The organism is Nonomuraea sp. NPDC049646, from assembly GCF_044465525.1.
Lineage (GTDB): Bacteria > Actinomycetota > Actinomycetes > Streptosporangiales > Streptosporangiaceae > Nonomuraea.
The window spans coordinates 1-55,800 of sequence record NZ_JBITLU010000013.1 but is presented as its reverse complement, the minus strand read 5'-3'; the positions used below and the strand labels follow the sequence as shown (position 1 = coordinate 55,800).

51 protein-coding genes (1 of these 51 only partly in view) are annotated in these 55,800 nt (G+C 73.4%); 31 read left to right on the top strand and 20 right to left on the bottom strand.

Going from position 1 to position 55,800, the window contains the following annotated elements; translation table 11 throughout:
• The 4 genes in view from ACIBQ8_RS33940 to ACIBQ8_RS33925 are tightly spaced (at most 21 nt apart) and all read left to right on the top strand, a layout consistent with a single transcriptional unit that may run on beyond the window.
• Positions 1 to 1,423, top strand: partial view of a type I polyketide synthase gene (locus tag ACIBQ8_RS33940; protein ID WP_397193981.1) — the 3' portion only. The gene continues 4,292 nt to the left of window position 1, outside the view; only the last 1,423 of its 5,715 coding nucleotides appear in the window; its start codon lies off the left edge, out of view; the stop codon is at positions 1,421 to 1,423.
• Between the two features lie 3 nt (positions 1,424 to 1,426).
• Positions 1,427 to 1,855: an acyl-CoA thioesterase gene (locus ACIBQ8_RS33935; protein ID WP_352329445.1), complete on the top strand. Its 429-nt coding sequence runs from the start codon at positions 1,427 to 1,429 to the stop codon at positions 1,853 to 1,855.
• A gap of 21 nt (positions 1,856 to 1,876) precedes the next feature.
• Complete coding sequence (locus ACIBQ8_RS33930; protein WP_397174620.1) at positions 1,877 to 2,416, top strand: flavin reductase family protein; 540 nt, start codon at positions 1,877 to 1,879, stop codon at positions 2,414 to 2,416.
• Positions 2,413 to 3,783: a cytochrome P450 gene (locus ACIBQ8_RS33925; protein ID WP_397174618.1), complete on the top strand. Its 1,371-nt coding sequence runs from the start codon at positions 2,413 to 2,415 to the stop codon at positions 3,781 to 3,783. The genes ACIBQ8_RS33930 and ACIBQ8_RS33925 overlap by 4 nt, the downstream gene beginning before the upstream one ends.
• Positions 3,784 to 3,856: 73 nt before the next feature.
• On the opposite strand, the gene ACIBQ8_RS33920 is transcribed toward ACIBQ8_RS33925, so the two are convergent.
• Both ACIBQ8_RS33920 and ACIBQ8_RS33915 read right to left on the bottom strand, forming a co-directional pair.
• Positions 3,857 to 4,612, bottom strand: coding sequence for a helix-turn-helix domain-containing protein (locus ACIBQ8_RS33920; protein WP_397174616.1), 756 nt, complete (start codon positions 4,610 to 4,612; stop codon positions 3,857 to 3,859).
• Positions 4,613 to 4,829: 217 nt separating this feature from the next.
• Positions 4,830 to 5,681, bottom strand: coding sequence for a metallophosphoesterase family protein (locus ACIBQ8_RS33915; RefSeq protein WP_397174614.1), 852 nt, complete (start codon positions 5,679 to 5,681; stop codon positions 4,830 to 4,832).
• A gap of 209 nt (positions 5,682 to 5,890) precedes the next feature.
• Between ACIBQ8_RS33915 and ACIBQ8_RS33910 the strand changes: the two genes are divergently transcribed.
• Genes ACIBQ8_RS33910 through ACIBQ8_RS33890 form a run of 5 tightly spaced genes read left to right on the top strand, consistent with a single transcriptional unit; the run spans position 5,891 to position 10,579 of the window.
• The gene (locus ACIBQ8_RS33910) at positions 5,891 to 6,427 is read left to right on the top strand and encodes a sigma-70 family RNA polymerase sigma factor (protein ID WP_397174612.1); all 537 of its coding nucleotides are present in this window, start codon (positions 5,891 to 5,893) and stop codon (positions 6,425 to 6,427) included.
• 14 nt (positions 6,428 to 6,441) lie between these two features.
• Complete coding sequence (locus ACIBQ8_RS33905; protein WP_397174610.1) at positions 6,442 to 7,002, top strand: DUF5987 family protein; 561 nt, start codon at positions 6,442 to 6,444, stop codon at positions 7,000 to 7,002.
• Positions 6,999 to 8,651, top strand: a complete 1,653-nt coding sequence (locus ACIBQ8_RS33900) for a GMC family oxidoreductase N-terminal domain-containing protein (RefSeq protein WP_397174608.1) — start codon at positions 6,999 to 7,001, stop codon at positions 8,649 to 8,651. Before ACIBQ8_RS33905 ends, ACIBQ8_RS33900 begins: the two co-directional genes overlap by 4 nt.
• A gap of 10 nt (positions 8,652 to 8,661) precedes the next feature.
• Complete coding sequence (locus tag ACIBQ8_RS33895; protein WP_397193980.1) at positions 8,662 to 9,762, top strand: carboxymuconolactone decarboxylase family protein; 1,101 nt, start codon at positions 8,662 to 8,664, stop codon at positions 9,760 to 9,762.
• 13 nt (positions 9,763 to 9,775) lie between these two features.
• A complete protein-coding gene (locus ACIBQ8_RS33890) occupies positions 9,776 to 10,579 on the top strand; it encodes a TIGR03084 family metal-binding protein (RefSeq protein ID WP_397193979.1) in 804 nt (267 codons plus the stop codon).
• A 136-nt stretch (positions 10,580 to 10,715) separates the two neighbouring features.
• Here ACIBQ8_RS33890 and ACIBQ8_RS33885 read toward each other — a convergent pair whose 3' ends face one another.
• Positions 10,716 to 12,218 carry a benzoate-CoA ligase family protein gene (locus ACIBQ8_RS33885; RefSeq protein ID WP_397174604.1) on the bottom strand — a complete coding sequence of 501 codons (1,503 nt, stop codon included), beginning with the start codon at positions 12,216 to 12,218 and terminating at the stop codon, positions 10,716 to 10,718.
• 231 nt (positions 12,219 to 12,449) lie between these two features.
• Between ACIBQ8_RS33885 and ACIBQ8_RS33880 the strand changes: the two genes are divergently transcribed.
• A complete protein-coding gene (locus tag ACIBQ8_RS33880) occupies positions 12,450 to 13,550 on the top strand; it encodes a hypothetical protein (RefSeq protein ID WP_397174603.1) in 1,101 nt (366 codons plus the stop codon).
• A gap of 96 nt (positions 13,551 to 13,646) precedes the next feature.
• A complete protein-coding gene (locus tag ACIBQ8_RS33875) occupies positions 13,647 to 14,633 on the top strand; it encodes a helix-turn-helix transcriptional regulator (RefSeq protein ID WP_357709415.1) in 987 nt (328 codons plus the stop codon).
• Between the two features lie 145 nt (positions 14,634 to 14,778).
• On the opposite strand, the gene ACIBQ8_RS33870 is transcribed toward ACIBQ8_RS33875, so the two are convergent.
• Positions 14,779 to 14,946: a hypothetical protein gene (locus ACIBQ8_RS33870; protein WP_397174602.1), complete on the bottom strand. Its 168-nt coding sequence runs from the start codon at positions 14,944 to 14,946 to the stop codon at positions 14,779 to 14,781.
• Positions 14,947 to 15,221: 275 nt separating this feature from the next.
• Between ACIBQ8_RS33870 and ACIBQ8_RS33865 the strand changes: the two genes are divergently transcribed.
• Positions 15,222 to 16,808, top strand: coding sequence for an acyl-CoA carboxylase subunit beta (locus ACIBQ8_RS33865; RefSeq protein WP_397174601.1), 1,587 nt, complete (start codon positions 15,222 to 15,224; stop codon positions 16,806 to 16,808).
• A 73-nt stretch (positions 16,809 to 16,881) separates the two neighbouring features.
• Here ACIBQ8_RS33865 and ACIBQ8_RS33860 read toward each other — a convergent pair whose 3' ends face one another.
• Positions 16,882 to 18,333, bottom strand: a complete 1,452-nt coding sequence (locus ACIBQ8_RS33860; protein ID WP_397193978.1) for an MFS transporter — start codon at positions 18,331 to 18,333, stop codon at positions 16,882 to 16,884.
• A 371-nt stretch (positions 18,334 to 18,704) separates the two neighbouring features.
• Here ACIBQ8_RS33860 and ACIBQ8_RS33855 point away from each other — a divergent pair, with 371 nt between their 5' ends.
• Genes ACIBQ8_RS33855 through ACIBQ8_RS33845 form a run of 3 tightly spaced genes read left to right on the top strand, consistent with a single transcriptional unit; the run spans position 18,705 to position 20,550 of the window.
• The gene (locus ACIBQ8_RS33855) at positions 18,705 to 19,040 is read left to right on the top strand and encodes a hypothetical protein (protein WP_352329776.1); all 336 of its coding nucleotides are present in this window, start codon (positions 18,705 to 18,707) and stop codon (positions 19,038 to 19,040) included.
• Positions 19,037 to 19,807 carry a 4'-phosphopantetheinyl transferase superfamily protein gene (locus ACIBQ8_RS33850; protein WP_364338558.1) on the top strand — a complete coding sequence of 257 codons (771 nt, stop codon included), beginning with the start codon at positions 19,037 to 19,039 and terminating at the stop codon, positions 19,805 to 19,807. Before ACIBQ8_RS33855 ends, ACIBQ8_RS33850 begins: the two co-directional genes overlap by 4 nt.
• 17 nt (positions 19,808 to 19,824) lie before the next feature.
• A complete protein-coding gene (locus ACIBQ8_RS33845) occupies positions 19,825 to 20,550 on the top strand; it encodes an alpha/beta fold hydrolase (protein ID WP_397174597.1) in 726 nt (241 codons plus the stop codon).
• Here ACIBQ8_RS33845 and ACIBQ8_RS33840 read toward each other — a convergent pair.
• The 4 genes from ACIBQ8_RS33840 to metK form a co-directional block, all read right to left on the bottom strand.
• Complete coding sequence (locus ACIBQ8_RS33840; RefSeq protein WP_397174595.1) at positions 20,494 to 21,048, bottom strand: hypothetical protein; 555 nt, start codon at positions 21,046 to 21,048, stop codon at positions 20,494 to 20,496. The genes ACIBQ8_RS33845 and ACIBQ8_RS33840 overlap by 57 nt on opposite strands.
• Entirely contained in the window at positions 21,045 to 21,602 is a 558-nt protein-coding gene (locus ACIBQ8_RS33835) for a hypothetical protein (RefSeq protein ID WP_397174593.1), read from the bottom strand. Before ACIBQ8_RS33835 ends, ACIBQ8_RS33840 begins: the two co-directional genes overlap by 4 nt.
• 145 nt (positions 21,603 to 21,747) lie before the next feature.
• On the bottom strand, positions 21,748 to 22,395 hold the full coding sequence (locus tag ACIBQ8_RS33830) for an isochorismatase family protein (RefSeq protein WP_397174592.1): 648 nt from the start codon (positions 22,393 to 22,395) through the stop codon (positions 21,748 to 21,750).
• A gap of 152 nt (positions 22,396 to 22,547) precedes the next feature.
• Positions 22,548 to 23,735, bottom strand: a complete 1,188-nt coding sequence (gene metK, locus ACIBQ8_RS33825; protein ID WP_397174590.1) for a methionine adenosyltransferase — start codon at positions 23,733 to 23,735, stop codon at positions 22,548 to 22,550.
• 333 nt (positions 23,736 to 24,068) lie between these two features.
• Between metK and ACIBQ8_RS33820 the strand changes: the two genes are divergently transcribed.
• Positions 24,069 to 24,971, top strand: coding sequence for an S-methyl-5'-thioadenosine phosphorylase (locus tag ACIBQ8_RS33820; RefSeq protein ID WP_397193977.1), 903 nt, complete (start codon positions 24,069 to 24,071; stop codon positions 24,969 to 24,971).
• 146 nt (positions 24,972 to 25,117) lie between these two features.
• Here ACIBQ8_RS33820 and ACIBQ8_RS33815 read toward each other — a convergent pair whose 3' ends face one another.
• The 3 genes from ACIBQ8_RS33815 to ACIBQ8_RS33805 all read right to left on the bottom strand — a co-directional run bounded on the left by ACIBQ8_RS33815 (position 25,118) and on the right by ACIBQ8_RS33805 (position 26,740).
• On the bottom strand, positions 25,118 to 25,381 hold the full coding sequence (locus ACIBQ8_RS33815; RefSeq protein WP_364338564.1) for a phosphopantetheine-binding protein: 264 nt from the start codon (positions 25,379 to 25,381) through the stop codon (positions 25,118 to 25,120).
• A gap of 53 nt (positions 25,382 to 25,434) precedes the next feature.
• Complete coding sequence (locus ACIBQ8_RS33810; protein WP_397193976.1) at positions 25,435 to 25,677, bottom strand: phosphopantetheine-binding protein; 243 nt, start codon at positions 25,675 to 25,677, stop codon at positions 25,435 to 25,437.
• Positions 25,678 to 25,801: 124 nt separating this feature from the next.
• Positions 25,802 to 26,740: a prephenate dehydrogenase/arogenate dehydrogenase family protein gene (locus ACIBQ8_RS33805; protein WP_397193975.1), complete on the bottom strand. Its 939-nt coding sequence runs from the start codon at positions 26,738 to 26,740 to the stop codon at positions 25,802 to 25,804.
• A gap of 157 nt (positions 26,741 to 26,897) precedes the next feature.
• Between ACIBQ8_RS33805 and ACIBQ8_RS33800 the strand changes: the two genes are divergently transcribed.
• Positions 26,898 to 27,683 (top strand): alpha/beta hydrolase family protein, encoded by a 786-nt coding sequence (locus tag ACIBQ8_RS33800; RefSeq protein WP_397193974.1) that lies wholly within the window; start codon positions 26,898 to 26,900, stop codon positions 27,681 to 27,683.
• Here ACIBQ8_RS33800 and ACIBQ8_RS33795 read toward each other — a convergent pair.
• Both ACIBQ8_RS33795 and ACIBQ8_RS33790 read right to left on the bottom strand, forming a co-directional pair.
• Positions 27,664 to 28,362, bottom strand: coding sequence for a TetR/AcrR family transcriptional regulator (locus ACIBQ8_RS33795; RefSeq protein WP_397193973.1), 699 nt, complete (start codon positions 28,360 to 28,362; stop codon positions 27,664 to 27,666). The genes ACIBQ8_RS33800 and ACIBQ8_RS33795 overlap by 20 nt on opposite strands.
• A gap of 64 nt (positions 28,363 to 28,426) precedes the next feature.
• Positions 28,427 to 29,659, bottom strand: coding sequence for a serine hydrolase domain-containing protein (locus ACIBQ8_RS33790; RefSeq protein ID WP_397193972.1), 1,233 nt, complete (start codon positions 29,657 to 29,659; stop codon positions 28,427 to 28,429).
• Between the two features lie 269 nt (positions 29,660 to 29,928).
• Between ACIBQ8_RS33790 and ACIBQ8_RS33785 the strand changes: the two genes are divergently transcribed.
• On the top strand, positions 29,929 to 30,705 hold the full coding sequence (locus tag ACIBQ8_RS33785) for a MerR family transcriptional regulator (protein ID WP_397193971.1): 777 nt from the start codon (positions 29,929 to 29,931) through the stop codon (positions 30,703 to 30,705).
• Positions 30,706 to 30,724: 19 nt separating this feature from the next.
• Here ACIBQ8_RS33785 and ACIBQ8_RS33780 read toward each other — a convergent pair whose 3' ends face one another.
• The gene (locus ACIBQ8_RS33780; protein WP_397193970.1) at positions 30,725 to 32,002 is read right to left on the bottom strand and encodes a cytochrome P450; all 1,278 of its coding nucleotides are present in this window, start codon (positions 32,000 to 32,002) and stop codon (positions 30,725 to 30,727) included.
• Between the two features lie 332 nt (positions 32,003 to 32,334).
• Here ACIBQ8_RS33780 and ACIBQ8_RS33775 point away from each other — a divergent pair, with 332 nt between their 5' ends.
• From ACIBQ8_RS33775 to ACIBQ8_RS33760, 4 genes are all read left to right on the top strand, one after another.
• Complete coding sequence (locus ACIBQ8_RS33775) at positions 32,335 to 32,847, top strand: hypothetical protein (protein ID WP_397193969.1); 513 nt, start codon at positions 32,335 to 32,337, stop codon at positions 32,845 to 32,847.
• Positions 32,829 to 33,101: a DUF6461 domain-containing protein gene (locus tag ACIBQ8_RS33770; RefSeq protein ID WP_397174865.1), complete on the top strand. Its 273-nt coding sequence runs from the start codon at positions 32,829 to 32,831 to the stop codon at positions 33,099 to 33,101. The genes ACIBQ8_RS33775 and ACIBQ8_RS33770 overlap by 19 nt, the downstream gene beginning before the upstream one ends.
• Before the next feature lie 40 nt (positions 33,102 to 33,141).
• Positions 33,142 to 33,561 (top strand): hypothetical protein, encoded by a 420-nt coding sequence (locus tag ACIBQ8_RS33765; protein ID WP_397193968.1) that lies wholly within the window; start codon positions 33,142 to 33,144, stop codon positions 33,559 to 33,561.
• A 585-nt stretch (positions 33,562 to 34,146) separates the two neighbouring features.
• Positions 34,147 to 34,437, top strand: coding sequence for a hypothetical protein (locus tag ACIBQ8_RS33760; protein WP_397193967.1), 291 nt, complete (start codon positions 34,147 to 34,149; stop codon positions 34,435 to 34,437).
• A 15-nt stretch (positions 34,438 to 34,452) separates the two neighbouring features.
• Here the strand turns inward: ACIBQ8_RS33760 and ACIBQ8_RS33755 are convergent, their stop codons facing one another.
• Positions 34,453 to 34,635, bottom strand: a complete 183-nt coding sequence (locus ACIBQ8_RS33755) for a transposase (RefSeq protein ID WP_397193966.1) — start codon at positions 34,633 to 34,635, stop codon at positions 34,453 to 34,455.
• Positions 34,636 to 35,193: 558 nt separating this feature from the next.
• Here ACIBQ8_RS33755 and ACIBQ8_RS33750 point away from each other — a divergent pair.
• From ACIBQ8_RS33750 to ACIBQ8_RS33740, 3 genes are all read left to right on the top strand, one after another.
• Positions 35,194 to 35,763: an ArsR/SmtB family transcription factor gene (locus ACIBQ8_RS33750; protein WP_397193965.1), complete on the top strand. Its 570-nt coding sequence runs from the start codon at positions 35,194 to 35,196 to the stop codon at positions 35,761 to 35,763.
• 343 nt (positions 35,764 to 36,106) lie between these two features.
• Complete coding sequence (locus tag ACIBQ8_RS33745; protein WP_397174864.1) at positions 36,107 to 36,877, top strand: class I SAM-dependent methyltransferase; 771 nt, start codon at positions 36,107 to 36,109, stop codon at positions 36,875 to 36,877.
• Positions 36,878 to 36,990: 113 nt separating this feature from the next.
• Entirely contained in the window at positions 36,991 to 37,389 is a 399-nt protein-coding gene (locus tag ACIBQ8_RS33740) for a hypothetical protein (RefSeq protein ID WP_397193964.1), read from the top strand.
• Between the two features lie 54 nt (positions 37,390 to 37,443).
• On the opposite strand, the gene ACIBQ8_RS33735 is transcribed toward ACIBQ8_RS33740, so the two are convergent.
• Complete coding sequence (locus tag ACIBQ8_RS33735) at positions 37,444 to 40,413, bottom strand: AfsR/SARP family transcriptional regulator (protein ID WP_397193963.1); 2,970 nt, start codon at positions 40,411 to 40,413, stop codon at positions 37,444 to 37,446.
• A gap of 280 nt (positions 40,414 to 40,693) precedes the next feature.
• Here ACIBQ8_RS33735 and ACIBQ8_RS33730 point away from each other — a divergent pair, with 280 nt between their 5' ends.
• The 5 genes from ACIBQ8_RS33730 (at position 40,694) to ACIBQ8_RS33710 (ending at position 52,175) form a co-directional block, all read left to right on the top strand.
• Positions 40,694 to 43,879 carry a DNRLRE domain-containing protein gene (locus tag ACIBQ8_RS33730; protein WP_397193962.1) on the top strand — a complete coding sequence of 1,062 codons (3,186 nt, stop codon included), beginning with the start codon at positions 40,694 to 40,696 and terminating at the stop codon, positions 43,877 to 43,879.
• Positions 43,880 to 43,893: 14 nt separating this feature from the next.
• Positions 43,894 to 49,974 carry an RHS repeat-associated core domain-containing protein gene (locus ACIBQ8_RS33725; protein WP_397193961.1) on the top strand — a complete coding sequence of 2,027 codons (6,081 nt, stop codon included), beginning with the start codon at positions 43,894 to 43,896 and terminating at the stop codon, positions 49,972 to 49,974.
• Positions 49,971 to 50,129 (top strand): hypothetical protein, encoded by a 159-nt coding sequence (locus tag ACIBQ8_RS33720; RefSeq protein ID WP_352354877.1) that lies wholly within the window; start codon positions 49,971 to 49,973, stop codon positions 50,127 to 50,129. Before ACIBQ8_RS33725 ends, ACIBQ8_RS33720 begins: the two co-directional genes overlap by 4 nt.
• Positions 50,130 to 50,229: 100 nt before the next feature.
• Positions 50,230 to 51,705, top strand: a complete 1,476-nt coding sequence (locus ACIBQ8_RS33715; protein ID WP_397193960.1) for an MFS transporter — start codon at positions 50,230 to 50,232, stop codon at positions 51,703 to 51,705.
• A complete protein-coding gene (locus tag ACIBQ8_RS33710) occupies positions 51,702 to 52,175 on the top strand; it encodes a MarR family winged helix-turn-helix transcriptional regulator (protein WP_397174557.1) in 474 nt (157 codons plus the stop codon). Before ACIBQ8_RS33715 ends, ACIBQ8_RS33710 begins: the two co-directional genes overlap by 4 nt.
• 2 nt (positions 52,176 to 52,177) lie before the next feature.
• Here ACIBQ8_RS33710 and ACIBQ8_RS33705 read toward each other — a convergent pair whose 3' ends face one another.
• Positions 52,178 to 52,738 (bottom strand): GNAT family N-acetyltransferase, encoded by a 561-nt coding sequence (locus ACIBQ8_RS33705; protein ID WP_397193959.1) that lies wholly within the window; start codon positions 52,736 to 52,738, stop codon positions 52,178 to 52,180.
• Positions 52,739 to 52,769: 31 nt separating this feature from the next.
• Complete coding sequence (locus tag ACIBQ8_RS33700) at positions 52,770 to 53,195, bottom strand: MerR family transcriptional regulator (protein WP_397193958.1); 426 nt, start codon at positions 53,193 to 53,195, stop codon at positions 52,770 to 52,772.
• Positions 53,196 to 53,249: 54 nt separating this feature from the next.
• Here ACIBQ8_RS33700 and ACIBQ8_RS33695 point away from each other — a divergent pair, with 54 nt between their 5' ends.
• The gene (locus ACIBQ8_RS33695; protein WP_397193957.1) at positions 53,250 to 54,200 is read left to right on the top strand and encodes an SDR family NAD(P)-dependent oxidoreductase; all 951 of its coding nucleotides are present in this window, start codon (positions 53,250 to 53,252) and stop codon (positions 54,198 to 54,200) included.
• A 9-nt stretch (positions 54,201 to 54,209) separates the two neighbouring features.
• On the opposite strand, the gene ACIBQ8_RS33690 is transcribed toward ACIBQ8_RS33695, so the two are convergent.
• On the bottom strand, positions 54,210 to 55,622 hold the full coding sequence (locus tag ACIBQ8_RS33690) for a hypothetical protein (protein WP_397193956.1): 1,413 nt from the start codon (positions 55,620 to 55,622) through the stop codon (positions 54,210 to 54,212).
• Positions 55,623 to 55,800 lie beyond the last annotated feature (178 nt).

Here is a 55,800-nt window from a genome sequence, read left to right as displayed (position 1 = left end):
CACCGTGCGCCGGGAGGAGCCGGAGCTGCCGCTGCTCCGCTTCGTCGGCGCGCCGCTGGTCCGCTACCACGGCGTGGAGCTGGTCAGCGAGGTCGAGGTGAACGCCGGGACCGACCTGTACCTGGCCGATCACCTGCTGGACGGCAACCTGCTGTTCCCGGCGGTGTTCGGGCTGGAGGCCATGGCCCAGGTGGCGTACGCGGCCACCGGCCGTCCCGGCGCGCCCGTCGTGGAGCAGGCGGAGTTCGTCCGGCCGATCATCGTGCCGCCCGACGGGAGCACCACGCTCCGGGTGGCGGCGACGGTCACCGGGCACGACACGGTCGCGGTCGCCATCCGCAGCCAGGAGACCGGCTTCGACGTCGACCACTTCACGGCCGTGCTGCGCCTGGACGCCGGCGCCCCGCCCGCCGGACCGCCCGAGCAGTCCGGCGACGAGCTGCCGCCGGTCGCGCTGGACCCCGACACCCAGCTCTACGGCGAGGTGCTCTTCCAGGGCAGGCGCTTCCAGCGGCTGCGCCGCTACCACCGGGCCGCGGCCCGCGCGGTGGACGCCGACCTTCAGGTGGCGCAGGAGTGCGACTGGTTCGCCGGGTTCCTCCCGCCGGACCTGCTCCTGGGCGACCCCGGCATGCGGGACGCGCTGATGCACGGCAACCAGGTGTGCGTGCCCGACGCCACCCTGCTGCCGACCGGCATCGAACGCGTCCACCCGGCCGGGGCCGCGCTGTCCGGCGCGGACGAGGTGCGCTACTGCGCCTCCGAGCGGTCCAGGGACGGCGACGCCTACGTCTACGACGTCGCGGTCCGGACGAAGGACGGCGAGGTCGTCGAACGCTGGGAGGGGCTGCGGTTGCAGGCCGTGCGCAAGAAGGGCGGGGCCGGTCCGTGGGCGGCGCCGCTGCTCGGCCCGTACCTGGAGCGCACGCTGGAGGACCTGACGGGCGCGCGGGTCGCGGTCGTCGTGGAGCCGGGCGAGGGCACCGGCGACCTGGCCGTGGCCCGGCTGGGCGCCGCGGAGGGCGTGCGGACGGCGTCGGCGCACGTGCCGGGACTGACGGTGTGCGTGGCCGCCCCAGGGCCGCTGTCCTGCGCCGTCGAGCCCGTCACCCCCGGCGGCCCTGCCGACCCCGCCGACCCTGCCGACCGGGACGCGCTCGCCGGCGAGATCGCCGCGGCCTGCGGGGAGGACGCGGACACCGCCCGCGCCCGCACCCGCGCCGCGCTCGCCTGCCTGCGCGACGCCGGAACGGGTGCGGCGACGGCAGCGGGGCCCGACGTGCCGCTCGCGGTCACCCGGGCCGCGGCCGACGGATGGGCGGTCCTGACCGGCGGCGGCGCGGCCGTGGCCACGCTCGCCACCCGGGTGAACGGCCTGGCCGGCCCCGTCGTCGTCGCGATCCTCACCGAAGGACGGTCCTAGCCCATGGGCACCTACTACGAGTACCTGCACACGGTCGGCTTCGAGGAGACCAACCTCGTCGGCAACGTCTACTACGTCAACTACCTGCGCTGGCAGGGACGCTGCCGGGAGATGTTCCTCATGGAACGGGCCCGGGACGTCCTCGCCGACCTGCAGGACGACCTCAAGCTGTTCACCCTCAAGGTCGACTGCGAGTTCTTCGCGGAGATCACGGCCTTCGACCAGCTGTCCATCCGGATGCGCCTGATCGAGCTGGCGCAGACGCAGATCGAGTTCGGCTTCGACTACGTCCGGGTCACCCCGGGCGCGCCCGAGGTCCTCGTCGCCCGCGGCAGGCAGCGGGTGGCCTGCATGCGGGGGCCGAACACCAAGACCGCGCCGGCGAGGGTCCCCGAGCCCCTGGTCAGGGCGCTCGAACCGTACCTGGCCTAGAACCGGACCCAGGAGGTCACCGTGCAACTCCACTCATCGGCCCCGGCGCCGCAGGTCGCGGACGCCAAGGCGCTGCGCGAGGCGTTCGGGGCGTTCGCCACCGGCGTCACCGTGATCACCACGGGCGGCGAGGTCCCGCACGCCATGACGGCCAACTCCTTCACCTCGGTCTCGCTCGACCCGCCGCTGCTGCTGGTGTGCGTCGGCAAGGGCGCCGTGATGCACCAGTGCATCACGGCGGCCACGTCGTTCGGGGTGTCGGTGCTGGCCGGGCACCAGGAGGCCGAGGCGCGGCACTTCGCCGACCGCTACCGGCCGCTCGGCCTGGCCCAGTTCGCCGACGTCGAGGTGACGCCGGGCGAGGTCACCGGGGTGCCGCTCATCGCGGGCGCGGCGGCCCGCTTCGAGTGCCGGGTCTGGCGCGCCTACGACGGCGGCGATCACACGATCTTCGTCGGCGAGGTGCTGTCCCTGAGCCGACGGGACGACTGCGACGGCCTGCTGGTCTACCGGGGCCGCTTCGGGGAGACCTCCCCCGCCCTTCAGGGGGTGTCGGCGTGACCACGCTGGGCACCCGCCCGGTGGCGCTGGGCGGCCGCGTGCCGCCCGGCCCGCCGCCCTGGGCGGCGCCCGTCCTGTACCGGCGGCTGGTCGGCGACCGGCTCGCGCTGCTGTCGAAGGCGACCGCCCGGTACGGCGACGCGGTGCGCATGACGATCGGCCCGAAGAGCATCTACCTGTTCAACCATCCCGACCACGCCAAGCACGTCCTGGCCGACAACAGCGGCAACTACCGCAAGGGCATCGGCCTGGCCGAGGCCCGGCGGGTGATCGGCGACGGGCTGCTGACCAGCGACGGCGAGCGGTGGCGGCAGCAGCGCAGGACCATCCAGCCGCTGTTCCAGAACAAGCGGCTGGCCCAGCAGGACACCGTGCTGGCCGAGGAGGCCGGCCGCCTGGTCGAGCGGCTGCGGGCCCGGGTGGGCGGCGGGCCCGTGGACGTGGCCGGGGAGATGACCGGCCTGGCGCTCGGGGTGCTCGGCCGCACCCTGCTGGCGGCCGACCTCGGCGCGCACGGCTCGATCGGGCACGCCTTCGAGGGCGTCCAGGACCAGGCCATGTTCGAGATGGTCACGCTGGCCATGGTGCCGTTGTGGCTGCCGCTGCCGCTGCACCTGCGCTTCCGCCGGTCCCGGCGGGAGCTGTACCGGGTCGTGGACCTGCTGGTGGACGAGCGGCTGGCCGACCCGACCGACGGCGGCGACCTGCTGTCCCTGCTGATCGAGTCCACCGGGCTGCGGAAGGACCCGCGGGCCGCCCGGCAGCGCCTGCGCGAGGAGCTGGTCACGGTGCTGCTGGCCGGGCACGAGACCACCGCCAGCACCCTGTCGTGGGCCTTCCACCTGCTGGACCGGCATCCGGAGGTGCGCGAGCGGGTGCGGGCGGAGGCCGTCTCGGTGCTGGGCGACCGGCCGCCGGTGTACGAGGACCTGCGCAGGCTCACCTACACGGCGGCGGTGCTGGAGGAGGTCATGCGGCTGTACCCGCCGGTGTGGGCGCTGACCCGGGTGGCGCGGGAGGACGACGAGGTGGGCGGGTACCGGGTCCCGGCGGGGGCGGACGTGCTCATCAGCCCGTACACGCTGCACCGGCATCCGGCGTACTGGCGGGAGCCGGACGCGTTCCGTCCCGAGCGGTTCGAGCCGGGCGCGCCCGCCGACCGGCCGCGGTACGCCTACATCCCCTTCGGCGCGGGCCCGCGCTTCTGCGTGGGCAACCACCTGGGGATGATGGAGGCCACGTTCGTGCTGGCGATGGTCACCCGGGAGCTGCGGCTGACCGGGCTGCCCGGCCGGCGGGCGGTCCCGGAGGCCATGCTGTCGCTGCGGGTGCGCGGCGGGCTGCCGATGACGGTGAGCCCGGCCTAGAGATCGGCCGGAAGGCACGCAAGGGCCCGCGGACGTCGTCCGCGGGCCCTTGCGCAGGCGCCGCCCCTTCCTGTCAGGTGTGGGTGTCGGTCCAGGCCAGCAGGTCGCGCAGGGCGAGCAGGACGGGCGGGTCGAGCGCGTTCATGGGACGCAGCCGCAGGTCGGCGCGCTCGCTGCCGCCGCCGCCCACCTCGATCGGCCCGATCCGCGCGATGCACGTCGCGGCGTCACCCTGGGGCGGGTGGTGCACGGCGTCCTCGCGGGACTCGGCCACGGACTGCGCGATCAGGTACCAGGTGCCCTTGGGCACGTTCTCCAGCACGTACGGGCCGGGCCGGCCGATCAGGGTGAAGCTCGCCGGTCTGCCCTCCAGGATCTGGCCGGGGAAGACGCCGGCGAACACCGGCCGGTCGGCCAGCGGCGAGGTCACGACGCCGTGCAGGGTCGCCGCCGGGCCGCCGAACGCGCGGTCGCCGCCGGCCAGGTCCGCCGCCGTGACGCTCAGGAACTGCCGGTACCTGCTCGGCGACAGGCCCACGCTGTGGGTGAAGCGCGAGCTGAAGGTGCCGACGCTGGAGTAGCCGACCTGGTGGCTGATGTGCGTGATGCTGAGCGAGGTGGACACGAGCAGGCGCTTGGCCTCGCGCAGCCGCACCGCGGACAGGAACCGTCCAGGGGACAGCCCGGTCACGCGCTGGAAGACGCGCGAGAAGTGGAACTTGCTGAACATCGCGGTCCGCGCCATGTCGTCAATGGTGAGCTGCTCGCCATGGTTGTCCTGCATGCTCTCGATGACCCGCAGGACCGCTCGTTCGATGACGTCGTCCATATGGTCTCCCGGAACCCGGAAGCCCTCGGGCGCGCGTCCCCCGTCGATTCTCCGGCCGGAGAATTCCCGGGAGGCGCGACGATTCCTCGGCGCTCCGGATGCATTGCCTTTCGGTTGCCACCCGGTACACGCTCTCGGGCGCGCAGTACGCTGCATGACAAATCGCCCTTTTTTGGGAAATCTTCGGAAATCTCGGCAATTTATCTGAGAATGCGATTTATAGGGCCCATTCGCGGCGGGGGGCCGGCAGGAGTTGCCTGAGCGCCCGGCCGTCGCGGTGGTGCGGCCGCCGCTCGTGCGGGTAGCCGAGCGAGACCTCCTCGAAGCGCACCCCGTCGTGCCAGCTCGTGCCCGGGATGTGCAGGTGGCCGTAGACGACCGCGGCGGCGCGGAAGCGCAGGTGCCAGTCGGCCGTCTGCTCGGTGCCGCACCACTGCGCCAGCGCCTGGTGCCGCAGCACCCGGGTGGGGGCGCGCAGCAGCGGGAAGTGGTTGACCAGGACCGTGGGCAGGGCCGGGTCGAGCGCGTCCAGGCGCGACTCGCTCTCGCGCACCCGGGCCCGGCACCACGCCTGCCTGCTGGGATAGGGCTCGGGATGCAGCAGGAACTCGTCCCTGCACACCACCCCCTGTTCGCGGGCCAGGCCGAGCGCCTGCTCCCGGGTGGTGCCGGGCGGGCGGAAGCTGTAGTCGTACAGCAGGAACAGCGGGACGACGGCCACCGGGCCGCCCGCCCCCGTCCAGACCGCGTACGGGTCCTCGGGCGTGAGCACGCCGAGCCGCCGGCAGATCTGCACCAGGCGCCGGTAGCGCTCCTCGCCGCGCAGGCCGGGGTCGCCGGGCGTGGTCCACAGCTCGTGGTTGCCCGGCGCCCACACCACCTTGGCGAAACGCTCGCCGAGCAGGCCGAGCGTGCGCTCGAAGGCGTCCAGCCGCTCGGCGACGTCCCCCGCCACCAGCAGCCAGTCGTCCGCGGTGCGCGGGCGCAGCTCCTCGACGGCCGCCCAGTTCTCGGGAAATCCGACGTGGAGGTCGCTGATCGCCAGTAATGCCGCACCGGAGGCGCTCACGCCGCGAGCGTATGCGCGCGGGAACGGCCGGGAGGCGCGCGGAAAGAAGAACAGGGGTCGCCGGAGGGCGAATAGGGGGTGGCGGCGGCGCCTTTGTGGATAAGGGCGCGGGGGCGTCCCTTAGGGGTTGTTGCGGCGCACCGCGCATTCAATTCTGAGCATGCCGAAGAAAGCGGAAATGGCACGGCCGTGTTCCGGGGGTGAGGGTGATGGCCGAGGTACGGGGGCAGGAATTCGCTGATTTCGCGCGGGAGGCCAGGCCCATGCTGCGCCGGGTGGCCTTCCGGCTCTCCGACGACTGGCACGAGGCCGACGACCTCGTCCAGCGCACCCTGCTGGCGCTGCACCGGCACTGGGACGGCCTCGACCGGCGCGACCGCGCCGAGGCGTACGCGCGGCAGATCATGCGGCGGCTGATCATCAGCGACCGCAGGTCGCTGCGCTGGTCGCGGGAGGTGCTCAGCGGCGCGCCGCCCGACGCGGCCGCGGCGCTGGACCCCTACGACCTGGTGGGCGAGCGCATCGTGCTGATGGGCGCGCTGGCCAGGCTCGGGCCGCGGCAGCGGGCGACGATCTTCTTCCGGTTCTGGGAGGGGCGCAGCGCCGAGGACACGGCCCGGGTCATGGGCAACGAGTCCTCCACGGTGCGCAGCCAGACCGTCAGGGCGCTGAGCACCCTGCGGGCCGCGCTGGCGCGCACCGACCCCGCCGACCCCGCCGACCGTACCGACCGAAAGCCGACCTGAACGAGGGAGTACCCATGGGTCCACTGCTCTACGAGACGAGGGTGGAGACGCTGGAGGCGCTCGCGGACACCATCGTGCCCGGCCCCAAGCGCGGTCCGGACGACCGGGCGGTGGCCGGCATGAGCCAGACGGGCGGCGCGGTCGCGGCCGGCGCCGTCGAGCTGCTGGAATGGGACGCCACCGGCGTCACCGAGGGCCTGGACGACTACGCCCGCTCGCTGAACGAGCACGCCCGCGCCCACGCCGACCAGCACGGCATCGTGCTGGCGGAGGGCGTGCCGGCGTTCGTGGCCCTGCCGTTCGAGGAGCGCGGCGCGCTGGTGCGCACGCTGACCGCGCCCGGCCACCCGGAGAAGGCGCTGTGGGTGCTGCTGGTGCTGTTCTGCTACATGGCCTACGACTCCGCCGCCCACCTGCACACCGCCGACGCCATCAGGGCCGGGCACCCCGGCCTGACCGCCATGGGCATCGCCCCGCCGGACGCGGACGGGCTGTGGCGCTTCCCCGCCTACTCCTACGGCCGTCCCCTCGCCGACCTCCACCCGGACACGACAGCTTCAGGGAGCCCCGCATGAACGGCGTCGAACGCACCGACGTGCTGGTGATCGGCAGCGGCTTCGGCGGCGCGATCCCCGCCTACCACCTGGCCGCCGGCGGCGCCGACGTGGTGATGCTGGAGCGCGGCCCGTGGCTGGAGTCGGCCGACTACGAGCACGACTTCAAGCTGGGCTCGTCCTACACCCGCATCTTCGACTTCACCGTCGGCGACGGCATGAGCGTGCTGGGCGGCAACTGCGTGGGCGGCGGCAGCGTGGTCTACTTCGCGGCCATGCCGCGCGCGCCGCGCTTCGTCTTCGAGCGCCGCGGCAGCATCAACCGGCGCATGTGGCCGGCCGCGATCAGCCGCGACACCCTCGACCCCTGGTACGACCGGGTCGCCGAGTCGATCTCCATCACCCAGCAGGGCTGGGAGGACGTCTCCTACTCCGGCGGCCTGTGGGCGGCGGCCTGCCGGCACGCGGGCCGCACCGCCAACCCCGTCCCCGCGGCCGTGGACACCGGGGCCTGCGTCAACTGCAACTGGATGATGGCCGGCTGCCGGTTCGACGCCAAGCAGTCGCTGCTGGTCAACTACCTGCCGGCGGCGCTCGCCCACGGCGCCAGGATCAGGCCGCTGCACGAGGTGCAGAGCATCGAGCGCACGCCCGACGGCTCCTACCGGGTGCACTACAAGATCGTCCACGGCGAGGACTACCGCCTGACCGAGGGCGAGGGCACGATCGAGGCCAAGGTGGTGGTCCTGGCCGCCGGCGCCGCCGCCACGCCGGTCATCCTGCAGCGCAGCGAGGCCGCGCTCGGCGCGATGCCGCACGCCGTGGGCCGCTACTTCTCCGGCAACGGCGAGCGGCTCAACACCGCCGTGCTGAACGAGGAGCGCGTGCGCGAGGTGCTGGGCCTGGAGCGCGGCGACGGCCTGGCGTACGCGGCCAACCAGATCGGCAAGGGCCCGACGGTGGCCAACTGGGACCGGCTGGACGGCTCGCTGCCCGAGTACACCCGCTACTCGCTGGAGCAGCTCTACTTCCCGCCCGGCCTCGGCACCATCCTCGCGCTGGCCGGCGGCCCCGACCCGGCGTGGTTCGGGCTGCGCAAGAAGGAGATGCTGGAACGCTGGCGGTCCTGGCTGATCATCTTCCAGATGATCGAGGACGACAACGAGGGCGTCTTCGGGCCGCCGCCCGTGCGGGGCAACGCCGACCGGGTGTCCCAGCAGATGCTGGGTGTCGGCCGGCTGTCGTACAAGCCGACCGCGAACACCTCGGCCGCCTGGGCGATGGCCGACGCCGAGTGCAAGGAGATCCTGGAGCGCGACGGGCTGGCCACGGTGACGCCGTGGACGAACGACCTGGTCGGGGCGTACACCGTGCATCCGCTGGCCTCGTGCCGGATCGGCGACGACCCGTACACCTCGGCGCTGGACGACGGGCACGAGCTGCGCGGGCATCCGGGGATCTTCGTCACGGACGGCTCGGCCGTGCCGGGCGCGCTGACCGTCAACCCGGCGATGACCATCTCCGCGCTGGCCGAGCGGGCCGTGCCGGGGATCGTCAGGGCCGCGCGGGAGCGGGGCGTGGAGGTCTCCTACGGCGCGCCCGCCCCGGACGGCTCCACCGCCGGCCGCCGGGCCACCGCGTCGCTGGCCGCCGCCGCGCTGCGCGGTTAGGGCGCCGGCGATGGGACGGCTGCTCAGCCGGATGACGGCGCCCGGCGCGCTCGCCCAGGTGCGGCACGTCCGCCCGGTGCGGCCGGGCGCCGCCCGCGGCCTGGTGGCCCGGGTGTACGAGCAGGTCGAGCGGGACTTCGGCATGCTGGCGCCGCCGGTGGCCCTGCACTCCCCCGCGCCGCGCGCCCTGGCCGCGTGCTGGCTGGTCCTGCGCGAGTCGCTGCTGGCCGACGGGGCAGCCGGACGGGTGGCCGGGGAGCTGGTGGCCAGGGAGGTCTCGGCCGGCAACGCCTGCCCGTACTGCGTGGACGTGCACGGCGCGACCCTGCGCGCGCTGACCCCCGCCGATCCCGCGCTGCGGCCGCTGGCCGCCTGGGCCAGGGCGAGCGCCGCACCCGGGGCCGGCCCCCCGCCGGTGACGGGGGCGGCGGCCGTGGAGCTCGTGGCGGTCGCGGTGACCTTCCAGTACCTCAACCGCATGGTCAACGTGTTCCTCGGCGACTCGCCGCTGCCGCCGGAGCTGCCGGGCGCGGCGCGCGGGCCCGCGCTGCGCGTGTTCGGCGCGCTCATGCGGCCCGCCGCGCGGCGGCCCGCGGCCCCCGGCGGCTCGCTCGGCCTGCTGCCCGGCGCGCCGCTGCCGGACGACCTGGCCTGGGCGGGCGGCGTCCCGCGGCTCGGCGCGGCGTTCGCCAGGGCCGCGGCGGCGATCGAGGAGGGCGGCGCGCGGCGGCTGCCCGTCCAGGTCCGCGAGCTGGTCGCCGAGCGGGTGTCCGGCTGGGACGGCGTCCCGCCGGGTCCCGGCGGCGGCTGGGCGGTGCAGGCCGCCGCCGCGCTGCCGCCCGCGCAGCGTCCGGCCGCCCGGCTGGCGCTGCTGACCGCGCTGGCCTCCCACCAGGTGGACGCGCGGACGGTCGGCGAGTTCCGGGCCGCGACGCCGGGCTCGGCCGCGCTCGCCGACGCCGCGCTCACCGACGCCGCGCTCACGGACGCCGCGCTCGTCGAGGCGGCCGCCTGGGCGGCCATGACCGCCGCCCGCCGGACCGGCGCCTGGTGCCTGCCACCCGCCGCGCCGCCCGCCACCCCGCTTCCGACCGCATCGACAGCCGACTGAAAGGAACGAGGACGTGACCGAGCTAGAGGTAGTGCTCGACGACCTGGCGGCCGACGGCGACCAGCTCGACGCGCTGGTGTCGGGCCTGGACGCCCAGCAGTGGAAGCTGCCCACCCCCGCGCCGGGCTGGACGATCGCCGACCAGATCGCCCACCTGGCCTTCATCTTCCGCCTGGCCACCGCCGCGGCCACCGACGCGAAGGCGTTCGCGGCCATGACGGCCGGCGCCGAGAAGAACTTCGACGGCGCGGTGAACGCCGCGCTCAAGGCGTTCGAGAACGACTCGCCGGACACGCTGCTGGCCAAGTGGCGGGCCGGACGGTCGGAGGTGCACGCCGGTCTGGCCGCCGTGCCCGCGGGCGAGGTCGTGCCGTGGCTGGTCAACCCGCTGCCGCCGATCGTGCTGGCGTGCGCGGGCATCATGGAGACCTTCGCCCACGGGCAGGACGTCGCCGACGCCCTCGGCGTGCGGCTGGAGCGCACCGACCGGCTGCGGCACCTGGTCGTCTTCGCGGTGCTCACCCGGGACTTCGGCTACCTGTCGCGCGGGCTGACCCCGCCGGCCGAGGAGTTCCGCTTCGAGATCACCGGCCCCTCCGGGGAGGTGTGGGCCTACGGCCCCGAGGACGCCGCCCAGCGGGTCAGCGGCCCGGCCGAGGACTTCTGCCTGCTGGTGACCAGGCGCCGGCACCGCGCCGACGTGGCGGTCACGGCGACCGGCGCCGAGGCCGACCGCTGGCTGGACATCGCGCAGGCCTACCGCGGGCCGGCGGGCGCCGGCCGTCGTCCCGGCCAGTTCGCCCGCGCCGGCGTCTAGAGAAGCGGCCTCTGAGAAGCGGCCTCTCAGAAGGGGCTTCTGAGAAGCGGCGTCTGAAAGGCGGCGTCCTGAGAAGCCCTCCCGAACCGCGGGCGCGCCCGTCCGGAACTCCCCCAGTCCCGGGCGCGCCCGCTTCTCACACCCCGGCCTCCAGCGCGCGGCGGTCCACCTTGCCCGAGGCCGTCTGCGGCAGGCGCTCGACGAACGTGATCCGCCGGGGGAACTTCTGGGCCGCCAGCCGGGCCCGGACGAACGCCTTCAGCTCGGCCGCCTCGACCGCCGCCGAGGCCACCACGTACGCGTGCGGCCGGGTCAGCCCGCGCAGCCGGTACCCGACCACCGCGCACTCGACGACGGCCGGATGCTCGCGCAGGCAGTTCTCGATCTCGGCCGGGGCCACCCAGGACCCGCCCACCTTCAGCAGGTCGTCGGCCCGTCCCCGGTAGCGGAAGTAGCCGTCGGCGTCCCTGGTCACCAGGTCGCCCGAGCGCACGGTCCGCCCGCCCACGAACGTGCTCGCGGTCCGCTCCGGATCCTGCCAGTACTCCAGCGCGACGGCGTCGCCGGTGACCTCCAGCCGTCCGGTCTCGCCGTCGGGGACCTCCCGCCCCTCGGGGTCCACGACGCGGGCGCGGTAGCCGGGGACGACCTGGCCGAGCGTGCCGGGCCGGACCCGTCCCGGGCGGTTGGACAGGAAGATGTGGTACGCCTCGGAGGAGCCGAGCCCGTCCACCACCTCCACGCCGAAGGTGTCGCTCCAGCGGCGGTGCAGCTCGGGCGGCAGCGCCTCGCCCGCCGACGTGCACAGCCGCAGGCAGCTCAGGTCCTGCCGGCCGGCGTCGGGGTGGGCGAGCATGGCGCTCATCATCGTGGGCACGTTCACCAGGACCGTGGGCCGGTGCTCGGCGATCAGCTCGAAGATCGTCTCGACCCGGCTGCGCTCGGGGAAGATCACGCCGGCCGCGCCGACGCCGAAGGGGAACAGGGCGGTCAGGTCGCGGGCGTAGCCGAAGAACAGTTTGGGCACGGGCAGCACCACGTCGTCCGGGCGCAGGTCCAGCACGCCGCGGGCGTAGGAGTCGAAGCTGACGTGCGGGCTCCTGGCGGGCAGCACGCAGGCGCGCGGCGCGCCGGTGCTGCCGGTGGTGAACTTCCACAGCGCCACGTCCCCCGCGGCGACCGGCACCGGGTCCAGCCGCGCCTCCTGCGCGGCGACCAGGGTGTCGAAGTGGTGCTCGCCGGGGCGCAACTGATGGCGCGGCACGCCGGTGACGAGCAGGCCGGTCAGCCCCGCCGCGCGCAGGCTCTCCAGAGCCGACGGCCCCGCCACCACCAGGCGCGGACGGGCGTAGCCGGCGAAGTAGCGGTAGTCCTTGGGCCGCAGGAACGTGTAGACCTCGGCGGTGACCGCGCCGATCTTCTGGGCGCCGTACCAGGTGGCGACCGACTCCACGCTGTCGTCGGCGGCGATGAGCACCCGGTCGCCGCGGCGTACGCCGAGCTCGCGCAGCGCGTTGCCGGCGCGGTCGGCCAGGGCGCGCAGCGTCGCGTAGTCGACGCGGCCCTGGCGGGTGACGAGCGCGGTCCTGGCGCCGTCGGGGCGGTCGAGGAATCGTGCGGCGATGTTGAAAGAGTCCATGACATGCCTTCTCGCTGCTCTGCTCGCGGGATGGTTCCGCCTTCCACGGTGCCGGGGGCGGGCCGTCCGCAGGGGGTTCTGAGGCGTCAGCAAGCTGGCGGTCGTGGCAGCTTGCTGACGGGTTTCTCCCGGATTGCGGGATGGCCGCCGCAGCGTTGACGGGCCCGTCGGGCCGCGCGTGTACTGGGGTTGCGGCGGCCGCGACGGCCGTCGCGCTGCGGAGGAGAAGCGATGGCATCCACGCCCGCGGGCTCGTGGCCGGTGACGGAGACGACCGGTGAGGCGCCCGGTGACATCACCCGTGACATGACCGGTGACATGACCCGTGACATGACCGGTGACATGACCGGTGAGACGGCGACCGAGACGGCCGCGCCGACGGCCGACTGCCTCGGCGGCGCCGTCCATCTGGCCTGCGCCGAATCCCCGCAGGACGAGCTCGCCGTCATCGTCGCCGGGTTCGCCGGCTACGAGGCCCAGAGCCGGGCGCGGGCCCTGGCCCGGCTCGCCGCCCTGCGCCGCCTGCGCCGCCTGCCCGGCGACGGCCCCCAGGCCGCGTGGACGGGGACGGAGCTGCGCCTGTCGGACTTCGTCGCCGACCCGCCCGCGAGCCTGCGGCGGCACGTGCCCGGCACCGGCCTGCTCAGCGGGCGGCGCTACCGGCTGCCCGTCGAGGTGGTGTGGACGGGCGGGCACGAATGCCTGGTCGAGCCGGCCACGAGCGGCGTGGTGGACAGCGGCGTGCCGGAGGCGATCGCCGAGGTGGTCGCCCACGACGTGGTGGCGCGCTGGTGGGCCGAGCCGCGCGAGCCGCTGCTGCGGGTCTCCGGCTCGCTGGACCGCCTGCTGCCGCCCGGCGTGACGGCCGCGGCCTCGGGGCTGGGGCTGCGGATGTCGGCGTTCGTGTTGTCGGTGCCCGATCTCCGGGTCGCCCTGGTGACCGTCGGCGGCGAGGGCGCGACGCTGGCCGCGGCGGCCGGCCGTACCGTGAAGTCGGCGGTGTGCGAGGCGTTCCTGCGCGCGATGGCGGCCAGGGCGCAGCCGTGGAGCACGCTGGAGCTGCCCGACTGCCTGCGCCGGTTCGCCGTGTGGCAGCGGGAGGGCGACTACGCCGCCCATCTGGAGCGCCTGGCCGTCGACGCCGATCCGCGGCTGGTGGACGAGGTGAGCGGGCTGCGTCCGTCCGGCTGGCCGGAGATCGCGGCGCGCCGGTTCGGGCACGAGCCGGTCGCCGTGCGGGCCGGCGGCGAGGTCGTCAAGGTGTTGTGCCCGGGGGCCGCGTGCTACCGGGCCGCGCCCGGGGCCACCGTGCTGCCCTGTCCCGTGCCCTGACCTCTGCGGACACCGCAACCTGCGAGGAGCGCCGGCCGTCCGGATTCCGATAATGGAAGTGCAAGCTCCGGCCGCCGAACCCCCGGGAGGTGGGGCGTGGATCTGTCCGTCATTGGAGTCACCCCCGAAGCGGAGGCGGTCTACCGCTATTTCCTGCGCCATCGGGGCGAGAGCGTCGGCTCGGTGCCCGAGGCCCTGGACCTCGATCCCGAGACGGTGGAGTCGGCGGTGGAGACGCTCGACCGGCTCGCCATGCTCGACCTGAACGACCGCCACCGGGTCACCGCGACCGAGCCGAGGGTCGCCATCGAGCGCCTGGTCGAGCAGCGTCTGGAGGAGCTGAACGCGGAGATCCGCCGGGTGTTCGGCGCCCGCGACGCCATCTCCAGCTTCCTGGAGGACAAGCGGGAGGGCGACCGCTCCAACGCGGTGCTGGACATCGAGCGGGTGGAGAGCGGCGCGCGGGTCCGCCAGCGCCTGGACGACCTGGCCTTCTTCTCCTACAAGGAGACGCTCTGCCTGCACCCTGGCGGGCCGTTCAACGAGGTGATGATCGAGTCGGCGCTGCCGCTCGACACGCGCTCGCTGCGGCGCGGCCTGGCGTTGCGCGAGATCTTCCACCCCAAGGCGCTGGAGGACCAGCGCATGGTGTCGTACCTGCGCGAGCTGGCGCATCTGGGCGCCGAGATCCGCGTCACCGACCAGCCGATGGACCGCATGCTCATGTACGACCGCAGCGTGGCCGTCGTCCCGATCGACCCCAAGGCGCACTCCACGGGGGCGCTGCTGGTCCGCGAGCCGGGTCTGATCTCCCAGCTCGTCATCTACTTCGAGGGCCTGTGGAAGGCGGCCGTGCCGCTGGCCGACCACCTCGACCCGCCCGGCGAGGAGCCGACGCTGTCGAAGATGGAGCAGCGGGTGCTGGCGGTCATGGCCACGGCCGACAAGGACGAGATCGCCGCCCGCGAGCTGGACATCTCGGTGCGCACCTACCGCCGTTACGTCGCCGACCTGATGGCCAGGCTCGGCGCGGTCAACCGTTTCCAGGCCGCGCTGCGGGCCAAGGAGGAGAACTGGATCTGAGGCGTTTCCTCTGTTGTCTCGTGTCGCAGGACATGAAGAACCCCCGCGTCCCGGTCGCGGGGGTTCTCTCGTGTTCGGCCCGTGTTCTATAGGCAGACCTCCTCGGGGAAATTCACGGTCAATTCCTTTCCGGTGTCGGGGCTTTTTACGGCCAGGTGTTGCCCTGGGGGGAGGGCAGCGGGGTGGGCAGCGGCCAGGTGTTGCCCTCCGGGCCGGCCGGGGCGGGCCAGGTGTTGCCGTCCGCCTGCAGCACCGTGTCGGCGGCAGCGGCGGCGGCCTGCGCGGCGGTGGCGCCGACGGCCCAGACGAGCATCCCGGAGACAATCGCGATAGTCCACTGGGAAATCCTCTTGGCAACAATGCTGTTCGTCATTTCACTGCCTCTTTCTCGGCGGTTCGTGGCGCTGTTTCCTTGCACTTCCAACTTTGCGCCGCGGCGGGGGCGCGAACCAGGCTTCGGCGAGGCAGCAAGCTGCAGGGCGTTTCCGCTTCCTGCCACGTCCGGCGCGGTCAAGCACTGCAGGAGGTGACATGAAACGGCCATCGATCCTTAACTGGACGTACCGGGAAGAGTCCGAGGAGGAAACGATGACCATCTCCCCCGAGGTCCTCCAGGAAGCCCCGCCGTCGGCCATGGACCGGCTGCGCGAGGAGCTCGCCGGCGCGCGTGCGGACGTCGCGCGCGGCCGCCCGCAGGCCGTGGAGCGGCAGCACGCGCTGGGCAAGCGCACCGCCCGCGAGCGGCTCGACCTGCTGCTGGACGAGGGCTCGTTCCTGGAGATCGAGATGTTCCGGCGGCACCGGGCCCAGGGGCTCGGCATGGAGGCCCAGCGGCCGCACACCGACGGGGTCGTGGCCGGATCCGGAACCATCGACGGCCGCCGCGTCTTCGTCTACGCGCAGGACTTCACCGTCTTCGGCGGCTCGCTCGGCGAGGCGCACGCCCAGAAGATCCACAAGGTGATGGACCTGGCGCTGTCCAGCGGGTCGCCGTTCATCGGGCTCAACGACAGCGGCGGGGCCCGCATCCAGGAGGGCGTGCTGTCGCTCAACGGCTACGGCGGCATCTTCCAGCGCAACGTGCAGGCGTCGGGGGTGATCCCGCAGATCGCCGTCGTGCTCGGCCCGTGCGCGGGCGGGGCGGCGTACTCGACGGCGCTGGCCGACTTCACGTTCATGGTGCGCGACACCGCCCAGCTCTACCTGACCGGCCCGGACGTGGTCGAGGCGGTGACCGGCGAGCGCATCACGCACGCCGAGCTGGGCGGCGCGCAGGTGCACGCCAGCCGGTCCGGGCTGGCCACGTTCGTGCACGACGACGAGGAGAGCTGCCTGGCCGCCGTCCGCGACCTGGTGTCGATGCTGCCGAGCAACAACATGAGCCGGCCGCCGGCGCTGCCCGCGCGGGCAGCGGCCGGCGACGCCCGGCCCCGGCTGGCCGAGATCGTGCCGGTGGAGCCGAACAAGCCGTACGACATGCGGCTGGTCGTCGCCGAGGTGGTGGACGACGGCGACTTCCTCGAACTGCACCAGAGCTGGGCGCCCAACGTGATCTGCGCGCTGGCCCGGATCGACGGCCAGGTGGTCGGCGTGGTGGGCAACCAGCCGACCGTGCTGGCCGGCGTGCTGGACGTGTCGGCCGCGGAGAAGGCGGCCAGGTTCGTCCGGTTCTGCGACGCCTTCTCCATCCCCCTGGTCACGCTCGTGGACGTGCCCGGCTTCCTGCCCGGCAAGGAGCAGGAGCACGCGGGCGTCATCCGGCACGGCGCCAAGCTGCTGTACGCCTACTGCGAGGCGACCGTGCCGCGCGTCCAGGTCATCGTCAGGAAGGCCTACGGCGGGGCGTACATCGTGATGGACTCCCGGTCGATCGGCACCGACCTGTCGCTGGCCTGGCCGACCAACGAGATCGCGGTGATGGGCGCCGAGGGGGCGGTCAACATCATCCACCGCAAGGAGCTGGCCGCCGCGGCCGACCCCGCCGCCCGGCGGGCGGAGCTGCTGGAGCAGTACACCCGCGAGCTGGTCCATCCGGCGTACACGGCCGAGCGCGGCCTGGTCGACGCGGTGATCGACCCGGTGGAGACGAGGTCGGCGGTGGCGCGCGGGCTGGCCATGCTGCGCGACAAGCGCAAGCACGTGGCGCCGCGCAAACACGGCAACCTTCCCTTGTAGGGCTTCCCGTCAGTTCCCCCCGCCGACCGCAGGGCTTCCCGTCAGTTCCCCCCGCCGACCGCAGGGCTTCCCGTCAGTTCCCTTGGTCGGCGCAGGGGACGGGCGCGGGCACCGCCGCCGTCCCGGCGCGCTGTCCGGGGAGCCTGAGCGCGGCCAGGACGCCCGTCAGCATGACGGCGCCCAGGACGAGCACCGCCGCGCGCATCCCCTGGGCGGAGGCGTCACGCAGGGCCTGCCCGCCCAGCCCTTCGATGCCGTGGTTGGCCACGGCCACCAGGCCCGCCAGGCCCGCCGCGGTGCCCACCTGCAGCGCGGTGGAGGCCACGCCGGAGGCCAGGCCCTGCTCGTCCGCCGGGACGCCGGTGCCGGCCGCGATCCACATGGCCTCGTACGTGATGCCCATGCCCAGGCCGATGACCACGACCCCGGGCAGGACGGTGAGAAGCGACCCGTCCCCCTGCAGGCCGGGGGCCAGGAGCACGGCGCCCGCGGCGTTGACGAGGATGCCGGCGATCAGCGTGCCGCGGGTGCCGAGCCGGTGGACCAGCCGCTCGCTGAGGAAGTTGCCGGCCGTGATCGACAGGGTCGGGGCGAGGAAGGCCAGGCCGGTCTCCAGGGCGTCGAAGCCGAGGACGTCCTGGAGGTACAGGGTCAGGAAGTACGGCACGGCCTGCATGGTCAGGCCGAAGAGGAGGATGACCACGACCGCGCCGCTGACTGCGCGGTTGCGGAACAGCCGCAGCGGCATCAGCGGCGTCCGCCCCCGCGCCTGGAGGCGCAGGAACGCCGCCACCAGCACCACCGCGAGCACGGCCGACGCGACCACCTCGGCCCGCGCCCAGCCCGCCTCCGAGCCGTGCGCGACCGCGAAGATCAGCAGCGTGACGCCGGCGGTGCCGGTGAGCGTGCCTGGCACGTCCACGCTGCCCCGGGTGGCGCGGCCGTCGGGGGGCAGCAGGGCGAAGGCCGCGGCGACGCCCACGGCGGTCAGCGGCACGTTGACGTAGAACACGGCCTGCCAGCCCAGGGCCTGGGTGAGCACCCCGCCGGCCAGCGCGCCCGCCGTGAGCCCGCCGGCCCCGGCCATCGCCCAGACCGTCAGCGCGCGGTTGCGCTCCCTGCCCTCGGCGAAGGCGGTGTTGACCAGGGCCAGCACCGCGGGGAACAGCACCGCGCCGGCCAGGCCCTGCACGGCGCGGGCGGCGAGCAGCACCGCCGGCTCCGTGGCCAGGCCGCCCAGCACGGAGGCCGCGCCGTACAGCGCCATGCCGAGGACGAACATCCGCCGGCGTCCGGCCAGGTCGGACAGGCGCCCGCCGAGCAGCAGGAAGCCGCCGTAGAGGACGGCGTACGCGGTGACCACCCATTGCAGGGTGTGCGCCGAGAAGCCGACGTCGGACGCGATGTCCGGCAGGGCCACGTAGATGATGGTGAAGTCGAGACTGATGATCAGATGCCCCAGCGCGAGCAGCGCGAGGCTCCACCCCGGCCGCCGGATGCGGGCCGGGGAGCGGGTGCTGGACATGGATGTGCCTTTCGTCCGTACGGGGTCCGGTGGCCTGTCATGGCTGCACCGGAACCGGCGGACATCTGTTGGCACACCCCCTGAGCGCGCTGGGGTGGGCTGCGCCCGGGCTCGGGCGGTCCGGTCCGGTCATCGCCCCTCCCCGGGTGTTCCGCGCCGTCTCCGGGACGACTATGCCGTCCGCCGCGGTCCGGCGGGATCGGCCGTCCGGTCACCGGGACCCGGGACCTTGGACCTAGGACCAGGGGCGGGGCCGTTGACAGCATGCGGCGGCGGCCTGCAGCTTCCTGACGTCGCCATCCCTGGATCGCGCCCGTCCCGGATCCCACAGTGGAGGTACGAGAGACAGACCTCCGGCAGACGAGATGGAGATGAGACCCCATGTTCGCCCCTTCACGCCGCACGGCGACGAGGAAGCCATGCTGATCCAGGTGACGATGCGCCAGGTGCGCGGGATGCCGTTCCTCGGCTCCCCGATCGACGGGATCCGCATCATGGCGCTCCTGCCGGGCCACTGGCACAAGGACCTCACCCAGGCCGGCGGGGACATCGTCATCCGGATGCGCGTGGACGAGCCCCTGACCAGCGCGCAGGTGCGCGCCGAGGTGACGCAGACGCTCGCCAACCCCGAGGTGGACCGGTGGGAGCTGGTGGCCTGCCGCGTCCTGTCCCACAGCAGCACAGCCGCAAGGGAGGAAGACCAGTGATCGCATCTGTGGTGGCGCCAGGAGAGTGCCAGGTCTGGTGGGCCGGCCCGCGCGACCATCCGGAGGGGACCCTGCTGTCGGTGCTCAGCGAGCCCGAGCTCGAACGGGCCGCGCGGTTCCGCCGCGAGCCCGACCGCAGGCGCTTCCTGACCGGCTCGTGGCTGCTGCGCACCGCGAGCGCCGTGCAGCTCGGCGTGCGCCCCGAGGACGTCGTGGTGGACCGGTCGTGCCCCGACTGCACCCGGTATCACGGCAAGCCGCAGGTCCGGGCGCCCGGCTTCCCGCTGCACGTGTCGGTCTCGCACTCCGAGGACCGGGTCGCGGTGGCCGTGACGACCGAGGGGCCGCTCGGCGTGGACGTGGAGGCCGTGCCCGCCGACCCGGTGGACGACCTGGCCCGCTGCGCGCTCACCGAGGCCGAGCTGGCCGTCCTGGAGGCGTTCCCCCAGCAGGACAGGTACGAGGCGTTCGCGAAGGTCTGGGTGCGCAAGGAGGCGGCGCTCAAGGCCACCGGGCACGGCCTGCGGGTGCCTCCGACGGAGGTGGCGGTCAGCGGGCCGGCCGACGACCCGGCCCTGCTGAGCTGGCCGCTGGACATCCCGCCGGAGAGCCTGCGGTTCCGCGTCCTGTCGCCGGGCCGCGGCTACGTCGCCGCGGTAGCGGTGATCACCGGCCGTCCGGTCGAGGCGGTGGAGTTCCACCTGCCCGCCGCGCGGGCAGACTTCGCACGGGGCCCCCTGCCGGGGCCGCTGGCCGGCGTCGCGTGACGGGGAGGACGATCCAGATGCGAAGGACCTTCCTCCTCCTGCCGGGCTCCTGGTCGGGCGCGTGGATCTGGGAGCCCGTCGTCCGGCGGCTGCGCCTGCTCGGGCACGACGCCCGCGCCGTCACCCTGCGCGGCCTGTCCGGGCCGCGCGACGACGTCGCCGGCGTCGGCCTGCAGACGCACGTGGACGAGGTGCTGACCCTGCTGAAGAACGAGGGCCTGCGCGACGTCGTGCTCGTCGGGCACAGCTACTCGGGGCTGGTGGCCGGTCAGGTCGCCGACCGGGCGCCGGGCCGCGTCGCCCACACCGTCTACGTCGAGGCGTTCCTGCCGCACGACGGCCGTTCGATGCTGCACGCCTTCCCCGACCGGCAGCGGGAGCAGGAGCTGCGCCTGATCGAGTCGGGCGGGGGCCGCTGGCCCGCCCCCGACCACACCCTGGTGGCCGAGGGACAGGGCCTCACGGCGGCGCAGGCGCGCTGGCTGGCCGCCCGGTTCGTCGGCCACCCCGGCCGCGCCGTGGCCGAGGCCGCCGTGCTCAGCACGCCGCTGGAGCGCCAGCGGGCCAGCTACGTGGTGTGCGACCTGGACCACTTCCAGGGCAGTCTGTCGCCCGACGTGTCCGCGCTGCGCGCGGCGCCGTCCTGGGACTTCCACACCCTGGACACCGGCTGCTGGCCGATGGTCTCAGCGCCCGGCCCGCTCAGCGCTCTGCTGTCCGACGCCGTCGCCGGCCGCCGCTGAGCCGGCCGCCGCTGAGCCGGCGGCCTCGGGACCCGGTGCTAGCCCGGGCCGCGAGGACGCGGGAAGCAGCCGCCGCAGCGAGCCGGCGTGCAGGAACCACAGCAGGCCCAGCGCCACGGCCAGGAGCAGGGCGCTGAAGACCCACTCGTTCGACCCGTCCGGCCCGTAGACGCGGCCGCCGGAGCCGATGTCCACCGCGCGGACCGGCTGCCCTGCCCGGTGGGTGTAGCGGTCGCTGCCGTACAACTCGACGCCCGTCCGGCCGGTGGCGCCGTCGTCGGAGCGGAAGTCGCCCGTCCAGACGCAGGACTCGTGCCCCGGATGCGTGATGCACGCCAGCGTGCGCGGCACGAACACCCCGGGCACGCCGTCGGCGCGGGCGGCGCGGACGACCGTGCCGAGGTTCGGCACGGTCAGGAACAGCAGGAAGCCCGCCACCAGGCTGAGCGCGAAGGAGAAGGCCGGGGAGACCCCGCGGCGCCCGGAGCGCGCCATCACGCCGGCGCCACCGCGCAGGCGCAGCGCATCTCCGCCCGCTCGGACGGACGAGGGCTGCGGTGCAGGAGCATGGCCACCACCATGGGCACGAAGACCAGCCCGTTGTAGAACAGGTGCAGCTCCATGCGCGGGACGAGGAGCTGGATGATGCTCGTCGGCACCGGACGGCCCATCAGGTTGTTCCCGGTGAGCGCCTGGAGGAGCAGCAGCAGGTGCTCCAGGTGGTGCCAGACCTGGATGCCCAGGGAGATGTTCCACCACGTGCGTGACCTGCCGGTGAAGCCGGAGCGCAGCATCAGCAGGCCGACGAGCATCAGCAGCGCGTAGCCGTAGTGCATCCACTCGGAGCTGACCAGCCAGGGGAAGGGCATGCCGAGGACGCCGCGCGCCTCCTTCAGCGGCCAGCCCAGCACGTAGACCTGGATGGCCTGGGCGACGTGCTCGGCCCAGTGGGCGAGCACGACGACGAGGTAGAGGGTGAGGGCGGGCTTGTGGTAGCGGGTGTTGAGCGCGCTCAACAGGCCGCCGGACGTCGACACCGTGTGGGTGGCCATGCGGGAACCTCGGCTTCCGGGATCGTCGGTCACGCGTCGTCCCGGCACGGCGAGGTCGCCGGCGAATGCTCTTCGGTCCCCTTCGGTTGCGCCTGCTCCGGGAGATCGCGAGTTCAGTGTCCGTTGTGACCCCGCGCCTGACAACTCACAAATTGCGCGGCAGGCCGGCGAGCAGTTGCTTGGTCGTCAGGGTGACGCCGCAGCGGCCGGCGACGTAGCCGAGCGCCTGCCGGTGGTCGGCGGCGCTGAGGTCGGCGACGGCGTCGGCCACCACGTACGGCTGGATGTCGTGGGTGAAGGCGTCCAGCGCGGTGGTCAGGACGCCGATGTGAGCGTAGACGCCGGCGATGAGGAGCTGGTCGCGTCCCGACTCGCGCAGCCACCACAGCAGGGTGGTCTCGTGGAAGGCGCTGTAGCGCCGCCGGGTGAAGATCCAGTCGCCCGGTCCGGGCGCCATCGGCTCGGGGAAGCCGCGCCGGGCGGGCTCCAGCCGGTCGCTGCGCCGCCAGAAGTCCCTGGCCAGCCCCTGCTGCTCACCTGTCAGCAGGCCCGGCTGGGCCGCGTAGGCGACGGGCACGCCGAGGCGCGCGCACAGCTCGCGCAGCGCCGTCACGTTGCGCACCAGGTCGGTGAGCGGCGCCTCGCCGGGCGGGAAGAGGTCGAGGCAGGCGTGCTGCAGATCGACCAGCAGCAGGACGGCACGGCGCGGGTCGGGCGTCCAGGTGACCGCGGCGGGCGGCAGCTCGGCGGCGTCCGGCATCGGGTAGGGCTCGATCTCTGAAACGACCGGCACGGCGACCTCCGAATTTCTCGCAGCTTTTTGAGGCTGTTTCCATGATGTGCCGCCACGGCGTCCCCCGAAATGCGGAACGGCGGCAGGAAGCTGACTTCCCGCCGCCGTTTCCAGCCATTTTCCTTTTTCCGGGCAGCGTGCCCGGCCCATGGTCAGAGCCCGGCCGCCGCCCGCAGTTCCTCCGTCCGGTTCACCCGCTCCCAGGTGAACTCGTCGCGGCCGAAATGCCCGTAGGCGGAGGTGCCCGCGTAGACGGGACGCAGCAGGTCCAGGTCCCGGATGATCGCGGCCGGCCGCAGGTCGAACACCTCGCGCACGGCGTCGTGGATGCGCTCCCTGGGCACCCGTTCGGTGCCGAAGCACTCCACGAACAGGCCCACCGGCCGCGCCTTGCCGATCGCGTACGCCACCTGCACCTCGCACCGCCCGGCCAGCCCCGCGGCCACCACGTTCTTGGCCACCCAGCGCATGGCGTAGGCGCCCGACCGGTCCACCTTGGAGGGGTCCTTGCCGGAGAACGCGCCGCCGCCGTGCCGGGCCATGCCGCCGTACGTGTCGATGATGATCTTGCGTCCGGTCAGGCCCGCGTCGCCCATCGGGCCGCCGACCTCGAACCGGCCCGTCGGGTTGACCAGCAGCCGGTGGCCGGCGGTGTCGATCCCCGCCTCGGCCAGCACCGGCTCGACGACCTCGCGCGTGACGTCGGGGGTCAGCATGTCGGCCAGGTCGACGTGCGCGGCGTGCTGGGTGGACAGCACGACGGTGTCCAGGCGGACCGGCCGGTCGCCCTCGTACTCGACGGTGACCTGCGTCTTGCCGTCCGGCCTCAGGTACGGCACCGTCCCGGACCTGCGGACCTCGGCCAGCCGCCGGGCCAGCCGGTGGGCCAGCATGATCGGCAGCGGCATCAGCTCGGGCGTCTCCTCGCACGCGTAGCCGAACATCAGGCCCTGGTCGCCGGCGCCCTGCCGGTCCAGCTCGTCGGCGGCGGCCTCGCCGCGGTGCTCGTAGGCGTCGTCCACGCCGCGGGCGATGTCGGGCGACTGGGTGCCGATCGACACCGACACGCCGCAGGAGGCGCCGTCGAAGCCCTTCTGGGAGGCGTCGTAGCCGATCTGCAGGATCGTCTCCCTGACCAGGCCGGGGATGTCCACGTACGTCTGCGTGGTGACCTCGCCCGCGACGTGCACCATGCCCGTGGTGATCAGCGTCTCGACCGCGACCCGGCTGCCGGGGTCCTTGGCCAGCAGGGCGTCCAGGATGCCGTCGCTGATCCGGTCGGCGATCTTGTCGGGGTGGCCTTCGGTGACCGATTCTGAGGTGAACAAACGACGTGACACCGATGCCTCCTAGTAGGGCAGCCGGCGCCCGGCGGGGGTGCGCAGGTCGAGTGCGGTCACGGGGGTACGCGGTTTCTTCGGCCTCGGCACCCGAATCACTTTGGGCATGGAACGGCTCCACATCTTGGCGGCGGGAAAACTACTCGAATTTCCCGGACACAGATCATCCAAGATTTCGCGTCGAGCATTCTTGTTCGATGACCTGCGCGACGAAGGTTCGCCTTCGACAATAACCACGGCCGGGCGCGGCGATTTCTTTCCCTGTGCGGCGTCGGGGCCGGTCGGGCAATCCAGGAGATGCCCCGGACGCGCCGGGAGGCCACGATGCTCCTGATGCCCGGACGGCTCTTCCCGCCGGGCGGATCACCTACGCCGGGTCCCGGCCGCACCGGCGACGAAAGGCTGATCATGAACGGAATCGGCGCGGAGATCGGGATCATCGGCGGGAGCGGGTTCTCCTCGGTCGCCGACGGGGCCCGGGAGGTCGCGCTCACCACCCCGTACGGCGAGCCGTCGGCGCCGATCTCGCTGGCCCGGGTGCGCGGCCGCACGGTCGCCTTCCTGCCCCGGCACGGGCCCGACCACCGCCGGCCGCCGCACCGGATCAACTACCGGGCCAACCTGTGGGCGCTGCACTCGGTCGGCGTGCGCCAGATCCTCGCGCCGTGCGCGGTCGGCTCGCTCCGGCCCGAGCTGGGGCCGGGCGTGATGGTGGTGCCCGACCAGCTCGTGGACCGGACCTGCGGACGCGTCCGGACGTACTTCGACGACGCGGCGGTGCACGTGCCGTTCGCCGACCCGTACTGCCCGGTGGGCCGCGAGACGGTGCTCGACGCCGCGGCGGCGACCGGCCAGGACTGCGTGGACGGCGGGACGACCGTGGCGGTCGAGGGCCCGCGCCTGTCCAGCCGGGCCGAGGCGCAGTGGTACGCCGCGCAGGGGTGGTCGCTGCTCGACATGACGGCCTGCCCGGAGGCGGCGCTCGCCCGCGAGCTGGCCCTGTGCTACGTGCCGGTCGCGCTGGTGACGGACCTGGACGCCGGGCTCGGCGTGGGCTCCGGCGCGCGGCGCGACGAGCTGTTCAGGATCTTCCACGAGGGGCTGGACCGGTTGCGGGCGCTGGTGCTGGCGGCCGTGTCCCGGCTGCCGCGCACCCGTACGTGCGGCTGCGCGCGGGCCCTGGAGGACGCCGCCCTGCCCGCCGACGCCGGCCACCTCGGCCCCCTGCCCGCCTGAAGCGCCCGCCTGAAGTCGCCCCGAGCCGCCTGAACCACCTGAAGCCGCCCCGAGCCCCGAGCCGCCCGAGCCGCCTGAACCGCTCGCGGCTCGTCGAGGCACGGGAAACCCGGGTCCCCTCGGGAACCCGGGTGTGATCGCGGGGCCTACACCGCCATCGGCACGTGCGCGTCCAGGGCGACGCGTTCGACCAGCGCCTCCAGGTTCGGGTCCGCGTCGAAGACGTCCCCGACGTCGATGGCGATGCCCAGCTCCTCCTTGATCCGCCCGACCAGCCGCGCCGCGGCCGCGAACTCCCCTTCCAGGTCGGAGAACGTCGCCGCCTCCAGTCCCTCGGGCACGTCGAGCACCTCGTTCCAGATGTCGCCGACCTTCTCGCGAAGCTCGGCGAGGCTGCGTCCGCCGGTCATGGGCCGTCCCTTCTCAAGGTCTGCTGGTGATTGTCGCAACGGCGCCGCGGCGGCTACATCTCCGAGGATGCCCTGGCCCTGACCTGGCCGAGCAGCGCGTCGAGCGTCCCGTCGCACAGCAGGACGGCCGGTTCGACGGCCACTCCGAGCCGGTCCTCGATCCTGGCGGCCATCCGCAGCGCGGCCAGCGCCGTGCCGCCGAGCTCGCCGAAGGTGGCGCCGGCCTCGTCCGGGCCGGCGCCGAGCACGGCGTTCCAGATGTCGGTGACGTGCCTGTCGACGTCCGCCGGGTCCACGTCGCGCGTCCTCCCGTGAGGCTCCCTTGGGGGGACCATAAGCCGCGGGGGCGGCGGGCGCTTGTCCTGACGTGCGCACTCGGGGCCGTTCGCCCGCGCGGGCCGTCCCGTCCGCGCCGCCAGGTCAGGACGCGGCCCGTTCCGCCTCCCGCGTGCGCGACAGCGCCCGGACAATGCGCGCGTGCCCCTCGTTCCCCCTGGCCAGCACCTCGGCCACCGGGCCGTCGTCGGCGGCGCGCAGGGCGGCGGCGACGCGGCTCAGGTCGCGGGTCAGCTCGTCCAGCAGGTCGGCCACCGGGGTCGCGTTGTGCGCCAGGATGTCCCGCCACATGCCCGCGGGGCTGCCGGCCACCCGCGTCACGTCCCGCAACGCCCCGGCGGCCAGCGACAGACCGCCCGCGTCCCCGTCCCCGTCCCCGCCCGCGTGCGCGTCCGTGTCCTGGGCCGGTCCGGCGGGGCCATCCTGGTCGGCGGTCGCGAACCGGGCGGCGAGCGCGGCCGACAGGACGAGCGGCAGGTGCGACACGGCCGCCGCGGCCCGGTCGTGGACGTCCGGCGCGAGCAGCCGCACCTCGGCCCCGCACGCGGTCGCCAGCGCCGCCACCGTGCCCAGCGCGCGCGGCGACAGCGCCGGGTGCGGGCACAACGCCCACGTCCTGCCCTCGAACAGGCCCGCCCGCGCGGCCCCCGGCCCCGACACCTCCCGCCCGGCCATCGGATGGCCGGGCACGTAGCAGGACAGGTCGCAACCGCCGCGCCCGGCCTCGGCGAGGATCCGCGTCTTGGCGCTGGCCACGTCCGTGTAGACCCGTCCCAGCCCGCGGGCCTGCGCCTCGCGCAGGACGGCGGCCACCGACGAGGGCGGCGTGGCGATCACGACGACGTCGGCCGGCCCGGCCCCGGCCCGCAGCGCGGTGCCCGCGCCCATCCGCGCGGCCTGCGCCAGCGCCCACGGGTCGTGGTCGGCCAGCTCGACCCGGACGCCCGCCCGCCGCAGCGCGCACGCCACGGACGTGCCGATCAACCCACAGCCGATCACCACGACACGGCGGATTGGGGACATGGCCGAACCTCGCTTCCCTCGGACGTCACTCCCCCATGGTCGCGGCGCGAGGCGCCCGGCGGCGGTACGCCGGCCGTCTTCTTGCTGCCGCCCCGCGGCACGTTCCTGCCAGCGCAACCCCAGGTCAAGCCCCTGGACGCGCTCCTACGATCACGACATGTCCTACCAAGACCTGCTGTCCCGCCCGGTACGCCCGCCCGACCGCGTGCTGCGCTACGGCGACCGCCACCCCGACCAGGTGATCGACGTCTACGACGGCGCCGGCCGCGCGCCCCTCGTCCTGCTGCACGGCGGCTACTGGATGGCCGAGTACGACCGGCGGCACGCCCGTCCGATGGCCGTCGCCCTGGCCGCGCTCGGCCATCCGGTCTGGCTGCCCGAGTACCGCAGGGTGGGCCAGGACGGCGGCGGCCACCCGGGCACGTTCGACGACGTGGCCGCCGCGCTCGACGTCGTCCGGGCGGAATGCCCGTCCGGGGTGCTGCTGGTGGGCCATTCGGCGGGCGGTCACCTCGCGCTCTGGTCGGCGCTGCGGCACCGGCTGCCGCCCGGCTCCCGCTGGCACGGCGAGCCGGCGGTCAGCGGCGTGGTGGGGCTGGCCGCCGTCTGCGACCTGGGCGAGGCGTTCACGGCCGGGCTCGGCGGCGGCGCGGCCCGCGCCCTGCTGCACGACCGCGCCGACCTGCTGGACGAGGTGGACCCGGCGCGCCTGCTGCCCTACGACCGGGGCCCGCTGGTGCTGGTGCACGGGGTCAAGGACCGCGTGCTGCCGGTGTCGATGAGCCGCCGCACGGCGGCGGCCGAGCCGTCGGCGGTGCTGATCGAGCCGTCGGACGCCGGCCACTTCAGCCTGATCGACCCCTTGTCGAGCACCTGGCCCCTGATCACCGCGGCCATCGAGGCCGCGGCGGGGCGCAGCGCTGTCAGGACGGCTCGGGCCTGAGCGCCCCGCCCGATCCGGACGCCCCAGCCGAGCGGGACGCCCCGGACGAGCAGGACGGCTCGGACGAGCAGGACGGCTCGGACGAGCAGGACGGTTCGGGCGTGAGGGCGCCGACGACGCGGGCGAGCAGGGCGGCCCACTCCTCGTCGCCGACGGCGTGCAGGTCGGGCGTGACCAGGGCGCTGCCCATGGACAGCAGCAGGCAGAAGTGGGCCAGCGCGGCGGGCGACAGCGCCGGGTCCAGCTCGCCCCGATCCTGGGCGAGGCGGGCCAGCGCGGCCATCGACCCGGCGCGCTCGCCGACGTAGTCGCGCATGGGCCGGGCGACGTCCTCGTCCCGGCGGGCGGCGACGAGGGCCTCGACGATGAGGTAGCCGCGCGCGTCGCGCCGCTGCGGCAGCCAGCGTCCGATCTCCAGCAGCAGGTCGGGGACGGGCCGGTCGGGGTCGGCGGCGAACAGGTCGGCCAGCCCCCGCCGCCCGTGCGCGCGCAGCGCCGCCACCAGCAGCTCGGCCTTGGAGCCGAAGTGCGCGTACAGCGCGCCGTTGCTCACCCCGGCCGCGGCGGCGATGTCGGCGACGCGGGTGCCGTCGTACCCGCGTTCGGCGAACGCCTCCGCGGCGGCGCGCAGCAACCGTTCACGAGTCTCGGCGGCGGTGACGCCGGCGATTCGGCCCATGGCAGCATTAAACAGCCCGCCCACCCGGGACGTGACCATCGACCGGATCCCCCGCCCGCGCCGATCAGTCGTCGAGGGCCTGGTAGAGCGTGGTCCAGAAGTCGTTGATGAGCCGCATCGAGTCCGGGGTGGACATCCCGACCTGAGTGAGCAGGATCCCGGTGAGCCGTCTGGCCGGGTCGGCGTAGGCGGTGGTGCCGGTCCCGCCGTCCCAGCCGAACTGGCCGGCGGAGGCGTAGTCGCCGCGGCGGGTGCGCACCGCCATCCCGAAGCCCCAGCCGCCCTGGAGCCCCTGGCCGCCGGACACGTGGACGATGTTCCCGTACATGGCGTCCCGGGCGGCCTGTTGCGCCGGGGTGAGGCGGTTGGTGGTCATCAGCTCGACCGCGGGCCTGGACAGGATCCGCTCGCCGTCGTGCACGCCGTGGTTCAGCAGCATCCGGAAGTAGGCGTGGTAGTCGTCCACGGTGGAGACCAGGCCGCCGCCTGCGCCCTGGAACGCCGGCGGCCGGGCGGTTCTGCCGCCCTCCGCCGCGTCCCACACCAGGAACTCGCCGGTCGCCGGGTCGGGCCCGTACAGGGGCGGCAGCCGGTCGATCTTCGCGGCGGGCACGTGGAAGGCTGTGTCCTTCATCCCCAGCGGGTCCAGGACGCGTTCGCGCAGGAACGCCTCCAGGGGCCGGCCGGTGACCCTGGCCACGAGCACGCCGACCACCTCGTTGCTGAGGTCGTACTGCCACCGCTCCCCCGGCTGGTACGACAGCGGCAGCTCGCCGAGGCGGCGCATCCACTCGTCCGGGTGCGGCGCCGGCCCGGAGGCCACGCTGTAGTCGGTCCGCTCGAAGGTGGCGGCCCTGATCGGGGAGTCCAGCAGCGTGAAGTCCACGCCGAGGCCGAACGTGGAGGTCAGCAGGTCCCGTACGGTGATCGGCCGGCGCGCCGGCACGGTGTCCTCCAGCGGGCCGTCGGGACGCCGCAGCACCCGCCGGTCGGCCAGTTCGGGCAGCCACGGATCGACCGGGTCGTCCAGCCGCAGCCGGCACTCGTCCAGCAGGACCATCGCCGCCGCCATCGTGACCGGCTTGGACGTGGACGCCATCCGGAAGATCGTGTCCCGGCTCATCGGCGCGCCGCCGTCGTGGCGCATGGTCCCGATCGCCTCGACGTGCGTCTCCTCACCCCGTCCGACCAGGGCGACCAGCCCGGGGATCCGCTTGGACTCCACGTGCCGGGTCAGCACCTCGCGCAGCCGGCGCAGCCCCGCTCCGGAGAAGCCGTTGTCGTTCTCGATCGTCATGGCGGGTCGTCCCTCTTTCGTGGTGGTCGTCGTCCGCACGGCTGAAAGGCGTGGTGGACGGGGCCACCGGGCTTCTTCGAGGTGGCCGTGCGACGAGCCTGGACCCTGCCCCAAGGTCAAGGTCAACCCCGCCGCGACCACGGGCGTCGGGCCCACGCCGTGCGCGCTACCCTCGGCCCTGTGAAGCCCCACACCCCGTACCCGGGCGCGCCGCTCGCCGACCGGCGAGCCGCGCGCGTCCGCCCGCCGTCCGCAACCGCGCCGAGCCGATGACGGACGGGCTCACGATCGGCCAGACGGCGGCCTTCGCCGGCGTCACCGTCAAGACCGTGCGGCACTACCATCGGCTGGGCTTGGTCGCCGAGCCCGAACGCGACGGCTCCGGCTACCGGCGTTACCGGTCGGCCGACCTGGTCCGGCTGGTCCGGGTCCGGACCCTCGCCGCGGCCGGCGTGCCGCTGGCCGAGATCGGCGACCTGCTCGACGCCGATCCCGAGCCGTTCGCCGCCGCCCTGGACGACGTCCGCCGCCGGCTGACCGAGCGCATCGAGGACCTGACCGCGCGCCGCGACACGCTGCACCGCCTGGCCCACGGCGACCGGGTCCTGCTGCCCGACCGGGCCTGCGCCGTCCTGGACCGGCTGGCCGCCCTCGGCTTCGGCCCTGACTACGTGTCCACCCAGCGCGAGGCCATGGTTCTGACCAGGGCGCTGATGCCGGCGATCTTCGACAGCTTCCTGACCCGGCTCGAACACTCACTGGACGACCCCGAGCACGTCGAGCTGACCAGGCGCGCCCTGGAGGCCAGGACCTGGCACCCGGACGACCCGCGCATCGAGGAGCTGGCCTCCGCCCTGGCCGCCAAGCTGCTGGCCGGCCCGGAGCTGCGGGCGATGCCCGACGCGTTCTGGAACCGTTCCGACGCCGCCGCCCGCTACGCGCTGGTCAACCAGCACGGCGAGGGCCGGGAACCGTCCATCGCCCGGCTGAACGCCCTGGTCGAGGCGGAGCTGCGAGCGTCCGGCATCGACCTCCCCCGCCGGTGACGCCGGCGGTCGGGGGCGGTCAGCCGATGCGCAGGGGCAGGGTGCGAGGACCCCGCACCTGACTGGCGGCCCAGGTGACGGCGCCCGGGTCGGCGAGGGTGAAGGCGGGGATGCGCTGGAGCCAGACGTCGAGGGCGGTGCGTAGTTCCATGCGGGCCAGGTGGGAGCCGACGCAGCGGTGGATGCCGAGTCCGAAGGCGGCGTGGCGGTTGACCTCGCGGTCGATGCGGATGTCGGCGGGGTGGTCGAAGTGGGCGGGGTCGCGGTTGGCGGCGGGGAAGGAGAGCAGGACCCAGTCGTCGGCTTTCATGTCGACGCCGTTCCAGTGCATGTCGTTCTTGACGAGGCGGGCCATGGTGACGGGGGCGTAGGCGCGCAGGAACTCCTCCATGGCGGTGGGCAGGAGGGCGGGTTCGGCGACCAGGCGTTCGCGGTCGGCGGGGGTCTTGGCCAGGTGCCACAGGGACGCCCCGATCGCGCTCCAGGTGGTGTCGATGCCCGCGATGAGCAGCAGCGTCATCGTCCCGACGACGTGGACGGGGTCCAGCTTCGCGCCGTTGAGCTCGGCGCCGAGCAGGTAGGTCGTGAGGTCGTCCCGCGGGTGGGCCAGGTGGTCGTGGATCTGCTCGACCAGATAGGACGACAGCTCGGCGATGTGCTCCATCCGTGTCTCGGTGGGCTCGTTCACGCTTTCCAGGGCGTTCTCCACGAACCGCTGGAACCGGCCGGCGTCCTCGGGCGGGAAGCCGAGCATGTCGGCGATCACCCGCATCGGGATGTACTGGGCGTACTCGCGGGCCGCGTCCACGACCTCCCGCCCTTCCAGGCCGTCGATCAGCTCGTGACACAACGCCCTGGTGCTCGCCTCCCGCCTGGCGACCGCCGTCTTGGTGAAGGCGGGCAGCAGTAACTTGCGGGCGTCGTGGTGGAAGGGCGGATCGGACGAGATCGGCGGGACCCCGCCCACCGGCGCGAGCTCCCGGGGCGGCTTGACGTTGCTGACGACGATGGCCCGGGAGGAGAAGCGCTCGGTGTCGTAGGCGATGGCGGCGACGTCCTCGTACCGGGTGGGCAGCCACACCCCGCCGAACCGCTCGGTGTGCGCGATCGGGCAACGCCGCCGCAGGTCGTCCTGGATGGGGTACGGATCCGCGGCCCACTGGGGGTCGACGTGGGAGAAGTCGGTGGCCCAGTCGGAGACCGGCTCAGTGACGATCTCGCTGACGCTGACGGTGCCGCGCAGCCGGTTCCTGCGCGCCTCTTCCAACTGGGGGCCGAAGCGGTCGTCCACGGTCATCTCGCAGCTCCATCCCTGACGTCGATGAACCGGTCGGAGTCGATCTGAGGTGAATCCCACCCTCCCCCGAATTAAAAAAGCATTCATTTGATACGTCAACCCACCACCAAGAACGTCACCGCCGTTGTCCGGCGCGCTCGCAGATGTCAGTACGACACAGGAGGTGTCAGCGGACCCGGCAGCAGGCCATCGGAGATGCCAGTAGGCGCGTACAGCGGGAGGTCCGGCCAGAGAATGATGACGTCCGACCCCGGCGGCCGTGCGCTGGTGGTGGCACCGGCGGACGGCGAGTCGTCCGCATCGGTCGGAAATGTCAGTACAAGATCATACTCTTGCCGACCGTGACCGCTACTCGCACCATCTCGTTCGGCCTCTGGGTTTCCTACGCGCAGGCATATCTCGTTGATGACACTGACGACAACCCTGGCTACGCCACCTTCGCCGATGACCATCCCGACCACCCCGTCGGAATCATTCGCGTGGAGGACGGCGCGGCTCTCCTGCTCACGAGCACACACACGGGCACCCTTGACTTCTCGGTGACCGTGGCCGACCAAGACCCGGGAGCCGACACCGACGGATATGAGGACATTGTGGAGATCAGCTTTCACTCGGAGGCCGGACGGCTCTCGCTGTGCGAGTGGGGAGGCGAAGGCGTTCACGAACTACCCGAACTGCCCTCGGGGCCAGGGTGGTATCGGTTGCGCTATCACGCCGTGAACATGGACGAGGAGTCGGAAGCGGAAGATCGTTATCTGCTGCAGATCCGGCCGGAGCCTGAGTCCGTTCCTCGGGTGGTCAAGAGCACGAGCGCGCACCTCGCCTACTGGCGCGGCGCGGGCTGACGTCCCGGCTTCAGGAGGTTTCCGGTCAGGCCCGATGCCGACATCAACCGCGCTTTCCCATTGACCGGCATGGCCCGGATCCCGACCGGCTGAATCGCCACCTCCGCGAACTGGGCATTGATCCGATCGCCGACGACCACATCGACAACCCCATACCAGCCGCCCTGGCGATCGCCGGCCGGCTCACCGGCGTCCTGATCACCCCAGAGCACCTTCGCGGCCCCATTCTCGGCGCCGCCATTCCGGCTTACTGATCACCTTGACCACCTTCCGTGATCTCGGCACCATGCCGACATGAGTGCCGGCCTGATCATCGCGATGCCTCTCCGGCAGTGGGGGCTGATCGACGCGTCCATGGACAACGACGCCAGCGTCGAGACGGTGAACGGCAATCGCCAGCGGGCCGACCTCGCGCGCAGCATCCGCAGGGCCGGTTGGGATCAGATCGCCCACTGGACACCCGGCATCCCAGGCTCCGGCTCGTGGCCGCCACCGGACGAGATCGTGAAACCCAAGCTCACGATCGCCCAATGGCTGCTCACCATCGACGTCCTCGAACGCTGGGCCGCAGCCGCCGATCGCACCGGACGTCACGAAGCCGCCGCCCGAGAACGCGAGCTCCGAGACCTGATTCTCTCCCGGCTGCAAGCGCACGGCGTCCGACTCCCTGAAGGGGCAGCCGACAGCCCTGGGCCATCACTCAAGGGAACGTGATCTTCGACCCGGTACTGCCGACTTCGATGACGCGAGCATCCGTAATTCAACGCCCATCGAAATGACAGTGCCCAGGTCGAGGGCAGGGTCCACCGCCACCTTCGCTGCGTCCGGACAGCCGTTGTCCGGCGACGGCCACCGGCACGCCGTCCGGTTCTGCGGCCGCGAACCGATCTTGATTCGGTACAGGTGACGCAAGGCATCGCTGCCTGACCCGGCTACGACCATGCCCCGCCCTGTGTGATGCTGAGCGCGTTTGCGCCTACCTCATGACCTCGGAGAACGCCTGTTCTCCTCCCTCGGGCCCGGCCCTGGTCGCCATCCCAGCTTCGCCGGAATCCGGGCTGACGGAGGCGGCTTGGACGAGCGCCGGGTGCCGTCATGGAAGGCGTCGTAGGACGCTATGCTCTCGCCCCAAGTGATCATCCTGTCCGTTTATGAAAGCGGTGCCACGAGTCGTCTATCACGCCGTCGTACGATGTTTGCAGCAATGGGATTGGCGATCGGAACGGTCGCATTGACCTCGGGCGCGAGTTATGCGTCGGGAGTGTCGCGAGCCCCACCGCCGCCACGGCGTCGGAACCCGTGGCGAACACCGTGCAGGTCCCCTTGGTCGCCCCCTACAACAGCGCCTTCCCATTCCCGCCGGGCCGGCAGTTGAGCGCGGCGCCGAACAGCTGGAAATACGGCACGGCGACGAATGCGCCCCTCGCCCAGCTCGGTCTCACACAGACCCGTGTCTGGTTGGCGTTCAATCAGGCGTACGACGTCACGACCGCGACGCCGCGGTATTCCAAGTGGTACGACTACCTGGAGGCGTACGCGTCACGGTCGGACGAGCTCGTGGTCAACTGGCGCTCCGACTACGACCTTTGATCACCAAGGGCACCTTCACCCGAGCCGAACTGTTCGCCGCAGAACCTCCGGCAGGTCACGCCACCGACTGCCGGGACGAACCCACCACTTCACCGCATTGAACAGCCGCCGCAGATCCGGGATCGGCCCCCGCTCGCCCAGCGGTGAATGGGGCTCGATCAAGGACCATTCTTCGTCGGTGAGGTCTCCACGCGCCATGTTCGATGGCCTACCGGCGCCACCGGCCATACCGCAGGCGATCCCTCTGATCTCAACTCCGTACAGGCCTTGGATCGGTGAGCGTGGCATCGATCCGCCCGAGGCTGGGGTGAACAGCCGTGAACGACATGCGCCCCCCTTCGTAGCTGACATGTGAGAGGGGAGAAACCGACAATTCCCGGCCCCGTCCGGCGGCCCGTTGCACGCCATGCCCATCAAGGAGCGGCCGGCACTACCGACCCCCGATGGCGCAGTACCAACGCACTGTCACGGCGGGGGACGTCAACGGCGGAACCCGGGACTGGCACGTCGTCCATCTGTCTCAAGTGGAAGGGAGAAGTCGTACGTGAGAACGAGTTGCGAGAGTGGATCGGCGGTTCGGGCAGTCCTCCACCGGAGGATTTGATCTTGCTCTGGGAATGGATCGTTCATGAGACCGCGGGCGCCTTTGTGCCGACCGGCCCTCTTGATCTACGACCGCCAGGAGTTCCAAGGCGCGGTTTCAAGATCCAGTAGGTGCCTTGAGCATCTTCCCATGCTGGTCCTACCGTCCTGGCCATGCGCCAGATCGACGACGTGGACGTGCTCAAGGTCATGACCAGCCGGTTCCGGATGAAGCTCTTCAGCCTCCTGTTCCGGATCGGCCCGGTCACGGTGAGCGAGCTCGCCAGACGGATGGACGCCGATCCCGGCCAGGTGAGCTATCACCTGCGGCAAATGCAGCCACATGGGTTGATCGAGGACGTCCCGGAGCTCGCCCGGGACAGCCGGGAACGCTGGGTGCGGGCAGCTTTGACCGGGTGGGCCTTGGTGCGGGACTTCGAAGCCCCGGAGGCCAGAGCCGCGCTTCAGGCGTGGACTTCACAGTGGGTGATCGACCAGTTCGAGCGGCTGCGGGACTTCGAACGCACTCATATGACACTTCCCGAGGACTGGCGCCACGCGTCCTTCGGAAGCAGCCGCCACCTTCGCCTCACCAAAGATGAGCTCGCACAGCTCGCCGAGCAGCTCAATGCCGTACTGAAGCCGTGGCGGGAACTGACCCAGGCGCGCGTCGAGTCGAGCGAGCCTCCGCCGGACACCCGCCCGATCTTCATCTTCTACCACGCATTCCCGGAAGAGCCCTGAGGAGCCTTCCGTGTATTTCATGCATGAGGAGTGGGGTCGCGCCTACCTCGCTGAACAGCGAGCCGATGCCGCACGCTTACGCACCATCCCGCCACGCTCGCGCCGGCGTCTTCTTCCGCGCCTACGCGGTCGGTTCGCGGTCACCCTCCGCCGCCTCGCCGATCACCTCGAACCTTCCTGATGCTCCTGAGGTCGCCGGCCCATTGACGCCGAGACGCTCCGGTCTGCCCGGCTCTGAGACATCTGAGCATCGCATGGTCCTTACGCGGGCCAAGAAAGACCGATCCCCTGCTGGCTACGGTCTATGTCGATACGCGAGCGCCGCAGAGACTGCTGGGCCAAAATGGCCCGCATGTCCACCATGCCCGAAGATCACGTTGAGACCGCGACCCCCTCCCCACTCAACGACTACGACAGGATGGCTGAGGGTTACACGGCCGAGAACGAAACCAGTCTGCTCAACGCGTACTACGAGCGGCCCGCGATGCTGGAGCTTGCCGGGGACGTGGCCGGAAGGCGCATCCTCGACGCCGGTTGCGGCTCGGGTCCCCTGTTCGCCGAGCTGCGCGATCGGGGCGCCGTCGTGACCGGCATCGACGCGAGCGCCGGGATGCTGGAACAGGCCCGGCGGCGGCTGGGCGACGACGCGGACCTGCGGGTCGCCGACCTGACCGAGCCGCTGCCCTTTCCCGACGAGGCGTTCGACGACGTCGTCGCGTCGCTGGTGCTGCACTACCTGGAGGACTGGGGGCCGACACTGGCCGAGCTTCGACGCGTGCTGAGGCCTGGTGGCAGGCTCCTCGTCTCGGTCGACCATCCTTTCAGCGTCGCTCTCTTTCAGCACATGGCCGGGGAAAGGCCCAAGTACTTCGAGACCCGCAGCCGGACCGAAGAATGGGTCATGGGCGGGCAGACCGTCCAGATGAGGTTCTGGAACCGGCCGCTGCATGCGATGACCGAGGCCTTCGCCGCGGCGGGGTTCCGCATCAGCGTCATCAGCGAACCGCCGTTCGTGCCGGAGGCCCGCGAAGTGTTCGCCGAGGAGCTCCGCGAGTTCGAGCCGACCCGCACGAGGTTCCTGTGCTTCTTGTTCTTCGTTCTCGAAGCCGGCTGACTTCAGGCAGAGGTTGGCCTTCGGTTCTGTACGGTCATCTTCGCTGACACTCTCGGTTCTGCCGGTTTGCGATCATTGGAAGCTGCTGTCCGGGACGATCAGAAGGAGGTCGCGTGTCGGTCAGCGGTTCGCGTTCGAGAGTCTTGGCGTTCTTCGGCGTCCTCACGGCTGCGGTCATCGTGGTTGCGGCGATCGTGGCCTTCCGCGACACCGATGACCAGCGATTCATCCGCTCGGCGGCCGAGGTGGAGGCGTTCGCCCGCACGGTGAGGGAGGGGGACCGGCTCGGCCCCCGCGCCGTCGGCGGGATGGACTTCGAGGAGGTCCGCCGCGAGCACGGTGTGGTCGTCTTCCAGCAGGGCGAGGCCCTGCAGAGCCCCTACGGTTACGCCTGGAGCCCCCAGGGCGATCCGGCTCCGATCCTTGAGGACGTGGAGTGGTCGGAGGACCACGTCGATCACCATTTCGAGCATCTGGAGGGCGACTTCTACTCCTGGCAGGGAAGGCGCTGACACGCGACCGCCGGTGGCGAGGGGACGGCGCGCAATGCCGGGAACAACTACGGGTCAGCCGGTCAGGCGGGTTCTGACTTCGGCGGCGGAGGGGTGGGCGAGGGCTTCCAGGAGGGTGAGTGCCTGGCGCCAGGTGTCGGCGGCGGCGTCCGGGAGGGCGGCCGCGTGCAGGGTGTCGCCGAGGCGGGTGAGCGTGTCGGCCTGGTGGTAGCGGTCGCCGGCCTCGCGGAACAGCTCGACGGCGCGCTCGTACCAGGAGACGGCCTCCTCGTGGCGGCCGAGGAGATGGCAGGCGTAGCCGAGGCTGTCGCAGGAGTTGGCCTGGCCGAGGACGTCGCCGAGCCGCCGGTGCAGGTCGAGCGCCTGGCGGCAGTGGGCGAGCGCCTGTTCCTGGTCGCCGAGCTGGGCGTGGAACCAGCCGACGGCGTTCAGCGCGCGGGCCTGGCCGGTCAGGTGGCCGGCCGCGCGGTACAGGGTGAGGGCCTGGGTGACGTGGTGCAGGGCGTCCTGGTGGCGGCCCTGGATGCTGTACATCGTGGACAGGTTGCCGTGGACGCGGGCCTGGCCGGTCGGGTCGCCGAGCTCGCCGTACAGGTCGAGGGCGAGCCGGAAGTGGGCGCGGGCGTCGTCGAAGCGGTCGATCGCGGTGTTGGCCCAGCCGAGGTTGCCGTGGACGCACGCCTGCCCGAGCCGGTCGCCGGCGTGCCGCGCGGCGGCCAGCGCGGTGGTCTGGACGGCCAGGTGCTCGTGGCGCATGCCGCGCCGGTCCAGGAAGTCGGCCAGGGTCCAGGCGAGCTGCCAGGCATGGGCGTCGAAGCCCAGGGCGGCCGCCCGCGCGACCGCGGCGACGAGCACGGCGCACTCGGCGGTGAACCAGGCCAGCGCCCCGCCCGCCGACTCCTCGAACACGGCCCCGCCGCCGGAGGGCGGCTCATGGTAGGTGGTCCCGCCGCCGGAGGGCGGCTTCTCGTGGGTGGTTTGCGGGGTGGGGGGTGGGGCGGGGAGTGGGTCGCGGTGGGGGTTGAGGAGGGTTGCCGCGGTGCGGGCGGTGTGCAGGTAGTGGTCGAGGAGCCGGCGCGTCGCGGCCCGGCGTTCGGCCTCGGGGGTGAGCTCCTGGACGAGCTCCACGGCGTGGGCCCGCAGCAGGTCGTGGAAGGTGTAGCGGCCGGGGACGTGCTGGCTGAGGAGATGGGCGCGGCACAGCTCGCCCAGCAACGCCCGCGCCCGCGCCGCCGGCAGGCCCGCCAGTCCGGCCGCGGCCGGCAGGCTGAGGTCGGGCCCCGGATGCAGCCCGAGCAGCCGGAACAGACGCCCGGCCCCGCCGCTGAGCCCCTGATGGGACCAGGAGAAGACGAGGCGGAGCTGCGTGCCGGGGCCGTCGGCGTCGAAGGCGTCCAGGTTGGCGTACAGACCGGCGGCCGGGCCGCCGTACTGGCCGGCGTGTTCGGCGTGGCCCGCATGGCCCGCGTGCGGGGCGTGGTCGCAGTGGACGGGGGGTAGCTCGTCGGCGATGACGGCCAGGGGGAAGCCCGGGTGGGTGGCTGCGCGGGCCGCGATGACGGCCAGTGCCAGCGGCAGCCGCGCGCACCGCTCGATGATCTCCGCCGCCGCGCCCGGCTCGGCGGCCACCCGTTCGCCGCCCAGCCGCCGGGCCAGCAGCTCCCGCGCCTCGGGCACGGACAGCAGGTCCAGCCGGAGCGGGTGCGCGCCCTCCGCGGCGACCAGGCCGGAGAGCTGGTCGCGGCTGGTCACCAGCACCAGGCAGCCGGGCGCGCCGGGCAGCAGTGGCCGTACCTGCTCGGCGTCGCGCGCGTTGTCCAGCACGATCAGCATCCTGCGTCCGGCCAGCAGGCTGCGGTAGAGCCCGGTCCACGCCTCAGGACTGGCCGGGACGCGGTTGGCCGGAGCGCCCAGCGCGTCGCCGAAGACGCGCATCGCCTCGACCGGCGTCATCGGCCGCCCGCTCTGGTCGAAGCCGCGCAGGTTCACGTAGAGCTGACCGTCGGGGAACCGGTCGCGGACGCGGTGGGCCCAGTGGACGGCGAGCGCCGTCTTGCCCACGCCCGCGGTGCCCGTCACCGCCGCCACGACCACGGCGGCCGGCTGCTCACCCGCCGCGGCGAGCAGGGCGTCCAGGCGGGCGAGCTCGGCGGCGCGGCCGACGAACCCATACACACCGGGCGGCAGCATCGCCGCGACGTGCCCGGACGCGGGCTCGGACGCAGACCCGGACGCAGACCCGGACGCGGACGCAGGCGCAGACGCGGGCCCCGACGCGACGGTCTGGGAACGCAGCAGTGTGTCGTGCAGGCGTCGCAGCCCTGCCCCGGGGTCGAGCCCCAGTTCGTCGGCCAGCCGCCGCCGCAGCGCCCGGTAGGCGTCGAGGGCGTCGGCCAGCCTGCCCGCGCCGTGCAGCGCCCGCATCAGCAGCTCGACCAGGGACTCCCGGACCGGATGCTGCTCCACCAGCGTCAGCGCCTCGGCGGTGACCTCGTGGTGGCGGCCCAGCGACAGCTCCAGCGCCAGGCACTCCTCCACGGCCGCGAGCCGGCGCTCCTGCCAGATCCGGGCCGCGCCCTCGAAGGCCCGGCCGCGGACGCCGGCCAGGAAGGGCCCGCGCCACAACGACAGCGCCTCGCGGTACCCGGCCACGGCCCCCGCCGGATCGGTGCGGGCGGTCTGCCGCGCCGCCGCGGTCAGGCTCTCGAAGGCACGGGCGTCCAGGCCGCGCTCGCCGGGGCGCAGCAGGTAGCCCGCGCGCTGGGTGGTGATCACGCCGGGGGCGGCGCCGGCGTCGGCCAGGGTGCGCCGCAGCCGGGTGACCAGGTCCTGGATCTGCCGGCGGGCGGAGGCGGGCGGCTCCTCCCAGACGACGTCCACGAGCCGGTCGACGGTGACGACGCGGTCGGCGTCGAGCAGCAGCGCGGCGAGCGTCCTCTCCTGGCGTGGGCCGTGCAGCGCGAGGGGGCGTCCGGCCACCCTGACGTCCATCGGTCCCAGCATGCCGAACCAGGCTGCGGCCATCGCGTTCCCCCTTGTTCCCGGCCCCGCCGGCGTGCGGATCGCCGCCGTCCGACGGCGAGGACGCGGCGAGGATGCGGCGAGGGTGGATCAAGGATCGGCCGTCCTAGCGTGATGCGCGTGACCATGCCGTGAACCTGCGGCCAACTGACGACGGCCGCGCCGGACCCGAACCCGTCCGGCGCGGCCGAGCCGTGTGACGACCCCACTCCCGACGACCTCCCCGCGGCGGTACGGCCGTGCCCTCGAAGGGCGCGTGGCCCCCGGTGAAAGGAAACCACAAGTGATCGACAAGCTGAGGGCCGTGGCGCGGACGGGCGGGCCCCCGCCGTCCGGGCGCCGGACCGGGAGGCTCGTCCTGGCCACGACACTGACGACGGCGCTGCTGCTGACGCCGGTCCCCACGGCGCTGGCCGACGACACCCCCGCAGCCACCCCGGAGGCGGCGGCGCTGGCCAAGGCCGGCGCGTCCGGCGAACCGGTCGAGGTGGACGCCGCCCGCACCGAGACCGGCGAGCTGCTGGCGAACCCGGACGGCACCCTGACCCGGCGCGAGCACCTGCGCCCGGTGCGTGCCAGGATCGGCGGCTCCTGGCGTCCGGTGGACGACACCCTGCGCCGCAACCCCGACGGCACGATCTCCCCCCGGGTCACCACCTTCGCGATGACGTTCTCCGGCGGCGGCGCCGGCCCGCTGGCCACCCTGGTCAAGGACGGCAGGAAGCTGGAGCTGAGCTGGCCGTCCCGGCTGCCCGCCCCCGTCCTGGACGGCGACACCGCCACGTACGCCGACGTGCTGCCCGGCGTGGACCTCAAGGTGATCGCCGAGCCCGACAACTTCGTGCACCACCTGATCGTCAAGGACCGGTCGGCCGCGGCCGACCCCCGGGTGCGCACGTTGAGGCTGGGCGTGCGCGGCGAGGGCCTGGACGTGACCGCGACCGCCGAGGGCGGGATCACCGCCGCAGACGGCGGCGGCAGGCCGGTCTTCTCCGCCCCGGTGCCGCGCATGTGGGACTCCTCCCACACCGCCGCCGCCAAGGGCCTGGCCGCGGCCGAGCCGCACGAGGACGGCCCGGTCCGCAACGCGCCCATGAAGGCCACCGTGGAGCCGGGCGCGGGCGGCGGCACGCTGCGGATCGTGCCCGACCAGGCCCTGCTGGACGACCCGGCCACCGTCTACCCGGTGGTCATCGACCCGATCTTCGGCGGCGGCTACCGGAACCACTGGGCCAACGCGGTGAAGAAGGCGAGCAACTCCGGCGTCGCCAACACCGTCTACTACGACGGCGGCAACAAGGTGGGCAGCGAGAACCCGCCGGTCGCCCGGGTCGGCCACGAGAACGACACCGGCCTGACCGCCCGCGCCTACTTCGAGATGAACATCAACGGCCTGCAGGGGGCCCGGATCCTCGCGGCCACCTTCAACGTCTTCAACGTCTCCTCCTGGAGCTGCTCGGCCCGTCCGGTGGATTTGGGCTGGACCGGCGGCATCGGCAACTGGGTGACCTGGAACAACCAGCCCGGCTGGATCCGCACCCTGCAGATCAAGTCCTTCGCCCACGGCTGGGGCTCGTGCGGGTCGGCCGGCGAGGACTTCGCCGGCGGGGCGGTGGCCGGCGCGGTGCAGGAGGCGGCGAACAACGGCCAGAGCAACATCACCTTCGGGCTGCGCGCCGCCGACGAGAGCGACACCTACGGGTGGAAGAAGTTCAAGGTGGACGGCACCAACCCGGTGCTCCAGGTCACCTACAACCGCGCTCCGCGCCTGGTCTCCAAGACCGCCTACCAGGGGCCGTGGAACAACAACTCCTCCGACCGGCCGATCCCGTGCAGCGCCACGAACCCCGCCTGGGAGGTGGTCGGCAACACCGACGTCACGCTGACCGCGACCGGCACCGACCCCGACGGCGGCAACCTTGACGTGGGCTTCGGCCTGTGGTTCCACGACGGCCCGGCCGTGCGGTCGGACACCCGCACGGTGGCCGGCGGCTCGACCGCGACCGTGACCGTGCCCGCCGACCAGCTCCAGGACGGCGGCCACTACTGGTGGCACGCCAGCGTCTCCGACGGCGTGGACGGCGACTGGTCCACCAACTCCTGCCCGTTCAAGGTGGACAAGACCGCTCCGGCCAAGCCGGTCGTCACCTCCGCCGACGGCCGCCGCATCGACGTGGGCGAGGTGCCCGCCCGCTACACCCGCAAGGTCAGGCTGACCTCCAGCGACGCCAACCTGGACGGCTTCTGCTACCGGCTCAACCGCCCGCTGTCGGTCGGCGGGGGCAAGTGTGCGGCCGGCACCTGGGTCAAGGCCGGTCCCGACGGCTCGGCGACCGTCGAGATCTACCCGCACCGCTGGCCGAACAACCGGCTGCACGTCGCGGCCATCGACGTGGCCGGCAACGTCTCGCCGTACGACGGGTCGCCCGAGCAGGCGGCGACCAACACGACGCTGATCGTCACCGCGCCGCCGGTGTTCGTGGCCGAGCCCGACGGTACGGTGTCCGGCGACCGCGACGGCGACCTGACCGGCGACGGCCGGCCCGACATCCTGGCCACCGACAACAGCGGCACGCTGCGCCTGTACGCCGGCCGCGGCGACGGCGCCACCGACGGCGGCACCGACGTGGGCGCCTCGGGCTTCGGCGGCGCGCTGCTGGCCCACCGCGGCGACTTCGTCGGCCCCGAGGACGGCATGGGCAAGGACGGCTACGAGGACATCTTCGTCCGCTCGGCCTCGGGCAAGCTGTCGCTGTACCCCAACGAGGGCACCGGCTGGCCGAACTTCGAGGGCAGGCGGGAGCTGCGGCATCCCGGCGGCGGCGACTGGTCGGCGGCCACCCGGATCATCGCGCCGGGCAACCTCGACGGGCGGCCGGGCGCCGACCTGATCGTGGTCGAGGGCGGCCGGCTCGACCTCTACACCGGCACCGCGGCCGGGATGCTCGCCCTGGCGGCCGACGGGGAGCTGGCCGCGCCGCGCGTCCTCGACGTCCCGTCGGGGGCGGCCGGGTCGGCGCCGCTCGGGCTGGACGGCTACGACGCCTTCGTGCCGGGCGACGTGCTCTCCGACGCCGACGGCGACGGCGTCCCCGACCCTGGCAACGCCGCCGACCTGGTGCTGCGCCGGCGCGACAGCGGCGCGGTGACCCTCTACCCGGGCTCGTTCGACGACGCCGGCACGTACGTGCTCGGCGCGCCGCGCCCCTACGGCGACGAGCCGTGGCCGGCCGGCAGCCACCCGTGGATCGCCGCGCCCGGCGACCTCCAGGGCCAGGTCGTGGACGTCGAGGGGGTCAGGACCTTCCAGCCGGCCCCTGGCAAGGAGGGCCCCGACTTCTGGGTGGCCGCCCAGACGGCGGCGCTGTCCGACGGCCTGTACCTCTATGCCGGCTCGCCCGCGGGCCGGGAGCCGGCCGTCAACGTCGGCGGTCCTGGCTGGACCGGCTGGATCACCGGAATCTCCTGAAACGGGGCCTGACGATGATGCGAACGACAGTCCTGGCCGTCGTGGCCGCGCTGGCGGCGGGGATGTTGCACCCGTCGCCGGCGCCGGCCGCCCGGCCGGCATTCAAGATCCGTCCGGTGCAGCGCGAGCACTCCGTCACCGGCGGCAAGGTGCGCGGGGACGTCCCGGCGCGGCCGTCGGACTCCCAGACCCGCGCGTGGCGGGCCCCGGCCGCCGTGGCCTGGCCCGCGGCGGGCAAGGCGCGGGTGGACCTGCGCGCCGCCGGGCGGCAGACCGCGCGGGCGGGCGCGGGCGCGCCGGGCTGGAAGGGCGTCCGGGCGGGCGGCCTGCCGGTCACCGTGGCCGCCTCCGCCGCCGACGGGCCGGCCGGCGCCGAGGTCGAGCTGTCCTCCCGCGAGGACGCGGCCAGGGCGGGGGTGGACGGCCTGCTGCTGGCCGTCCGGCCGGACACGCCGGGCGCGCTGTCGGTCAAGGTGGGGTACGCGGCCGTCCGGGGCGCCTTCGGCGGCGACTGGGCCGCGCGCCTGTCCCTGGTGACGCTGCCCGGGTGCGCGCTGACGACGCCCGACCTGCCGCGGTGCCGTACCAGGACGCCGGTCGCGGCGGTCAACGACACCGGGACCGGCACGCTCACCGCCGACCTGTCCGAGCCCGGCGGGGCGGTGCTCGCGGCGGTCGCCGCGCCGAAGGGGGCGAGCGGCAGCTACGCCGCCACCTCGCTCGCGCCGTCCGGCACGTGGTCGGACGGCGGCAGCTCGGGCGGGTTCGGCTACACCTACGGCATCGAGGTGCCGCAGGTGCCCGGCGGGCTCGTCCCGCCCGTCGAGCTGTCCTACTCCTCCTCCGCGGTGGACGGCCGGGTCGCCTCGACCAACAACCAGCCGTCCTGGCTGGGCGAGGGCTGGGAGTACGAGCCGGGCTTCATCGAGCGCAGCTACCAGGGGTGCGCCGACGACCAGGGCGACGGCGCGAACAACAGCACCAGGACGGGCGACCTGTGCTGGAAGTCGGCCAACGCCACCCTGTCGCTGAACGGCACCACCACCGCGCTCGTCCGCGACGACGCCTCGGGCGTCTGGCGGCCGGCCCGCGACGACGGCTCCAAAGTCGAGCACCTCAACGGCACCGCCGCCGACACCGCCAACGGCGACGACGACAACGAGTACTGGCGGATCACCAGGCCCGACGGCACGCAGTACTGGTTCGGCAGGAACCGGCTGCCCGGCTGGACCGCCGGGAAGCCGGAGACCGGGTCGGCCTACACCGTGCCGGTCTTCGGCAACCACGCCGGCGAGCCCTGCCACGCGGCCGCCTTCGCCGACTCCTCCTGCGCGCAGGGCTGGCGCTGGCAGCTCGACTACGTCGTGGACCCGCACGGCAACGCCATGGCCTACTACTACGACCGGCAGGCCAACTCCTACGCCAAGGCCGGCTCCCCCACCGCGAACGCCGACTACGTCCGCGCCGGCCACCTCTCCCGCATCGAGTACGGCCTGCGCGCCTCCGACGTCTACGCGACGCCCGCGGCGAAGGTGAGCTTCGGCGTGGCCGAGCGCTGCCTGTCCGGCTGCGACGTCTTCGACGCGGCGCACGCCGCCAACTGGCCGGACACGCCGGTCGACCAGAACTGCGCGCGCGGCGCCAAGTGCGCGACGGCCGGGCCGACGTTCTGGACCCGCAAGCGGCTGACGTCCATCAGCACGCAGGCGGGCGGCAGGGTCGTCGACTCCTGGGCGCTGACGCAGGACTTCCCCGGCACGGGCGACAACACCGCGGCGGGGTTGTGGCTGGCGAAGATCGTCCGGACCGGGTCGGGCGCCGGGGACCCGATCACCCTGCCCGCGACCACGTTCGCCGGGACGCTCATGGAGAACCGGGTGGACTCCGACGAGGGACGCCCGCCGCTGTACAAGTACCGCATCACCCGGATCGGCACCGACACCGGCGCCGACACCCTGGTCGCCTACTCGGCCAAGGACTGCGCGGCCGGCGCCACGCCGGACCCGGCGGCCAACACCCGGCGCTGCTACCCGTCGTGGTGGACGCCCGAGGGCTACGCCGAGCCGGTCCAGGACTGGTTCCACAAGTACGTGGTGACCCAGGTGGTCGAGGACGACAAGGTCGCCGGCTCCGGCTCGGAGTCCGTCGTCACGTCCTACGACTACCTGGACGGCGCGGCCTGGGTGCGGGACGAGAGCGAGTTCACCCTGGACAGGCACCGCACGTACAACCAGTTCCGCGGCTACCGGACCGTCCGCACGCGGGTCGGCGCGACCGCGCGCAGCCAGAGCGACACCGTCTACCTGCGCGGCCTGGGCGGGACGGTGACCGACTCCGAGGGCAACCAGGTGAGCGACGACCCGGCGCTGGCCGGGACCACGCTGGAGACCCTCACCTACACCGGTGAGGGCGGCGCGCTCGCCTCGGCGGCCGTCTCCGAGCCGTGGACGTCGCCGGTCACCGCGACCAGGGCGGTGAAGGGCCGGGCGGCGCTCACCGCCCGGCGGACCGGGACGTCCGTGAAGCGCAGCCGCACGTTGATCAGCACGGCGACGGGCACCGCCTGGCGGCGCACCCGCGCCGACTACACCCATGACGACCTGGGCCAGGTGCTGTCGTCGGCGGACCAGGGCGACACGGCGGTCACCGGCGACGAGGAGTGCGTCACCACCGCCTACACCGCCCGGGACACCGCCGCCTGGCTGGTGTCGTACCCGTCGGTGGTCAGGACCACGGGCGGCACCTGCGCCGCGCCCGGCGCGGTGCTCTCCGAGACCCGCACCTTCTACGACGGCCAGGCGCTCGGGGCCGCGCCGAAGCCGGGCCAGGCGCACGCCACCAGGACCGAGACGCTCGACCATCTCGACGGCGCCACCCCCGTGCACGTGGCCACCACGGCGACCTACGACGCCTACGGCCGGACCACCGGCACGACCGACGAGCTGGGCCGCCTGACCACCACCGCCTACAGCCCGGCCACCGGCCTGCCGACGGCGACGACCGTCACCGACCCCAAGGGCTTCAGCACCACCACGACCCTGGACGGCGTGCGCGGGCTGACGCTCTCGTCGGCCGACGCCAACGGCCGCACCACCTTCACCGACCACGACGCGCTGGGCCGGCTGGTCAAGGTGTGGCTGCCGGGCCACGACCGCGGCGCCGCCGCCGACATCGTCTACGGCTACGCCATCTCCGGCGCCGCGCCGACGGCGGTGACGAAGAAGGAGCTGCTCGACGACGGCTCCTACAAGGCGACGACCACCCTGTACGACGGCCTGCTGCGCGAGCGGCAGACCCAGCAGGACGCCCACGGCGGCGGCCGCCTGATCACCGACACGTTCCTGGACTCCCACGGCCGGCCCTGGAAGACCAACGCCACCTACTGGAACGCCTCCGCGCCGGACACGTCGCTGTTCGGCGCCCCGGACAACGTGGTTCCCGCGCAGACCGTCACCGAGTACGACGGCCAGAGCCGCCAGACGGCCGAGATCTTCAAGTCGCTGAACGTCGAGAAGTGGCGCGGGACCACCTCCTACGGCGGCAACTACACCGCGACCGTCCCGCCGGAGGGCGCCGCCGCGACGCTGACGGTGACCGACGTCCGGGGCCGGACGACCGAGCTGCGGCAGTACCCGGGCCGCGTGGCGGACTTCGCCGACTCCCGGGCCGACGTCACGACCTACGCCTACGACCAGGCGGGACGGGTGACCAAGGTGGTCGACCCGGCAGGCAACACCTGGACCTACACCTACGACCTGCGCGGGCGCCGGACGTCGCTGTCCGACCCGGACGTCGGCCTGACCCGCTGGACCTACGACGCGGCCGGCCGCCGCACCGGCACCACCGACGCCCGCGGCGTCACGCTCACGTACGCCTACGACGAGCTCGGCCGCAAGACGTCGGTCGCGCAGGGGGCCGACAGGCTCGCCGAGTGGGCCTACGACACGCTGCCCGGCGGCAAGGGCCTGCCGGCCTCCGCCACCCGGTACGACGAGGGCGGCGCGTACGTCACCGCGGTCAGGGGCTACGACGCCGCGGGCCGCCAGACCGGCACGACGGTGACGATCCCGCCGTCGGAGGGGCTGCTGGCCGGGACGTACACCGTCGGCACGACGTACCGGCCGGTCAGCGGGCTGCTCGCCTCGACCTCCTACCAGGCGGCCGGCGGGCTGCCCGCCGAGACCGTCCGGCCCGGCTACACCCGTCTGGGCGCGCTCGCCTCCCTCGACAACGGCTCGCGCGTGTACGTCGGCGGCACGCAGTACTCGCCCTACGGCGAGGTCCTGCAGACCGTGCTCGGCGACGTGGGCGCCCGGGTCGTGCGCACCCTGGAGTACCAGGACGCCACCCGCCGCCTGGCCCGGTCGGTCGACGACCGGGAGAGGAGCGGGCCGCAGACCATGGACGACGCGGTGTTCACCTACAACCCGGCGGGCGACGTCACCAGCGTCCGGGACGACCGGGACGACCGGTCCGCGACCGACACCCAGTGCTACGCCTACGACCACCGGCGCCGGCTGACCGAGGCGTGGACCGCCACGGACGACTGCGCGGCGGCCCCGTCGGCCTCGACCGTCGGCGGGCCGGCCCCCTACTGGCAGTCGTTCGCCTTCGACGTGGTCGGCAACCGGACCAAGGAGGTCCAGCACGGCGGGGCGGGCGACGTGACCCGGGTCTACACCTATCCCGCCGCCGGCCGGCCGCAGCCGCACACGCTGCAGAAGGTGGAGACGACCGGCCCCGGCGCGCGTACCGACACCTACGAGTACGACGCGACCGGCAACACCAGGCGGCGCGTCACCGCGCTCGGCGACCAGACCCTGACCTGGAACGCCGAGGGCGACCTGAGCGCCTCCACCGTCGGGGACCGGACGAGCACCTTCGTCCACGACGCCGACGGCAACCGGATCATCCGCCGCGACCCCGGCTCGGTCACCCTCTACCTCGACGGCCAGGAGCTGACGCTGGCCGGGGGCAAGGTGAGCGGCACCCGCTACTACGAGGGCCCGCGGGCCACGGTGGTGCGCACCGGCGACGGGAAGGTCAACTACCTGCTCGGCGACCGGCACGACACCGAGGAGCTGGTGGTCAACGCCACCACGCTGGCCTACGGCCGCAGGTCCACCACTCCCTACGGCGGGTCCCGGGGCGCCGCGCCGGCGTCCTGGCCGAGCCAGAAGGGGTTCGTCGGCGGCACCGTGGACGACTCGACGGGCCTGACCCACCTGGGCGCGCGCGAGTACGACGTGGCCACCGGCCGGTTCGTCTCGGCCGACCCGGTCATGGACCTGACGGACCCGCAGCAGATCAACGGCTACGCCTACGCCAGCAACAACCCCGTCGCCTGGTCCGACCCGACCGGCCTGCGCGTCTGCGACGGCCAGGAGTGCAAGGACATGGGCATCCGTCCCGACGGCCGGCCCATCCAGCCGCCGCCTCCGCCCGCGCCGGCGCAGGTGCAGCTGACCTCCGTCGGCGCGGCGCCGTCCCCCGCTCCTTCCAGGGGCGGCGGCACCGGGCGCAGCAGCGGCGGCACCAGCAACCCCGGCGCGTGCACGAGCCAGTCGTGCATGCTGCGGTACACCGATCCGGCCGCGGCCCAGCGCATCGCGGAGCTGATGGCCGAGAACAAGCGCATCAGCGACGCGCTGGCCGAGGAGCAGGCCAAGCTCAGGCAGGCGCAGGAGGCGCTGCAGAAGGAGAAGCAGAAGAAGAAGCGCGGCTGGTGGGACCGCTGGGGCCGGACGGTGGCGGCGGTGGCCGTCGGCGTCGTCGGCGCGGTCGCGGTGGCCGCGTGCGGCGTGACCGTGGTGTGCGGCGTGGCGCTGGGGGCCGCGGTCGGCATGGCGAGCTACTCGGTGCAGAACGCGGGCTCCGACCGGTTCAGCGTGACCGGCCTGGCCTTCGCCGGGCTCACCGGGGCGGCGCTGGGCGGCGCCGGCCGCTATCTGAAGGCGGGCCAGGAACTGGCCAAGGCCCAGGCGGGGGTGAAACTGCCGATGGGCACCGAAGTGCTGAGAGGTGCGAAGAACATGACCACACAACCCAGGGCGACCTGGTCGTTCACCAACTGGTTCAAGTTCCACAAGCCATGAGCCGGCTGACGGAGATCCTGCGCAGGCCGCGCACGTGGGCGGTCGTCGGAATGCTGGCCGTGGTGGACGTGCTGGCGGTCCTCCTGCTGCCCGAGGAGGTGTCGGTGTACGCGGTGACCGCGCTCACGGTGGCCGCCGCGACCTTCCTCGACTAGGCCCTGCGGCCCCTGGACGCCCGGACGGGCGGCCGGGGGCCGTACGGCGTTCGCGGGGGGTGAGCGGACATGTGTTTAGTTGTGCGAATATAATCGTTATATGCCTATAACGAGTAGAGCGCCCCTCTCCCCCGCCCCCGCGCTCAGCCCTCGCCGGCGGCTGCTCGTGCTGGCCATCTGCTGCATGAGCCTGTTCATCGTCGGGCTGGACAACACGATCGTGAACATCGCGCTGCCGGCCATCCGCCGCGACCTGAACGCCTCCATGTCCGGCCTGCAGTGGATCATCGACGCCTACACGGTGGTGCTGGCGAGCCTGCTCATGCTGGCCGGCTCGACCGGCGACCGGGTCGGCCGCCGGCGCACGTTCCAGACGGGGCTGGCGCTGTTCACGCTCGGCTCGCTCATGTGCTCGCTCGCGCCCGGCCTCGGCTGGCTGATCGCGGCGCGGGCGCTGCAGGCCGTCGGCGGGTCGATGCTCAACCCGGTCGCCATGTCGATCATCACGAACACCTTCACCGAGCCGCGCGAGCGGGCGCGGGCGATCGGCGTGTGGGGCGGCGTGGTGGGCATCAGCATGGCGCTCGGCCCGCTGGTCGGCGGCACGCTGGTGGACTCGGTCGGCTGGCAGGCGATCTTCTGGATCAACATCCCGGTGGGCCTGGCCGCGTTCGCGCTGTGCGCGCTGTTCGTCCCCGAGTCGCGCGCGCCGCGCCCGCGCCGGGTGGACCCGGTCGGGCAGGCGCTGGTCATCGTGCTGCTGGCCACCCTGACGTACGGCTTCATCGAGGCGCCGTCGGCCGGCTGGGCGTCCCCGCGCACGCTGGGCTGCTTCGCGGTCGCGGCGCTGGCGCTGGCCGTCCTCGCGCCGTACGAGCTGCGCCGCACCGACCCGCTGATCGACCTGCGCTTCTTCCGCAGCGCGCCGTTCACCGGGGCCACCGTCATCGCGGTGTGCGGCTTCGCCGCGCTGGCCGGGTTCCTGTTCGTCAACACCCTCTACCTCCAGGACGTGCTGGGCCTGTCCGCCCTGCACGCCGGCCTCTACACGCTGCCCATGGCCGGGCTCACCGTGCTCTGCGCGCCGCTGTCGGGCCGGATCGTCGGGAACGCCGGGCCGCGCGTCCCGCTGGTGGTGGCCGGGGTCACCATGGCGGCCAGCGGCCTGATCATGACGGGGCTGGCGGCGGACACGCCGACCTGGCGGCTCATGGCCGCGTACGTGCTGTTCGGGGTGGGGTTCGGCATGCTGAACGCGCCGATCACCAACACCGCCGTGTCCGGCATGCCGCGCGCCCAGGCCGGCGTGGCCGCGGCGGTGGCCTCCACCAGCCGCCAGATCGGCCAGTCGCTCGGCGTCGCGGTCATCGGCTCGCTGGTCACCTCGGCGGTGGCCGGCCCGTTCGCCGCCGGGTTCCCGCGGGCCAGCCACATCGGCTGGTGGATCGTCGCCGGGTGCGGGCTGGCCATCCTGCTGCTCGGTATCCTGACCACGACCGGCTGGGCCCGCCGCAGCGCCACCCGTACCGCCGAACGGCTCGCCCACGCTCCCGACAGAACGGCGGACGCTGTATGACCGACACCTCCGGCAGTCCCGGCAGTTCCGGCAGTTCCGGGCACGACGCCGTGGCCCGCGTCTGGGCGGCGATGTACGACCTCGTCCTGCGGCAGGAGGACCGCCGCAAGGAGGTGGCCGAGACGCTCGGCATGAGCTTCTTCCGGGTCAAGGCGCTGCGCCGCCTGCTGGCCGGGCCGATGACCATGCGGGAGCTGACCGCCGAGCTGTCCACCGACAAGCCGTACACCACCCTGATGGTCGACGACCTGGAGCGGCGCGGCCACGTGACCCGCAGCGTCTCCCCCGACGACCGCCGCAGCAAGATCGTCACGCTGACCCCGGCGGGGACGGCCGCCGCCGAGGAGGCCGAGCGCATCCTGGCCCGCCCGCCGCGTTCCCTGCTCGCCCTGGACCCCGCCGACCTGGCCGCGCTCGACCGGATCATGGCCCTCCTGCTCACCCCGGAGGAGCCGGCCCGCCGGCGGTGAGGTCAGCCCTTGAAGCAGGCCAGGCGGGTGGCGCAGAGCGTCTGCTCGGCGCCGAACTCCTCGAAGGCGGCGACCGGCCGGAAGCCCAGGCGGGCGGCCAGTCTCAGCGACCGTCCGTGCGCCGTCCGGGTGACGATCACCACCGGCTGGTCGGGCAGCTCGCCCGCCGCGGCGCGCAGCGCGGCCGTCGCCGCCTCGTGGGCGAGCCCGTTCCCCCACGCCGGGCGGCGCAGCACGTAGGACAGCTCCAGCTCCTCGCCGTCGCCGGTGACGTGCCCGGGACGACCGGCCGCGCGGCGGTCGAGCGCCAGCGTCCCGAGCAGCCGGTCGGTGACGAGGTCGGCGATGACGTAGGCGCCCGGCGCGGCCGTCGCGGCGGCGGTTCCGGCCGTGTCGAGGAAACGCTCGACCTCGTCCCGCGGCCGCGGGCCGCCCAGGTGCTCGCGCACCTCGGGGTCGGTCATCAGCTCGACGAGACCGTCCCGGTCGCCGTCGTGTGCCTTGCGCAGCAGCAGGCGTTCGGCGCGGATCTCCGTGGCGGACAGCGTGGGCAACCGGCTCATGGGTCCTTGATCCTAGGCCCCCTCGCCGGCTCTAGGACGAAGGCGGCGGGGCCGGTGACCAGACCCCGGCCGCGGTGCCGTCCTCGACGTGCCGGCGGTAGGCGACGACCTTGCCGTGGATGATCTCCAGGCTCGCCGTCAGGCCGGCGATCCGCTCGCGGACGGCCCGCTCGTGCTCCTCCAGCAGCGCGAGCCGCTCCGGCTCGTTGCCCGGTCCCGAGCGTACGAGCCGGGCGAACCTGCGCAGGGTGGCGATCGGCATGCCGGACTCGCGCAGCCGGTTGCACAGCAGCAGCCACTCCACGTCGGCCCGGTCGTAGGCCCGCTGGCCGCCGGCCGTACGCGGGATCGGGCGCAGGAACAGCTCCTCGCGCTCGAAGAAGCGCAGCGCGTGGACGCCGAGGCCGGTGGCCTGCGCGACGTCCCCGATGGACAGGCGGTCCGCGTCCCCGCTCATGGCACCTCGCCATAGTTTGACCTAGATTGCAGTCTAGATTCTACGGTCGGGGACATGGCACCCACACAACGCAGAATCGGCTCGGGTTTCGGCGCGCACAGCACGGCCGACGACGTCCTGGCCGGCATCGACCTGTCCGGCAGGAACGTCCTGATCACCGGCGGCTACTCGGGCCTCGGCCTGGCGGCCACCCGCGCGCTGGTACGGGCCGGAGCGCACGTCGTCGTGCCCGCCCGCCGTCCCGGCGTGGCGAGGGACGCGCTGCGCGACCTCCCCCGCACGGAGGTGGCCGAGCTGGACCTGGCCGACCTCGGCAGCGTCCGCGCCTTCGGCGACCGGTTCCTGGAGAGCGGCCGCGGCCTCGACATCGTCATCGGCAACGCGGGCGTCATGGCCTACCCCCACCGGCCGGTCGGCCCCGGCTGGGAGGCGCATCTCGCCGTCAACCACCTCGGCCACTTCGCCCTGGTCAACCGGCTGCGCCCGGCGCTCGCCGGGGCCCGGGTGGTGTCGGTCTCCTCCTCGGGGCACTTCCTGTCCGACATCCGCTGGGACGACCCGCACTTCCGCCACGGCTACGACCACTGGGCGGCCTACGGGCAGTCCAAGACGGCCAACGCCCTGTTCGCCGTCCATCTCGACGCCCTCGGCGCGGCCGACGGACTGCATGCCTTCGCCGTGCACCCGGGCAGCATCCTCACCCCGCTGCAACGCCGCATCCCCCACGAGGAACAGCTCGCCCAGGGCTGGATCACCGCCGACGGACGCCCGGCCGACGGCTTCAAGACCCCCGAACAGGGCGCGGCGACCGCGGTGTGGGCGGCCACGTCCCCCCTGCTGGACGCGTACGGCGGCGCCTACTGCCAGGACTGCGACCTGGCCGAGCCGGCGACGGGCGACGACATGCTGATCGGCGGCGTCAAGCCCTGGGCCCTCGACCCCGGATCCGCCGCCCGCCTGTGGAGACTCTCCGCCGACCTGACCCGCGAGGCCGCCTTCTCCTGACGGCCAGGCTCACCGGCGACGGCCGGGCCTGACCAGCAGCGCGACCGCCGCCGCGAGCACGGGGACCGCGACGGCCGACAGGGCGATCGAGCTCCACGGCGTCTCGAACGGCACCCGCGGCGCCGGGTCCCAGTCCGCGGAGGCCGTGAAGGGCCAGGCCAGCAGCACCCCGGCGGCACATCCGGCGGCGGCGCCCGGCACCGCGCCGCAGGCCGCCGCCAGGGCCGCCCGGCAGGCGGTGAGACCGCGCGCCGCGGCCGGAGAGCCGCCGACCCGGAGCAGGAGGCGGTCCGGCCGGCGCGACCTGACCGTGGCCGCCAGCGCCCCGGCGACGGCGGCCGGCCCGGCCGCCCCCACGAACAACAGCCAGTAGGGCGAGGACCGGAAGCCCTCCTCCAGGTACGCCTGCGCGCTCTCGCCCAGCCGCTCCTGGACGCGGTCCCGGTCGGCCGCCGTGACCCGGTGCAGGGAGGGATCGACGATCAGCGCCTCCAGCTCCAGCTTGACGCCCATGCCGAGCACGAGCTCGGCGGGCAGGAAGACCGCCTCGACGCCTCCGGCGGTCGGGGCGACGACGGTCGCGGGAACCGTCCTGGAGATCCTCGGATCGCCCGGCGGGTCCTCGGGGGCGCGGTACTCGATCCGGGCGGTGTCGTGCCGGCCCTTCTCGGACGTGACCGCCACGGCCCTGCCCTTGTCGTACGGGAACGACGGGTCCCCCGTGAGGTAGCGCAGCAGCGCCTGGTCGCCGATGTAGGGGCTGGAGGACGACACGGTGTCGGCCGTCCACACGGTGAGGCTGTAGGGATTGACCGGCGACAGGCCCCGGGCGACGTCCGTTCCGGGCAGTTCCTGCCGGACGGCGGCGATCCCGGGCGCCGGCCTGCCGGAATCGAGCCGCACGACGAGCGCCCCCGGCCGCGCCTGCGGGACGTACTGCGCCCTGGACTGCGCGGTCCCGGCCGCCGCCACGGTCGCCACCGCGACGGCGAAGGCCGTGGCGATCATGGTCGCGGCCACCGCGGGGGCCGTCCGCGCGCGCCGGTCGGCCAGGTGCCGGGCCGAGAGCCGCAGGGCCGCCGGAACCCGGGCGCCACCCCGCCCGAGCACGCCCAGCAGCCAGGGGACGAAGGGGCCGAGCCCGAGCGCGAACGTCGTGGCGCCCACCACGGCCAGCAGCAGGGTGACGCTGGAGCCGAAGTCGTCGTAGTGCACGTCCTCGCCCGTCCACCAGGCCGTCAGCGCCGTCAGCGCGAGCCCGGCCGCCGCCACGCACCCGCCGGCGACCAGATGGCCGGAGCGCATCAGGCCGTGCCGCCCGCGCGGGGCGGTCTCCGCGGCGAAGACGGTCGCGCCGCAGGCCAGCAGCACGGGCACGCCCAGCAACGCCAGGAGGAAGAGCAGTAAGAGGAGGTCCGGCATGCAGGGAGCGTACGGGCGCGACGATCATCGCGACACCCCTCACGGGCCGGGAACGGCGACGGCCGGCCCCCCGGGGGGGGCGGGGGGGGGCGGCGGGGGGGCCGGCCCCCCCGGGGGGGGGGGGGGGGGGGCGCGGCTGTTTGGCAGCGCGTCAACCCCCCTGGGGGCGGGGGGGGCG

Bases quoted from the DNA above. Each gene is read 5' to 3' on its own strand.
- ACIBQ8_RS33935 (WP_352329445.1), top strand. From the start codon at position 1,427: ATGGGCACCTACTACGAGTACCTGCACACGGTCGGCTTCGAGGAGACC.
- ACIBQ8_RS33920 (WP_397174616.1), bottom strand. From the start codon at position 4,612: ATGGACGACGTCATCGAACGAGCGGTCCTGCGGGTCATCGAGAGCATG.
- ACIBQ8_RS33910 (WP_397174612.1), top strand. From the start codon at position 5,891: ATGGCCGAGGTACGGGGGCAGGAATTCGCTGATTTCGCGCGGGAGGCC.
- ACIBQ8_RS33905 (WP_397174610.1), top strand. From the start codon at position 6,442: ATGGGTCCACTGCTCTACGAGACGAGGGTGGAGACGCTGGAGGCGCTC.
- ACIBQ8_RS33900 (WP_397174608.1), top strand. From the start codon at position 6,999: ATGAACGGCGTCGAACGCACCGACGTGCTGGTGATCGGCAGCGGCTTC.
- ACIBQ8_RS33895 (WP_397193980.1), top strand. From the start codon at position 8,662: ATGGGACGGCTGCTCAGCCGGATGACGGCGCCCGGCGCGCTCGCCCAG.
- ACIBQ8_RS33885 (WP_397174604.1), bottom strand. From the start codon at position 12,218: ATGGACTCTTTCAACATCGCCGCACGATTCCTCGACCGCCCCGACGGC.
- ACIBQ8_RS33880 (WP_397174603.1), top strand. From the start codon at position 12,450: ATGGCATCCACGCCCGCGGGCTCGTGGCCGGTGACGGAGACGACCGGT.
- ACIBQ8_RS33870 (WP_397174602.1), bottom strand. From the start codon at position 14,946: ATGCTCGTCTGGGCCGTCGGCGCCACCGCCGCGCAGGCCGCCGCCGCT.
- ACIBQ8_RS33865 (WP_397174601.1), top strand. From the start codon at position 15,222: ATGACCATCTCCCCCGAGGTCCTCCAGGAAGCCCCGCCGTCGGCCATG.
- ACIBQ8_RS33860 (WP_397193978.1), bottom strand. From the start codon at position 18,333: ATGTCCAGCACCCGCTCCCCGGCCCGCATCCGGCGGCCGGGGTGGAGC.
- ACIBQ8_RS33855 (WP_352329776.1), top strand. From the start codon at position 18,705: ATGAGACCCCATGTTCGCCCCTTCACGCCGCACGGCGACGAGGAAGCC.
- ACIBQ8_RS33845 (WP_397174597.1), top strand. From the start codon at position 19,825: ATGCGAAGGACCTTCCTCCTCCTGCCGGGCTCCTGGTCGGGCGCGTGG.
- ACIBQ8_RS33835 (WP_397174593.1), bottom strand. From the start codon at position 21,602: ATGGCCACCCACACGGTGTCGACGTCCGGCGGCCTGTTGAGCGCGCTC.
- ACIBQ8_RS33820 (WP_397193977.1), top strand. From the start codon at position 24,069: ATGCCCGGACGGCTCTTCCCGCCGGGCGGATCACCTACGCCGGGTCCC.
- ACIBQ8_RS33815 (WP_364338564.1), bottom strand. From the start codon at position 25,381: ATGACCGGCGGACGCAGCCTCGCCGAGCTTCGCGAGAAGGTCGGCGAC.
- ACIBQ8_RS33805 (WP_397193975.1), bottom strand. From the start codon at position 26,740: ATGTCCCCAATCCGCCGTGTCGTGGTGATCGGCTGTGGGTTGATCGGC.
- ACIBQ8_RS33800 (WP_397193974.1), top strand. From the start codon at position 26,898: ATGTCCTACCAAGACCTGCTGTCCCGCCCGGTACGCCCGCCCGACCGC.
- ACIBQ8_RS33795 (WP_397193973.1), bottom strand. From the start codon at position 28,362: ATGGGCCGAATCGCCGGCGTCACCGCCGCCGAGACTCGTGAACGGTTG.
- ACIBQ8_RS33790 (WP_397193972.1), bottom strand. From the start codon at position 29,659: ATGACGATCGAGAACGACAACGGCTTCTCCGGAGCGGGGCTGCGCCGG.
- ACIBQ8_RS33785 (WP_397193971.1), top strand. From the start codon at position 29,929: ATGACGGACGGGCTCACGATCGGCCAGACGGCGGCCTTCGCCGGCGTC.
- ACIBQ8_RS33780 (WP_397193970.1), bottom strand. From the start codon at position 32,002: ATGACCGTGGACGACCGCTTCGGCCCCCAGTTGGAAGAGGCGCGCAGG.
- ACIBQ8_RS33765 (WP_397193968.1), top strand. From the start codon at position 33,142: ATGAGTGCCGGCCTGATCATCGCGATGCCTCTCCGGCAGTGGGGGCTG.
- ACIBQ8_RS33755 (WP_397193966.1), bottom strand. From the start codon at position 34,635: ATGGCGCGTGGAGACCTCACCGACGAAGAATGGTCCTTGATCGAGCCC.
- ACIBQ8_RS33750 (WP_397193965.1), top strand. From the start codon at position 35,194: ATGCGCCAGATCGACGACGTGGACGTGCTCAAGGTCATGACCAGCCGG.
- ACIBQ8_RS33745 (WP_397174864.1), top strand. From the start codon at position 36,107: ATGGCCCGCATGTCCACCATGCCCGAAGATCACGTTGAGACCGCGACC.
- ACIBQ8_RS33735 (WP_397193963.1), bottom strand. From the start codon at position 40,413: ATGGCCGCAGCCTGGTTCGGCATGCTGGGACCGATGGACGTCAGGGTG.
- ACIBQ8_RS33725 (WP_397193961.1), top strand. From the start codon at position 43,894: ATGATGCGAACGACAGTCCTGGCCGTCGTGGCCGCGCTGGCGGCGGGG.
- ACIBQ8_RS33720 (WP_352354877.1), top strand. From the start codon at position 49,971: ATGAGCCGGCTGACGGAGATCCTGCGCAGGCCGCGCACGTGGGCGGTC.
- ACIBQ8_RS33715 (WP_397193960.1), top strand. From the start codon at position 50,230: ATGCCTATAACGAGTAGAGCGCCCCTCTCCCCCGCCCCCGCGCTCAGC.
- ACIBQ8_RS33710 (WP_397174557.1), top strand. From the start codon at position 51,702: ATGACCGACACCTCCGGCAGTCCCGGCAGTTCCGGCAGTTCCGGGCAC.
- ACIBQ8_RS33705 (WP_397193959.1), bottom strand. From the start codon at position 52,738: ATGAGCCGGTTGCCCACGCTGTCCGCCACGGAGATCCGCGCCGAACGC.
- ACIBQ8_RS33700 (WP_397193958.1), bottom strand. From the start codon at position 53,195: ATGAGCGGGGACGCGGACCGCCTGTCCATCGGGGACGTCGCGCAGGCC.
- ACIBQ8_RS33695 (WP_397193957.1), top strand. From the start codon at position 53,250: ATGGCACCCACACAACGCAGAATCGGCTCGGGTTTCGGCGCGCACAGC.
- ACIBQ8_RS33690 (WP_397193956.1), bottom strand. From the start codon at position 55,622: ATGCCGGACCTCCTCTTACTGCTCTTCCTCCTGGCGTTGCTGGGCGTG.